The following is a 56785-nucleotide window of genomic DNA, read 5'->3' as shown; positions in this document are numbered from 1 at the left end:
CGTGCATTAAGTTGTCCCCCGCCTTATTTGCCGCCGAGCGTTACAAACAGGGTCAGGAGCCCCAGCATGCCGATGATCATGGCGAACGCGTAGTGATAGATGTAACCGGATTGGAGGAAGCGGATCACGCCGGCGAACCAGCCGATGAACCGGGCGCTGCCATTGACGAGGCCGTCGATCACCACGACGTCACCCTCCTTCCACAGGCCGCGGCCGATCGCCACCGAACCACGGGCGAACACCACTTCGTTGATCTTGTCCATGTAGTACTTGTTGTCCAGCAGCGTGTAGATCGGGCCGAACGCGCGGCGGATCGACGCCGGCAGTTCCGGACGCTTCAGGTACAGGAACCAGGCGACAACGACACCGGCAAGCGCGAGCCAGACCGGCAGACCCGACACCGAGTGCAGGCCCATGCCCACCCAGCCGTGGAACTCCTCGGCCATCTCGGCCAGGGCCGGATGGTTTTCGCCGATGAAGATCACCTTGTCGAATGCAACGCCGTGCTGGAAGAAGTCGCCGAACAGCATCGGGCTGATCGCGATCGCACCGATGATGACCGACGGGATCGCCAGCAGGACCAGCGGAACCCACACGACCCACGGGGTCTCGTGCGGTTCGTGCGCGTGGTCGTCATGACCGTGGCCATGGCCGTGGTCGTCGTGGCCATGCGCAGCCGCCATGCCCATCGGCGATTCCGGATGCTTCGGCTTGCGGAAGCGCTCTTCGCCGTGGAACACCAGGAAGTACATGCGGAACGAGTACAGCGCCGTGACGAACACGCTCGCGACGACCGCGAAGTACGCGAAGCCCGAACCCGGCAGGTGCGACAGCTTCACCGCGTCGATGATCGAGTCCTTCGAATAGAAGCCCGAGAAGAACGGCGTACCGATCAGCGCGAGCGAACCGACGAGCGACGTGATCCACGTGATCGGCATGTACTTGCGCAGGCCGCCCATGTTGCGCATGTCCTGGTCGTGGTGCATGCCCATGATGACCGAGCCGGCGCCGAGGAACAGCAGTGCCTTGAAGAACGCGTGCGTCATCAGGTGGAACACGGCGACCGGGTAAGCGGACACGCCGAGCGCGACGGTCATGTAGCCGAGCTGCGACAGCGTCGAGTACGCGACCACACGCTTGATGTCGTTCTGGACGATCCCGAGGAAGCCCATGAAGAGCGCCGTGATCGCGCCGATCACCGTGATGAACGACAGCGCGGTATCCGACAGCTCGAACAGCGGCGACATGCGCGACACCATGAAGATGCCGGCCGTGACCATCGTCGCCGCGTGAATCAGCGCGGAGATCGGGGTCGGGCCTTCCATCGAGTCCGGCAGCCACACGTGCAGCGGGAACTGGGCTGATTTACCCATCGCGCCGATGAACAGGCAGATGCAGGCGACGGTCAACAGGCCCCAGTCGGTGCCCGGGAAGTGCAGGCTCGCGAGTTCCGCGCGCTTTGCGAACACTTCGCCGTAGTTCATCGAGCCGGCGAACGCGAGCAGCAGGCCGATGCCGAGCAGGAAGCCGAAGTCGCCCACGCGGTTCACGAGGAACGCCTTCATGTTCGCGTAGATCGCGCTCTCACGCGTGAAGTAGAAGCCGATCAGCAGGTACGACACCAGACCCACCGCTTCCCAGCCGAAGAACAGCTGCAGGAAGTTGTTGCTCATCACGAGCATCAGCATCGAGAACGTGAACAGCGAGATGTACGAGAAGAAGCGCTGGTAGCCGTCTTCTTCCGCCATGTAGCCGATCGTGTACACGTGCACCATCAGCGAGACGAAGGTCACGACGACCATCATCATCGCGGTCAGCGAATCGACGAGGAAGCCGACTTCGAGCTTCAGCGAACCGACGTTCATCCATTCGTAGACGGTCGCGTTGAAGCTTGCGCCGCCCATCACGTCGAAGAAGACTTTCGCCGACAGGAGGAACGCGATCATTACGCCGAGGATCGTGATCCGGTGTGCGCCCTTGCGCCCGACTGCGTTCCCGAACAGCCCCGCAATCAGCGAGCCGGCCAGCGGAGCGAGCGGAATCGCCAGCAGCAGGTTTTCATTGAGTGTCGTTGACATAACAGCGTTGCCTGAAATTAACCTTTGAGCTGATCGAGATCCTCGACATTGATCGTGTCGAGCTTACGGAACAGGGTCACCAGAATCGCGAGACCGATCGCGGCTTCCGCTGCGGCGACGGTCAGCACGAAGAACACGAAAATCTGGCCGTGCACATCGCCGAGGTAATGCGAAAACGCGACGAAGTTGGTGTTCACCGCCAGCAGCATCAGTTCGATCGACATCAGGATGATGATGACGTTGCGGCGGTTCAGGAAAATCCCGACGATCGCGATCGCAAAGAGGATCGCGCCGAGCACGAGGTAATGAGCAAGAGTCAGCATGTTTTCTTTTCCTCCGCTTAGCCGTTGGTGCCCGAACCGGCTTCGCTCTGCGCCGTTTCCGGCTGCGGCTTGTCCGCTTCCATCTTCACGAGGCGCACGCGGTCGTTGCGGCGCACCTTGACCTGATCCGACACACGCTGGCGCTTGCTGTCCTTGCCCTTGCGCTCGGTCAGCCCGATCGCGGCAATGATCGCGACCAGCAGCACGAGGCCTGCGATTTCAAACGCGAAGATGTAGTCGGTGTAGATCACCTTGCCGATCAGGCGCGTGTTCGACCAGTTGGCCATCTCGCCCGTGGCCATCGCGTGGACCGTCTGCGTGTCGCCGTAGCCGCGCCACAGGATCAGCGCCGTTTCGATCACGATGATCGCGCCGACCACGGTCGCCATCGGCACAAAGCGCTTGAAGTCACGGCGCAGGTAGTCGATGTTGATGTCCAGCATCATCACGACGAACAGGAACAGCACCATCACGGCGCCCACGTAGACCAGCACCAGCAGGATCGCGAGGAACTCCGCTTCCAGCAGCATCCAGATCGCGGCGGCGTTGAAGAACGCCAGCACAAGGAAAAGCGCAGACGCCACCGGGTTGCGCGAAGTGATCACCTTCAGCCCTGATACCACCAGGAGCAGCGCGAAGATGTAGAACAGTACGGTCGTGAATTCCATGATTACCGGTTCATCGTTAGGCCATAGTCAGGCGCGGCTTGCGGGACGCTCTCGCGTGCCGCACCCGTCGCGGCGGCTCGGCCCTGGCTTCGGGCCGGCACTGCAAACACAATCAACGATACGGCGCGTCGGCAGCCTTCGCCGCGGCGATGTCCTTCTCGTAGCGATCGCCCACCGCGAGCAACATTTCCTTGGTGAAATACAGGTCGCCGCGCTTTTCGCCGTGGTACTCGAGAATCTGCGTCTCGACGATCGAATCGACCGGGCAGCTCTCTTCGCAGAAACCGCAGAAGATGCACTTCGTCAGGTCGATGTCGTAGCGCGTCGTGCGGCGCGTGTTGTCCGCGCGCGTTTCCGATTCGATCGTGATCGCCATCGCGGGGCATACGGCCTCGCACAGCTTGCACGCGATGCAGCGCTCTTCGCCGTTTTCGTAGCGGCGCAGCGCGTGCAGCCCGCGGAAACGCGGCGAAATCGGCGTCTTTTCTTCCGGGAACTGCACGGTGACCTTGCGCTTGAACGTGTAACGCCCGGTCAGCGCGAGCCCCTGCAGGAGCTCGGTCAGGAAGAAGGTCTTAAAGAAGTGTTGGATTGCGCTCATGATTTCGTCCGATTACTTCACCCAGATGTTGAGCGGCGACATCATCCAGAAGCCGACCACGACCACCCAGACCACCGTGACGGGCAGGAATACCTTCCAGCCCAGGCGCATGATCTGGTCGTAACGGAAACGCGGGAACGTCGCGCGAACCCAGATGAACACCGACAGCAGCGCGAATATCTTCAGCACCAGCCAGAAGATGCCCGGAATGAACGACAGGAATTCGAACGGTGCATCCCAGCCGCCGAGGAACAGCGTCGCGGTCAGCGCCGAGATCACGATCATGTTGATGTACTCGGCGAGGAAGAACAGCGCGAACGCCATACCCGAGTAATCGATCATGTGGCCGGCAACGATTTCCGACTCCCCTTCCACCACGTCGAACGGGTGGCGGTTCGTTTCGGCAATGCCCGAGATGAAGTACACGACGAACGCCGGCAGCAGCGGCAGCCAGTTCCACGACAGGAAGTTCACGCCGTGGCCCGCGAAGAAGCCGTGCTGCTGCGAACCGACGATTTCCGACAGGTTCAGGCTGCCGGCCGTCATCAGCACCAGCACCAGCGCGAAGCCCATCGAGATTTCGTACGACACCATCTGTGCCGCGGCGCGCATCGCACCGAGGAACGCGTACTTCGAGTTCGATGCCCAGCCTGCGAGAATCACCGCGTACACGCCGATCGACGAGATCGCCATCGCGTACAGCAGGCCCGCGTTCACGTTCGCGAGGACCGCTTCGGCCTGGAACGGGATCACGGCCCACACGGCGAACGCCGGCACGACAGTCATCACCGGCGCGATCAGGTACAGCCAGCGGCTGGCGGCGCTCGGCTGAATGACTTCCTTCAGCAGCAGCTTCAGCACGTCGGCGATCGGCTGCAGCAGGCCGCCGGGGCCGACGCGGTTCGGACCGAGACGCACGTGCATCCAGCCGATCAGCTTGCGTTCCCACAGAATCAGGTACGCGACGCACAGCAGGATGACGACGGAGACGACGAGGATGCGCACGATTGCCCACACCGTCGGCCATGCGAAGCCGAGAAGCTGGGACCCGCCCGCGTTGATCGTATCGAACAAGCTCATTTACGCCTTCTCCACCACCAGTTCACCGGACAGGCCACCGAGCGCTGCGCCGGCAGGCGTCGCCGCCGATACGCGAACGACGGTCTCCGCAAGATTCGCGTCGCGCACGGCCGGCAACTGCACCGCACGCTCGCCCTGGCGCACGCGCACGGCGTCGCCTTCCTTCAAGCCCAGCTTGTCGAACAGCGCAGCCGGCAGTGCCGCGGCATTCGCCGCCTTCGCAGCGGCCGTCAGGTGCAGCGCACCTGCGCGGCGCACGAGTGCGTCGGCGTGATAGATCGGCACATCGGCCAGGCGCTCGAAACCGCCGTTCGCGGCATTCGCCGCGACGCGCACCGGTGCGACCGACGTGTGGTTCGACAGACGGCCCGCGACGCCGGCGTCGCCGAGCGCGGCGAGACGCACTTCTTCCGCGGTCTCGTATTCGAAGTTCGGCAGGCCGAGCAGGCTGCCGAGCACGCGCAGCACCTTCCAGCCCGGACGCGTGTCGCCGAGCGGGCGCACGACGCCGTTGAAGCTCTGCACGGTGCCTTCCGCATTCACGTACGTGCCGGCCGTTTCCGTGAACGGCGCAACCGGCAGCAGCACGTCGGCGTAGTCGAGGCCGTGCTTGAACGGCGACATCACGACGACCATCTCGGCCTGGTTCAGCGCGGCAAGCGCCTGCGCCGGATCGGCGGTATCGAATTCCGGTTCGACGTTCAGCAGCACGTAGCCCTTGCGCGGCTGCGCGAACGCTTCGCGCGCGTTCAGGCCGCCTTCGCCCGGCAGTGCGCCGACGACGTGCGCGCCGACCGTGTTCGCCGCTTCCGTCAGGAAGCCGAACGTGGCGCCGGTGTTGTCGGCGATCCACTTGGCGACGGCGTGCAGCTTGGCGAATTCCGGATGGCGGACCGCCACGTTGCCGAGCAGCACCGCGCGGCGTTCGCCGTTCGCGAGCGACTGGGCGACAGCCTGCGCGGCCGGCGATGCCGTGACGCCTGCGAGCGTGTCGGGCAGTGCGACGCCGCGCAGTTGCGCGACGGCCGCCGCGATACCGGCCAGCTGGTCAAGCCATGCCGACGGGGCAGCAACGATGCGCTGCGCGGTCGGGATCAGTGCGTCGTCACCGGTCGCGTGCAGGAAGTGCAGCTTCGCACCGTTCTTCGCGGCCTGACGCAGGCGCGATGCGAACAGCGGGTGGTCGCGGCGCAGGAACGAACCGACGACGAACGCGGCGTCCACGTTCGACAGCTCGGCGATCGGCATGCCGAGCCACGGTGCGCCCTGGACCGGCGCCGAGAAATCCTGCTGACGCAGACGGAAGTCGACGTTCGGCGTCTTCAGTTCGTTCGCGAGCTGCTTCACGAGGAACAGCTCTTCGGCCGTGCTGTGCGCGCTCGCGAGCATCGCCAGCGCATTCGCGCCATGATCCGCGGCGATGCCCTTCAGGCCCTTCGCGACGTATTCGAGTGCGGTCTGCCAGTCGGTTTCGATCCACTGGCCGCCCTGCTTCAGCATCGGCTTCGTCAGGCGCTCTTCGCTGTTGAGGCCTTCATACGAGAAGCGATCCTTGTCCGAGATCCAGCATTCGTTGATGGCTTCGTTCTCGAACGGCAGCACGCGCATCACGCGGTTGTTCTTCACCTGAACGACGAGGTTCGCGCCGACGGAATCGTGCGGGCTCACCGACTTGCGGCGCGACAGTTCCCACGTACGGGCGCTGTAGCGGAACGGCTTGCTGGTCAGCGCGCCGACCGGGCACAGGTCGATCATGTTGCCCGACATTTCGGAATCGACCGTCTTGCCGACGAACGTCGTGATTTCCGAGTGCTCGCCGCGGCCCAGCATGCCGAACTCCATCACGCCGGCAATTTCCTGGCCGAAGCGGACGCAGCGCGTGCAGTGGATGCAACGCGACATTTCTTCCATCGAGATCAGCGGGCCCACGTTCTTGTGGAACACCACGCGCTTCTCTTCCGAGTAGCGCGACGACGACTTGCCGTAGCCGACCGCCAGATCCTGCAGCTGGCATTCGCCGCCCTGATCGCAGATCGGGCAGTCGAGCGGGTGGTTGATGAGGAGGAATTCCATCACCGACTGCTGCGCCTTCACGGCCTTGTCGGATTGCGTATGGACGATCATGCCGGCCGACACGGGGGTCGCGCAGGCAGGCACGGCCTTCGGCATCTTCTCGACTTCGACGAGACACATCCGGCAGTTGGCCGCAACCGACAGCTTCTTGTGATAGCAGAAGTGAGGAATGTACTTGTCCGCCTTGTGCGCAGCCTGGATCACCATGCTGCCTTCGGGCACCTCGACCTTCTTGCCGTCTATTTCAAGTTCAACCATGATGGTGAATGGTCCTTAACCTATTTCCGCCCGTTCGCGCCTTCGCCCGACCGTGCGCTCAAATTCCGCAACCGGGTTCGCTTCAGGCTGCCGCCGCGTGCGCGTGGCCGCCGACCATGCAGTGCTTGTGCTCGACGTGGTACGCGAATTCGTCCCAGTAGTGCTTGAGCATCCCGCGTACCGGCATCGCCGCCGCATCGCCAAGTGCACAGATCGTGCGGCCCATGATGTTCTCGGCAACCGAGTTCAGCAGGTCCAGATCTTCCTGGCGGCCTTCGCCGTGCTCGATACGGTTCACGACGCGATACAGCCAGCCGGTGCCTTCACGGCACGGCGTGCACTGGCCGCACGATTCCTCGTAGTAGAAGTACGACAGGCGCAGCAGCGAGCGCACCATGCAGCGCGTCTCGTCCATCACGATCACCGCGCCGGAACCGAGCATCGAGCCCGCCTTCGCGATCGAATCGTAGTCGAGATCCGTCTGCATCATGATGTCGCCCGGGATCACCGGTGCCGACGAACCGCCCGGAATCACGGCCTTGATCTTCTTGCCGCCGCGCATCCCGCCGGCGAGCTCCATCAGCGTCGCGAACGGCGTGCCGAGCGGCACTTCATAGTTGCCCGGACGCTCGACGTCGCCCGACACCGAGAAAATCTTCGTCCCGCCGTTGTTCGGCTTGCCGATCTCGAGGTAGTTCTGCGGCCCGATGGACAGCAGGAACGGCACCGCGGCGAACGTCTCGGTGTTGTTGATCGTGGTGGGCTTGCCGTACACGCCGAAGCTCGCCGGGAACGGCGGCTTGAAGCGCGGCTGGCCCTTCTTGCCTTCGAGCGACTCGAGCAGCGCCGTTTCTTCGCCGCAGATGTACGCGCCGTAACCGTGGTGCGCGTGCAGCTGGAACGAGAATTCCGAGCCCATGATGTTGTCGCCGAGGAACCCGGCAGCGCGTGCTTCATCGAGCGCGGCCTCGAAGCGTCGATACACTTCGAAGATCTCACCGTGGATGTAGTTGTAGCCGACGGTGATGCCCATCGCGTACGCGCCGATGGCCATGCCTTCGATCAGCGCGTGCGGGTTCCAGCGCAGGATGTCGCGATCCTTGAACGTACCCGGCTCGCCTTCGTCCGAGTTGCAGACGAGGTACTTCTGCCCCGGAAACTGGCGCGGCATGAAGCTCCACTTCAGGCCGGTCGGGAAGCCCGCACCGCCACGGCCACGCAGGCCCGACGCCTTGACGTCGGCGATCACCTGCTCGGGCGGAATCTTTTCTTCGAGAATGCGGCGCAGCTGCTTGTAGCCGCCGCGCGCAACGTAATCTTCGAGGTGCCAGTTCTCGCCGTTCAGACCAGCGAGGATCAGCGGTTTGATGTGACGGTCGTGGAGGGACGTCATTTCGAGAGCTCCTCAAGCAGCTGGTCGATCTTCTCGCGGCTCATGAAGCTGCACATTCTGTGATTGTTCACCAGCAGCACCGGCGCATCGCCGCACGAGCCCATGCATTCGCCTTCCTTCAGCGTGAACTTGCCGTCGGGCGTGGTCTCGCCGAAGCCGATGCCGAGCTTCTGTTTCAGGTAGTCGGCAGTCGCTTCCGCGCCACCGTCCGGGCCGAGCTGGCACGGCAGGTTCGTGCAGAGCGTGATCTTGTGCTTGCCGACCGGTTTGAGCTCGTACATCGTGTAGAACGTCGCGACTTCCTGCACGGCAACGGCCGGCATGCCGAGATAGTCCGCGACGAACTGCATCAGTTCGGGCGACAGCCAGCCGTGCTCTTCCTGAGCAACGGCCAACGCCGACATCACGGCGGACTGTTTCTGATCGGCGGGATACTTCGTCAACGCTCGATCGATTTCCTTCAGGCCTTCAGCTGAGATCATTTTCAGACACGACTCTTTCAATTCCTACCGAACGAACAACCTGCCGCACACTGGGGTGCATGGACGGCAGACCTGGCGCTCACTGTTGACAGCTTGCGAAGCCGCGCCGGTTCAGCGCGCATCGCGTGTGACTTGCTGCTCGCCGCCCGCTCGCGCGGGCGGCGCTAACCATTAGCGATCGATTTCGCCGAACACGATGTCCTGCGTACCGATGATCGTGACGGCGTCGGCGATCATGTGACCGCGCGCCATTTCGTCGAGCGACGCCAGGTGCGCGAAACCCGGTGCGCGAATCTTGAGGCGATACGGCTTGTTCGCACCATCCGACACGAGGTAGATGCCGAACTCGCCCTTCGGATGCTCGACCGCCGCGTACGCTTCGCCTTCCGGCACATGGAAACCTTCGGTGAAGAGCTTGAAGTGGTGAATCAAGTCTTCCATGTTGGTCTTCATGCCGACGCGCGACGGCGGGGCAACCTTGTGATTGTCCGTCATCACCGGGCCCGGATTCTTGCGGAGCCACTCAATACACTGTTTCGCGATGCGGATCGACTGGCGCATTTCTTCGACGCGCACCAGATAGCGGTCGTAGCAATCGCCGTTCACGCCGACCGGCACATCGAAATCCATACGGTCGTACACTTCGTACGGCTGCTTCTTGCGCAGATCCCAGGCGATGCCCGAGCCGCGCAGCATCGGGCCCGTCAGGCCCATCTGCAGCGCACGTTCCGGGCTGACCACGCCGATCCCGACCAGACGCTGTTTCCAGATCCGGTTGTCGGTGAGCAGCGTTTCGTATTCGTCGACGCACTTCGGGAAGCGCGTGAAGAAGTCGTCGATGAAGTCGAGCACCGAGCCGCTGCGCGCTTCGTTCATCTTCGCGAGCGCCTTCTCGTTGCGAATCTTCGACGCCTTGTATTGCGGCATTGCGTCAGGCAGGTCGCGGTAGACGCCGCCCGGACGGTAGTACGCCGCGTGCATCCGGGCACCGGACACCGCTTCGTACACGTCCATCAGGTCTTCGCGTTCGCGGAATGCGTACAGGAACACGGCCATCGCGCCGACGTCGAGCGCGTGCGCGCCGATCCACATCAGGTGGTTCAGCACGCGCGTGATCTCGTCGAACAGCACACGGATGTACTGCGCGCGCTCCGGCACGTCGATGCCGAGCAGCTTTTCGATCGCGAGCACGTAGCCGTGTTCGTTGACCATCATCGACACGTAGTCGAGACGATCCATGTACGGCACGGACTGGATGAACGTCTTGGATTCCGCGAGCTTTTCCGTCGCGCGGTGCAGCAGGCCGATGTGCGGATCGGCACGCTGGATGACTTCGCCGTCGAGCTCCAGCACGAGGCGCAGCACGCCGTGTGCTGCCGGGTGCTGCGGGCCGAAGTTGAGCGTGTAGTTCTTGATTTCTGCCATGACGCCCCCTTAATGTTTCAGACCGCCATAGCGATCCTCGCGGATCACGCGCGGCGTGATTTCGCGCGGCTCGATCGTCACCGGCTGGTACACGACCCGCTTCTCTTCCGGGTCGTAACGCATTTCGACATAGCCCGACACCGGGAAGTCCTTGCGGAACGGGTGGCCGATGAAGCCGTAGTCGGTGAGGATGCGGCGCAGGTCGGGGTGGCCTTCGAACACGATGCCGTACAGGTCGAACGCTTCGCGCTCGTACCAGTTCGCGGAGGTCCAGATGTCGACCAGCGATGCCACGATCGGCAGGTCGTCGTCAGGCGCGAATGCGCGCAGGCGCAGGCGCCAGTTGTTCGTGACCGACAGCAGGTGCGACACGGCCGCGAAGCGCGGGCCGTCGTAGGCGCCGTCGCCGAAGGTCTGGTAGTCGACGCCGCACAGGTCGATCAGCTGCTCGAAACGGAGCTTCGGATCGTCGCGCAGCGTCTTTGCGACTTCGAGGTAATCGCTCGCCTTCACGACGAGCGTCAGTTCACCGATCGCTTCGGTGAGGCTCACCACGCGCGCGCCGAGCGCGGCTTCGAGGTTTGCCTTCAGGGTCTCGATTTTGCTTGCCATATTGAGGGGACGCTCGGGGCTTTATTGACGGGCGATGGTATTGGTGCGGCGGATCTTCGCCTGAAGCTGGATCACGCCGTAGACCAGCGCCTCGGCCGTGGGCGGACAGCCCGGCACGTAGACGTCGACCGGCACGATCCGGTCGCAGCCGCGGACCACCGAGTACGAGTAGTGGTAGTAGCCACCGCCGTTCGCGCACGATCCCATCGAGATCACCCAGCGCGGCTCCGCCATCTGGTCGTACACGCGGCGCAGTGCGGGCGCCATCTTGTTGCAGAGCGTGCCGGCGACGATCATCACGTCCGACTGGCGCGGGCTCGGGCGGAACACGACGCCGAACCGGTCCAGGTCGTAACGGGCCGCGCCCGCATGCATCATTTCGACGGCGCAACACGCGAGCCCGAACGTCATCGGCCACAGCGAGCCGGTACGCGTCCAGTTGATCAGCTTGTCAGCCGTCGTGGTGACAAACCCTTCCTTCAAGACCCCTTCGATACTCATTTGCTTTCCACTCCAGACGAGCGACCGAGCGTGGCCGCCCATGCAAACCGGCGATTAACCCATCACTCCCAGTCGAGGCCGCCTTTCTTCCAGATATAGGCAAAGCCCAGCAGGAATTCGAGCAGAAAAATCATCATTGCGATGAAACCCGGCCAGCCGATATCCCGGAGCGCGACGCCCCACGGAAACAGGAATGCGGTTTCGAGATCGAAGATGATGAACAGGATGGCGACGAGGTAGTACCGGACGTCGAATTTCATCCGGGCGTCTTCAAAGGCTTCGAAGCCGCACTCGTACGGTGCGTTCTTCTCGACGTCCGGCTTGTTGGGACCAAGGAGCTTGCCGATGCTGACCAGCGCTATACCTAAACCAGTGCCCACGAGGAGGAACAACAAGACGGGGTAATAGGCTGCGAGGTTCAAGGCAATCCTCTATCGGTTGGTTCTGAGCGTCCGGAGAATACCACTTCCGGCGGAAGGAATCATTTCGGAGTGCATGCGATCGCAAGACAACCGCAAGCACACCCCAGAAATGAAAAATGCCAGCCACTAGAAGCGGCTGGCATTGAGTAACTTTGGTGCCGACGGCGAGACTCGAACTCGCACAGCTTTCGCCACTACCCCCTCAAGATAGCGTGTCTACCAATTTCACCACGTCGGCACTGCATGCAACCGGGGTTGTAACTACTTGTTTCCCGCGAATCGCTTCAAGAATTAAATTCTAACCCGACTTCGGGATTTGTTCAACGCACAACCGCAAAAAATTTAACTTTTTATTTCGGGACGTCCTGGCCCGGCGCGCTTGCAGCCGAACCGGCGGCAGCAGATGCCGCGACAGCCGGCGCCGATGCTGCAGGCGCCGATGCCGGCGCGGTCGCCACCGCACCCAGCACGCCCGCCGACGGCGTCGACTTGTACGAGCCGAGGTACGTCAGCGCGAGCGTCGCGACGAAGAAGATCGTCGCGAGAATGCCCGTCGTACGCGACAGGAAGTTCGCCGAGCCCGTTGCACCGAACAGGCTGCCCGACGCGCCGCTGCCGAACGCGGCACCCATGTCGGCACCCTTGCCGTGCTGCAACAGCACGAGACCAATCACACCAAGTGCAGACAACACCTGCACCACAATAATCAGCGTCTTGAATAACAGCATCACACCCACCCGAATGGATCGGGCGACCGGACCGACCGGCCGCCGTCATGGTTCAATTCGATCTCGGACCGCTCAGCGCGCGGCCCGGCAGATCGCCAGGAAATCTTCCGCCTTCAGCGACGCGCCGCCGATCAGGCCACCGTCGATGTCCGGCTGCGCAAACAGCTCTTCCGCGTTGTCCGGCTTCACGCTGCCGCCGTACAGCACGGACACGTCCGCCGCGCCCTTTGCCGCGAGACGCGCACGCAGGAACGCGTGCACGTCCTGCGCCTGCGCCGACGTCGCGCTCTTGCCCGTGCCGATCGCCCAGACCGGCTCGTACGCGACGACGATCCGCGCGGCCTCGTCGGCCGTCAGCACGGCCAGCACTGCGTCGAGCTGCGCACCGACTACCTGCTCGGTCGCGCCCGACTCGCGCTCGTCGAGCGTCTCGCCGACGCACACGACCGGCGTGAGCCCCGCTGCGAGCGCGCGCTGTGTCTTCGCCGCGACCGCCTCGTTGCTTTCGCCGTGATACGCGCGGCGCTCCGAGTGACCGACGATCGCATAGCGTGCGCCGAACTCCGCAACCATCGCGGCCGCGACTTCACCGGTGAACGCGCCCTGCTCGTGCGCCGACACGTCCTGCGCGCCCCAGGCGACACGGCCGCCGTCGAGCTGCGCCTGAACCTGCGCGAGATACGGGAACGGCACGCACACGCCGACCGACGTTTCGGCCGCTACCGCGCCCGCGCCCTGCACAACTTCGTTCAGCAATGCCTGGTTGCCGGCCAGCCGGCCATGCAACTTCCAGTTGCCGATCACACGCTTAGTTCTCTGTTTCGACATCGTGTCTGTCTCGTCACCGCTTGGTCGTTAACGCGCCGGAAACCGGCCGTCAGGTTTGATCTGGCGAAGCAAACCGGCGATTTTACTGCGCGCGGCTTGAACCGGTCAAACCGCGCATGTCAAGCCCGGCCACACGGGCTGTCAGGCGTTCGTACCCCAATCGAGCACGATTTTGCCGGTGTGCTCGCTGCTTTCCATCAACGCATGCGCCTGCGCGGCGTCCGCAGCCGGCAATACGCGATAGATCACCGGCTTGATGCGGCCGTCGGCAAGCAGCGGCCACACGCGCGACTTCAGCTGCGCGGCGATCCGCGCCTTGAACTCGACCGGACGCGGGCGCAGCGTCGAGCCCGTGATGGTCAGCCGGCGACGCAGGATCTCGCTCAGATTGACGTCGGCCTTCGCGCCGCCAAGCAGCGCGATCAGCACGAGGCGGCCGCCATCCGCGAGCGCGGACAGTTCGCGCGGCACGTACGAGCCCGCCACCATGTCGAGGATCACGTCGACGCCGCGATCGTGCGTCAGCGACTTCACGACCTCGACGAAGTCTTCCGTCTTGTAGTTGATCGCACGTTCCGCGCCGAGCGCCTCGCACGCGCGGCATTTATCGGCGGTGCCGGCCGTCGCGAACACGCGAAAGCCGAGCGCATGCGCGATCTGGATCGCGGTCACGCCGATGCCGCTCGAGCCGCCCTGCACGAGCAGCGTTTCCTGCTCGCCGCCCTCGCCCGCGCCGAGCTGCGCACGGTCGAACACGTTGCTCCACACGGTGAAAAACGTTTCGGGCAGCGACGCGGCCGCGATATCGGTGAGCCCGTCGGGCACCGGCAGGCATTGCAGCAGCGGCGCGACCGCATATTCCGCATAGCCGCCGCCCGCGAGCAGCGCACACACGCGATCGCCGAGCTTCAGGTCGAACGGGTTCAGCGCGGCGTCCGACAGGTCGCCTCCGACGATCTCGCCCGCGACTTCGAGGCCCGGCAGATCCGACGCACCCGGCGGCGGCGCATACGCGCCCTTGCGCTGGAACACGTCAGGCCGGTTCACGCCGGAAGCCGCCACCTTGATCAGCACTTCGCCGCGCTTCGGTTCGGGGCGCGGACGCTCCGCAAGCTTCAGCACGTCGGGGGCGCCGAACTCGGTGATTTCGATGGCTTTCATGGTGATGGTCGCTCCAGGATCGGAATCGGATGGCGCGCCCGCATATGGCACGGACGCTTTGCCGGCGCTGCTGCGCCGCACAACGATGCTACAGAAAAAACGGCCGGCACGCTTTCGCACTGCCGGCCGTTGGTCCGCCTATCCGCTTACTGCTGCGGCGGCGTGTCCGACTGCGACGCCGCCGCTGCTTCGTTCAGCAGCGCCTTCGCCGACAGACGCACACGACCCTTTTCGTCCGTCTGGATGACCTTGACCTTCACTTGCTGGCCTTCCTTCAGGTAGTCGTTGATGTCCTTCACACGCTCGTTGACGATTTCCGAGATGTGCAGCAGGCCATCCTTGCCCGGCAGCAGGTTCACGATCGCACCGAAATCGAGCAGCTTCAGAACCGTGCCTTCGTACACCTGACCCACTTCGATCTCGGCCGTGATCTGCTCGATACGCTTCTTCGCTTCGGCCATGCCGTCGCTGCTCGTGCTCGCGATCGTCACGACGCCGTCGTCGGAGATGTCGATGGTCGTGCCGGTCTCTTCCGTCAGCGCGCGGATCACCGAACCGCCCTTGCCGATCACGTCGCGGATCTTTTCCGGGTTGATCTTGATCGTGATCATGCGCGGCGCGAATTCCGACAGTTGCGTGTTCGCACCCGAAACCGCCGACGTCATCTTGCCGAGGATGTGCATGCGGCCTTCCTTCGCCTGCGCGAGCGCGACCTGCATGATTTCCTTCGTGATGCCCTGGATCTTGATGTCCATCTGCAGTGCCGTCACGCCTTGTTCCGTGCCGGCCACCTTGAAGTCCATGTCGCCGAGGTGATCTTCGTCGCCGAGGATGTCGGTCAGCACCGCGAACTTGTTGCCTTCGAGGATCAGGCCCATCGCGATACCCGCGACGTGCGCCTTCATCGGCACGCCGGCGTCCATCAGCGCGAGGCAGCCGCCGCACACCGATGCCATCGACGACGAACCGTTCGATTCGGTGATTTCCGACACGACGCGGATCGAGTAGCCGAATTCGTCGGCGCTCGGCAGGCACTTGACCAGTGCACGCTTCGCGAGGCGGCCGTGGCCGATTTCGCGGCGCTTCGGCGAGCCGACGCGGCCCGTTTCGCCGGTCGCGAACGGGGGCATGTTGTAGTGGAGCATGAAGCGCTCGCGGTACTCGCCTTCGAGCGCGTCGATGATCTGCTCGTCACCCTTCGTGCCGAGCGTCGCGACGACCAGCGCCTGCGTCTCGCCGCGCGTGAACAGCGCCGAGCCGTGGGTACGCGGCAGCACGCCGGTGCGGATTTCGATCGGGCGCACGGTGCGCGTGTCGCGGCCGTCGATGCGCGGCTCGCCGTTCAGGATCTGCGAACGGACGATCTTCGCTTCGATGTCGAACAGCACGTTGCCGACCGTTGCCTTGTCGGCTGCGACCGTACCGGCTGCCTGCGCATCTTCCTCGAGCTTCGCCGAGGTTGCCGCGTAGACTTCCTTCAGCTTGGTCGAGCGCGCCTGCTTGTCGCGGAGCTGGTAAGCAGCGAGCAGGTCGTTCTGTGCCAGCTCGGTCACGCGCGCGATCAGCGCTTCGTTCTTCGGCGCCGGCTGCCAGTCCCACTCGGGCTTGCCGCCTTCGCGCACCAGTTCGTGGATCGCGTCGATCGCGACCTGCATTTGCTCGTGGCCGAACACCACGGCGCCCAGCATCACGTCTTCCGACAGCTGATCGGCTTCCGATTCGACCATCAGCACGGCACGTTCCGTACCTGCGACGACGAGGTCGAGGCTCGATGCCTTGATCTGGTCACGCGTCGGGTTCAGCACGTACGCGTTGTCGATGTAGGCCACACGTGCGGCACCGACCGGGCCGTTGAACGGCAGGCCCGACACGGCGAGCGCAGCCGATGCGCCGATCAGCGCGGGGATGTCCGCCGGGATTTCCGGGTTCACGGACAGCACGTGGATCACGACCTGGACTTCGTTGTAGAAGCCTTCCGGGAACAGCGGGCGCAGCGGACGGTCGATCAGGCGCGACGTCAGCGTCTCGTGCTCCGACGGACGGCCTTCGCGACGGAAGAAGCCGCCCGGGATCTTGCCGGCCGAGTAGGTCTTCTCGAGGTAGTCGACGGTCAGCGGGAAGAAATCCTGACCCGGCTTCGCCGACTTCGCGCCGACGACGGTTGCCAGCACGACGGTGTCTTCCACGTCGACGATCACGGCGCCGCTTGCCTGGCGAGCGACTTCACCGGTTTCGAGGCGCACCTTGTGCTGGCCCCACTGGAATTCCTTCACGACCTTGTTGAACATGGACATGGTTGCTCCTTTGAATTCATGCATTTCATTCGCCGCGCCGGCCATCCCGCGCGGCGGCGTCCCGACCGAATCACCCGGAGCAAGGTGTGTTTTTTATGCCATTCCAGCGCGGCACTCATGCAGCGACGCGCTGGAATGACACAAATCCTGCCCCGGTATCAGTCGTTGCGGCAGCCCGGCACAATCGTGCCGGAACAGCCTGCGGTGCGCGTGACGCTACGCACCGCGCAAAAACAAAATGCCTGTATCAGCGGACTGACACAGGCATCTTGCTGGCGGCAATCGCCTCGATTACTTACGCAGACCCAGCTTCTCGATCAGTGCGCGGTAACGGTCGGCATCCTTGCCCTTGAGGTAGTCGAGCAGCTTGCGGCGGCGGCTCACCATGCGCAGCAGGCCGCGGCGGCTGTGGTGATCCTTCGCGTGGGTCTTGAAGTGACCCGTCAGTTCGACGATACGTGCGGTCAGCAGTGCGACCTGGACTTCGGGCGACCCCGTGTCGTTGGTACCGCGGGCGAACTGAGCAACAACTTCCGACTTCTTGATATCTGCAACAGACATGTGATTTCCTTTCTAACTGAACAGGCGGACACGGAAGAATGGCCGTGCCGTGATTTACAACCGGCGCGCATTGTAGCACAACTCCGCGCCGTTCTTACCGCCTCCTGTCACGGGCGCGTCATCGAGCAGGTAGACGGCATCTCCGTGCGCTGCGCCGGCACCGCGAGCACCGTCCGGAAGCCGTAGCCCGAGCCCTCGTTGTCGAAGCGCACGCCCGGCGTGCCGGCCCTGTCCATCTCCATCACGTAAAGGGGCTGGATCAACTGATGATCCTGCGCGCGCATCCGCGACGCGTGGAAGCCGTCGTCGAACGACAAGCCCTCGAGCGCACGCGCGACCGCCACGGGGTCGGCCGAACCCGCGCGGTTCATCGCGGCGGCCAGCATCTCGATCATCAGGCTCATTCGTCGCACCGGATAGTCGTCCTGGGCGGCCGGAAAACGGTTCCGGAACGCGCGGTAGAACGCGTCGGATTTCACGCCGCCCGCGTTCGGGTGCCAGTCCGCCACGGCCACGACCCGCCCGACACCGGCGTCGCCGAGTGCGGCCGGCGCACCGAGGCTATTGCCGTAGAAGGTATAGAACTTCGCATTCAGCCCCTGCTCGCGCGCCGCCTTCACGAGCAGCGTGAGGTCGTTGCCCCAGTTGCCGGTCACGACGGCGTCGGCGCCGCTCGCACGGATCTTCGCGACGTACGGCGAGAAATCCTTGATCCGGCCGATCGGGTGGAATTCGTCGCCGGCGATCGTCACGTCCGGGCGCCGCGCAGCCAGCGCCTGCCGGGCGAGCATGCTGACGTCGCGGCCGAAACTGTAGTCCTGGTTCAGCAGGTAGACCTTGTGGAGCGCGCGGTCGCGCGCCATCACGTCCGCGAGCGCGGCCATCCGCATGCCCGCGTGCGCATCGAAGCGGAAATGCCAGAAACTGCAGCGCGCACCGGTCAGCGCCGGGTCGTCGGCCGAATAGTTGAGGAACAGCATCCGGTTGTCCGGATCGCGCGCGTTCAGCTTGTCGAGCGCCGCGACCAGTGCGGCCGCGACGGCCGAACTGTTGCCCTGCGTGACGAATCCGATATGGCGGTCCGCGGCCGCGCGCAACTGCACGAGTGCCTCCTCGGGGCTGCCCTTGCTGTCGAGCACGACGAGTTCGAGCGGATGCGCACCGTCGCGCAGCTTCACACCGCCCGCCGCGTTGACCTGCTCGACGCCGAAGCGCAAGTTGCGCTCGACCGCCGCGCCCGCATTCGCGAACGGGCCCGACATGCCTTCGATCAGCGCGATCCGCACCGGCTCGCCGCCGGCAAACGCCGACGACACCAGCATCCATCCCGCACTCAACGCGAGCGCGCCCCGCTTCCATCCCCGCATCGGCCACCTGCCCTTCAATCTGCCCGAGAAGCGCGGATCATAGGCCGGCGCCCCCGCCGCCCGCAAGCGCGGCGCGCCCGGCGATCCGCACCGATTTTTTCCGCGCGATGCGCGGTCGGGCGCCGTCCGTGATAAAACGGCACCTGTTTCCGTGTTCTGGAGGATCCCCATGCGCATTCGCATTTCCGCGCGACTGCCGGTACTGGTCGCCAGCGCCGCCGCGCTGCTGGCCGGCTGCGCGCAACCGTGGCAGCAATACCAGGCCGGCCAGGACGAGTCGGCGATCGTCGCACGCATGGGCCCGCCGCGCGAGATCTACGACCTGCCCGGCGGCGGCAAGCGCCTGATGTGGCCGACCCAGCCGATGGGTGAAATCACCATCGCGGCCGACGTCGACGCGGCCCACAAGATCGTCAACGTGCGCCAGGTCCTGCAGCCGAACGAGTTCTATCGCGCAGAGATCGGCAAATGGACGAAGACCGACGTCCTCGTCAACTTCGGACGCCCCGTCGAGACGTCCTACTTCCCGCTGATGAAGCGCGAGGTGTGGACCTACCGGTATCTCGAGGACAACGTCTGGTACATGATGTACAGCTTCTATTTCGATCCGCAGGGCATCCTGCGCACGACGCAGAAAACACCCGACCCGCTGCACGATCCCGACCGCCGCAACCTGTTCTGACCGGATCGATTACGCATTTCCGCGCAATTTTCACAATGGCCATTCACGAATCATTGCGTGAATGGCCATTTCATTTTTTCCGTTATATTCGATTAATCCCCAATTCGACACGGCAACACTTTCCGATCGTTACCCGCTCGTCACGTCATTACGCGGAGCCCTTTCGGTGCGGTAGCCGGCGAGAAACCAGCATTCGCAATCCATGTCATGCGTTGTATTGGTGCATTTGATGCACTTCATTCGAACCACTTGAAACAATTTGTATCAATGGCACCGGACACTAGGGCATACCCCTAATATCAGTCGAAATTGAACCTTTCAATTTAGAAAGAATCATATTGCTCCACTTCAGCTTCTATTTGTTTTCCTTGATCAAAAAGGAGTCCTCATGAATCGCCCCAAGAGCATGCTGGTTGCCAACATCGCCTGGGCCCGCGAAACGCGCGAACACACGCCCGGCTTCTTCGACGCGCTCGCGCGCGGCCAGAATCCGCGCGTGCTGTGGATCGGCTGCGCCGACAGCCGCGTGCCGGCCGAGACCATCACGCACAGCGCGCCCGGCGAGTTGTTCGTCCATCGCAACATCGCGAACCTGTGCCATCCCGACGACGACAATTCCGCCAGCGTGCTCGAGTACGCGGTACGCGTACTGCAGGTCGACCACGTGATCGTGTGCGGGCACTACGGTTGCGGCGGCGTACGCGCATCGCTGCTGCCGCCGCCGTCCGACCTGCCGCACGTCGCGCGCCGCATCGCACCGTTGTGCGCGCTCGCGCGACGCCATCGCGACACGCTCGACGGGCTCGACGACACGGCCGCCGCCGACCGCCTCGCCGAACTCAACGTGCTCGAACAGGTGCGACTGCTGCGCGCGTCTCCGATCGTGCAGGGCCGCGAACGTCCACCGCTCGTGCATGGCTGGATCTTTTCGCTCGCCGACGGCCGCCTGCTCGAGCTCGATTCCGGCTATACGACTCCGCCCGTCGACGTCGAACCGGTGCAGGCCGCAACGGCCGATGCGCTCGGCTGACCTACCCCGCCCCCAAAGCCAATGAAATCGCCCCAATCATGAAACTGAACGAGCGCCTGTCCACTCTGCCGCGCGACATCGTCGCCGGCGTCGTCGTTTTCCTCGTCGCGCTGCCACTGTGCCTCGGCATCGCCAATGCGTCCGGCGTCGAGCCATTCGCCGGGCTCGTGTCCGGCATCGTCGGCGGCATCGTCGTCGCATTGCTGAGCGGCTCGTCGCTGTCCGTCAGCGGCCCGGCCGCCGGTCTCGTCGTGATCGTCGTAGAAGGCATCGCCCAACTCGGCAGCTTCTCCGCGTTCCTGCTCGCGGTGCTGCTGTCCGGCGTACTGCAGTTCGGGTTCGGCATGCTGCGCGCCGGCCGCTTCGCCGCCTATGTGCCGTCGCCCGTCATCAAGGGCATGCTCGCGGCGATCGGCCTCCTGCTGATCGTGAAGCAGATTCCGTTCGCCTTCGGTATCGACGGGTCGGCTGCGCAATCGTTTGCGAATTGGCCGGGCCTGCCTGTCGCGTGGGCCGCGACGGCCATCGCGCTCGCCTCGCTCGCGCTGCTGGTCGCGTGGGACACGCCCGTGCTGCGCCGCTTCGCGTTCGTGCGTTCGGTGCCGGCCCCGCTTGCCGTGGTCGTGCTCGGCATCGGCGCCACGCTCGTGCTGGGCGTCGTCGCGCCGTCAGTTGCACCGGGCGCCGCCCACCGCGTGACGTTGCCCGAACTCGGATCGTTCGCAGCCTTCACGGCGTCGCTCAAGCATGCGGAGCTCGGCCCGAACTTCGCACAGCTGGTCAATCCGGACGTGTGGCGCGTCGCGATTACGCTCGCGGTCGTCGCAAGCCTCGAGACGCTGCTGAGCCTCGAAGCGGTCGAGCAGATCGACCCGAAGCGCCGGCCGACCCAGCCTGACCGCGAACTCAAGGCCCAGGGAGTCGGCAATCTCGTCGCCGGCGCGGTCGGAGGACTGCCGATTACGTCGGTGATCGTGCGCAGCTCGGTGAACGTCAATGCAGGCGCGCAAAGCCGGATGTCGGCGATCGTGCACGGGATGCTGCTGCTCGCGAGCGTGTTCGCGCTCACCGGCCTGATCAACCTGATCCCGCTCGCGAGCCTTGCCGCGATCCTGATCCACACCGGCTTCAAGCTCGCGAAACCGGCGCTGTTCCGCTCGGTGATGAAACAGGGGCCAGCCGCGTTCGTGCCGTTCGCCGCGACGATTGCCGGCGTGCTCGCGGTCGACCTGCTGTTCGGCATCGCGCTCGGCCTTGCCTGCAGCGTGCTGGCGGTCGCCGTCGCGAACCTGAAGAGCCCCGTCACGCTCGCGCAGCACGACGACCACTTCCTGCTGTCGTTCCGCAAGGATGTGTCGTTTCTCGGCAAGGTGCAGGTCAAGCATCACCTGCGGCACATTCCCGACCGGGCCGCGGTGATCATCGACGCGACGCGCGCCGACTATATCGATCACGACGTGCTCGAACTGCTCGACGCGTTCGTCGCCGATGCGCCGCGACGCGGCATCGCTGTCGAGTTCCGGCGGCGCAGCCCGGCGCCGCGCACGGCCGCGCGCCGCTGGCTGTTCCGTGCGCCGGCCGCCGAATGAGCGGTCAATGAGCGGCGTATGAAAAACGCCCCGGCGGCGCAGGGCCGCACGGGGCGTTTCGGTGATGCGCAGCGCGCTGCGCTTATGCGCGCTGCGGATTGACCTTGTCGTCCTTCGAATGCAGCTTGTTCAGTGCGGAGATGTACGCCTTCGCGGATGCGGCGACAATGTCCGGATCGGTGCCGACGCCATTGACAATCCGCCCGCTCTTCGACAGCCGGACGGTCACTTCGCCCTGCGCCTGCGTGCCGGTCGTGATCGCGTTCACCGAGTACAGCAGCAGCTCGGACCCGCTGCCGACTTCACCCTCGATCGCATTGAACGTCGCGTCGACCGGGCCGTTGCCGCGCGCTTCACCGGTCACTTCCTTGCCTTCGACCGCGAACACGATTTTCGCCTGCGGTTGCTCGCCCGTCTCCGAACGCTGCGACAGCGACACGAACTTGAAGTGCTCCTGCTCGTGCGCGAGCGCCGATTCCTCGGACACGATCGCGATGATGTCTTCGTCGAAGATCTCGGCCTTGCGGTCGGCCAGATCCTTGAAGCGCATGAACGCGGCATTGAGTTCGCTCTCGCTGTCGAGCGCCACGCCGAGCTCCTGCAGGCGCTGCTTGAACGCGTTGCGGCCCGACAGCTTGCCGAGCACGATCTTGTTCGCGGTCCAGCCCACGTCTTCCGCGCGCATGATCTCGTAGGTGTCGCGCGCCTTCAGCACGCCGTCCTGGTGAATGCCCGACGCATGCGCGAACGCGTTCGCGCCGACCACCGCCTTGTTCGGCTGCACGACGAAGCCGGTGATCTGCGACACGAGCTTCGACGTCGGCACGATCTGCGTCGTGTCGATGCCGACGTCGAGGCCGAAGTAGTCCTTGCGGGTCTTCACGGCCATCACGATTTCTTCGAGCGACGTGTTGCCCGCGCGCTCGCCGAGGCCGTTGATCGTGCACTCGATCTGGCGCGCACCGCCGATCTTCACGCCGGCGAGCGAGTTCGCCACCGCCATCCCGAGGTCGTTGTGGCAATGCACCGAGAAGATCGCCTTGTCCGAGTTCGGAATGCGCTCCCGCAGCGTCTTCACCAGGTTGCCGTACAGCTCCGGCACGCCGTAGCCGACCGTGTCGGCGATGTTGATCGTCGTCGCACCTTCCGCGATCACGGCTTCCAGCACACGGCACAGGAAGTCGAGATCCGAGCGGCTGCCGTCTTCCGGCGAGAATTCGACGTTGTCGGTGAACTTGCGCGCGAAACGCACCGCGAGACGCGCCTGCTCGAACACCTGGTCCGGCGTCATCCGCAGCTTCTTCTCCATGTGCAGCGGCGACGTCGCGATGAACGTGTGGATCCGCGCGCTGTTGGCCGGCTTCAGCGCGTCAGCGGCGCGCTGGATGTCCTTGTCGTTGGCGCGCGCCAGCGAGCAGATCGTGCTGTCCTTCACGAGACCGGCGATCGTGTGGATCGCGTCGAAATCGCCGTTCGAGCTGGCGGCGAAGCCGGCCTCGATCACGTCCACCTTCATCCGTTCGAGGTGCTTCGCGATGCGGATTTTCTCTTCCTTCGTCATCGACGCACCGGGCGATTGTTCGCCGTCACGCAACGTCGTATCGAAAATGATCAGCTTGTCTGTCATGGGGGGCTCCAGGGCTCTTTATACGGAAGTCAAACGTAACGAGATCGCGCCACCGCTGGCGACGCTCGACAACAGACGAAGCTTGACGGGGGGCGAGAACGGTCAGCGCGGCAGGCGCGCCAAAGCTAGCGCGCGTAGCGGCGCACCGGCTAGAAGGAGGGAGAGGCGGGAAAATGCAGTCATGCCAAAGACTATAGCGGCATTCCGTTGGGTGCGCAATCGGACGGCACCCGGGGTTTCCGGCGGCCCGGGTCGAACGAGGGACAAATGAAAACGGCGGCCTCGAGGCCGCCGTTTCCGGGCAAGGAATGCGCGTGCGTCAGTGATCGCGCTGCGACGAGCGCGCCGGATTCGCGCGCCCGCGGATCGCCATGTAGCCCCAGAACACGTAGCCGGACAGCCCGTACAGCACGAACAGGCAGAACAGCATCAGCGGCGGATCGGACGACACGAGCACGAACGCGACGACGACCAGCAGGATCGCCGCGAACGGCACGCGGTGCCGCACGTCGAGCGCCTTGCCGCTGTAGAACGGCGCGTTCGACACCATCGTCACGCCCGCATAGATCGTCAGCGCGAACGCGACCCACGGCAGCCAGCCGAGCTTCATCGGCACGCGGTTGTCGGTGGCGAGCCACACGAAGCCCGCGATCAGTGCGGCGGCGGCCGGGCTCGGCAGCCCCTGGAAGAAACGCTTGTCGACGCTGCCGATGTTCGTATTGAAGCGCGCGAGGCGCAGCGCGGCGCCCGAGCAATACACGAACGCGGCGAGCCAGCCCCAGCGGCCCAGATCCTTCAGCACCCACTCGTACATCACGAGCGCCGGCGCGACGCCGAACGACACCATGTCCGACAGGCTGTCGAACTGCTCGCCGAACGCGCTCTGCGTATGCGTCATGCGTGCCACGCGCCCGTCCATCCCGTCGAGCACCATCGCGACGAAAATCGCGATCGCGGCAATCTCGAAGCGCACGTTCATCGCCTGCACGACTGCGAAGAAGCCGCAGAACAGCGCGGCGGTCGTGAACGCGTTCGGCAACAGATAGATGCCGCGCGTCTTCAGGAACCGCTGGCGCGCGGCACGGCGGCTTTCGAGCGGCGCCGCATCGGGCGCCATCACCTTGTTGCGCCGGAACGGGCGTGGCGTCTGGCCGGCGCCGTTGCGCGGCCGACGCGGTTTGAATGCGGCCATCGTGCGCCCCGCCGCTTACTGTTCGAGCTCGGCGAGGATCGTCGACGACGCGTAGACCTTCTCGCCGATCGACACCTTCGCGCGGCTGCCGAGCGGCAGGTACACGTCGACGCGCGAACCGAAGCGGATGAAACCGTAGCGCTGGCCGCGCGACAGCGGTTCGCCCGCGCGCACGTAGCAGAGGATCCGGCGTGCGACGAGGCCGGCGATCTGCACGGCGGTCACGGTCTTGCCGCTCGCCGTCTGGATCACGACCGCATTGCGCTCGTTCTCGGTCGACGCCTTGTCGATCGCCGCGTTCAGGAACGCGCCCGGGAAGTACTCGACCTTCGAGATCGCGCCATCGACCGGCGAACGCTGCGAATGGACGTTGAAGACATTCATGAACACGCTGATCTTCAGCGCTTCGCGGTTCGCGTACGGATCTTGCGCGGTCTCGACCGCGACGATGCGGCCGTCCGCCGGGCACAGCACCGCGTTCGGCTGCGCCGGGATCGGGCGCTGCGGGTCGCGGAAGAACTGGACGACGAAGACGAGCAGCAGCCAGAACGGCCACGCGAAGCCGAAGCCCCCGACAGCATGGATCAACAGCGCGATGACGGCTGCAATCGCGATGAACGGCCAGCCTTCGCGCGCGATGATCGGATGAGGATAGTTCATGGATTCGTTCTGTGTTCGGTGAATTGCAAAGCCCGTAGGATAGCAAAAGCCGCCCGGGGCACTGCTGCCTTCGGGCGGCTTTTTGGTACCGGCCCTCTATTCGAGGGGCCGGAACAGCACGCGGTGCTTAGTTCTTCGACTGGTCGACGAGCTTGTTCTTCGCGATCCACGGCATCATCGCGCGCAGCTTCGAGCCGACCTGCTCGATCTGATGCTCGGCCGTCAGGCGGCGGCGCGACTGCAGCGTCGGCGCGCCTGCCTTGTTCTCGAGAATGAAGCTCTTCGCGTACTCGCCCGTCTGGATGTCGGTCAGGCACTGCTTCATCGCCTTCTTCGTCTCTTCCGTGACGATGCGCGGGCCCGTCACGTACTCGCCGTACTCGGCGTTGTTCGAGATCGAGTAGTTCATGTTCGCGATGCCGCCTTCGTAGATCAGGTCGACGATCAGCTTCAGCTCATGCAGGCACTCGAAGTACGCCATTTCCGGCGCGTAGCCTGCTTCGACCAGCGTCTCGAAACCCGCCTTGATCAGCTCGACGGTACCGCCGCACAGCACGGCCTGCTCGCCGAACAGGTCGGTTTCGGTTTCTTCACGGAAGTTGGTTTCGATGATGCCTGCACGGCCGCCGCCGTTCGCTGCCGCGTACGACAGCGCGATGTCGCGTGCCGCGCCCGACTTGTTCTGCGCAACCGCGATCAGGTGCGGCACGCCGCCACCTTGCGAGTACGTGCCGCGAACCGTGTGGCCCGGTGCCTTCGGCGCGATCATGATCACGTCGAGGTCGGCGCGCGGGATCACCGCACCGTAGTGGACGTTGAAGCCGTGCGCGAATGCCAGCGCCGCGCCCTGCTTGATGTTCGCGTGGACTTCCTTCGCGTACACGTCGGCGATCTGCTCGTCCGGCAGCAGCATCATCACGACGTCGGCGCTCTTCACCGCTTCCGCGACTTCCTTGACCGACAGGCCTGCGTTTTCGGCCTTGCTCCACGACGCGCCGCCCTTGCGCAGGCCGACCGTCACGTTCACGCCGCTGTCCTTCAGGTTCAGCGCGTGTGCATGGCCTTGCGAGCCGTAGCCGATGATCGTGACTTGCTTGCCCTTGATGAGGGAGAGGTCAGCGTCTTTGTCGTAGAAAACGTTCATGATGGTTCCTTCGCTAATTCAAAAATTCAACAATTCGTTCGGATGGAGTACTGCGGGCCGGGACATGACGGCGCACCCGGCGTGCCTGTCTGGCATCACACCTTCAGGATGCGCTCGCCGCGTCCGATGCCGGAGCTGCCGGTGCGCACGGTCTCAAGGATCGCGCCCGCGTCCAGCCCCTGGATGAATGCGTCGAGCTTGTCGCTCGCGCCCGTCAATTCGATCGTGTAGGTCTTTTCGGTCACGTCGATGATGCGGCCGCGGAAAATGTCCGCCATCCGCTTCATTTCTTCGCGCTCCTTGCCCACTGCACGTACCTTGATCAGCATCAGCTCGCGTTCGATGTGTGCACCGTCGGTCAGGTCCACCACTTTCACCACCTCGATCAGGCGGTTCAGATGCTTCGTGATCTGTTCGATCACGTCGTCGGAGCCAATGGAAACGATGGTGAGCCGCGACAGCGATTGGTCTTCGGTCGGCGCCACCGTCAAGGTTTCGATGTTGTAGCCGCGTGCGGAAAACAGACCGACCACGCGCGACAGCGCGCCCGGTTCGTTCTCCAGCAGGACGGAAATGATGTGTCTCATGTTCGCTTCTTCCAGAATGTGTCCGTGTCGATTCACTCGCGCCGCGCGCCGCCGCGTGCCGCGCCGCCCTTCGTGAAGGCGGCCGCATCGGGCTCAGGCGCGCGTCGCGCCGTTACAGATCTTCCGATCCGAGCAGCATCTCGGTGATGCCCTTGCCGGCCTGTACCATCGGCCAGACGTTTTCGGTCGGATCGGTCTGGAAGTCGAGAAACACGGTGCGGTCCTTCAGGCGCAGCGCTTCCTTCAGCGCCGGCTCCACATCCGAAGTCTTTTCGATCCGCATGCCGACATGGCCGTACGCCTCGGCGAGCTTCACGAAATCAGGCAGCGCATCCATGTACGAATGCGAATAGCGCTTGCTGTATTCGATCTGCTGCCACTGGCGAACCATGCCGAGATAGCGGTTGTTCAGCGAAATGATCTTCACGGGCGTGTCGTACTGCAGGCAGGTCGACAGTTCCTGGATGCACATCTGGATCGAGCCTTCGCCCGTGATGCACAGCACGTCGTCGTCCGGGTGCGCCATCTTGACGCCCATCGCTGCCGGCAGGCCGAAGCCCATCGTGCCGAGGCCGCCGGAGTTGATCCAGCGACGCGGCTTGTTGAAACGGTAGAACTGCGCCGCCCACATCTGGTGCTGACCGACGTCCGAGCACACGAACGCATTGCCGTCCGTCAGCTCCCACGCCTTCTCGACCACGTACTGCGGCTTGATGATCTCGCTTTCGCGGTCGTACTTCAGGCAGTCCTTCGCACGCCAGCCCTCGATGTCCTTCCACCATTGCGCGAGCGCCTCGGTGTCGGGGCCATGCTCTGCCGTCTGCAACTGCTCGATCAGTTCCTTCAGCACTTCCTTCACGTCGCCGACGATCGGGATGTCGACCTTCACACGCTTCGAGATCGACGACGGGTCGATGTCGATGTGGATGATCTTGCGCGGACGCGACGCGAAGTGCGCAGGGTCGCCGATCACGCGATCATCGAAGCGGGCACCGATCGCGATCAGCACGTCGCAGTGCTGCATCGCCATGTTCGCTTCGTAGGTGCCGTGCATGCCGAGCATGCCGAGGAATTTCTTGTCCGACGCGCGATAGCCGCCGAGGCCCATCAGCGTGTTCGTGACCGGGTAGCCGAGCAGGTCCGCGAACTGGTTCAGTTCGCGCGATGCGTCGGCGAGGATGATGCCGCCACCCGTGTAGATGTACGGACGCTTCGCCGTCAGCAGCAGCGACACGGCCTTGCGGATCTGACCCGAATGGCCCTTCGTGACCGGGTTGTACGAACGCAGCGACACGCTCTTGACGGGCTCGTATTCGCACGGCGTCTTCGAGATGTCCTTCGGGATGTCGATCAGCACCGGGCCCGGACGGCCGGTGCGGGCGATATAGAACGCCTTCTTGACGGTTTCCGCGAGGTCGCGCACGTCCTTCACGAGGAAGTTGTGCTTCACGCACGGACGCGTGATGCCGACGGTGTCGCACTCCTGGAAGGCATCCTGGCCGATCGCGGCCGTGGGCACCTGGCCACTGATCACGACCATCGGAATCGAATCCATGTACGCCGTGGCGATGCCGGTCACCGCGTTGGTGACACCGGGGCCCGACGTCACGAGACAGACGCCGACATTGCCGGTGGAACGCGCATACGCATCGGCTGCGTGCACGGCCGCCTGTTCGTGGCGCACCAGCACGTGCTGAATCTTGTCCTGCTTGTAAAGCTCGTCGTAGATGTAGAGTACCGAGCCGCCGGGGTAGCCCCAGATGAATTCGACGTTTTCATCGGCCAGTGCCTTCATGAGCACGGTACCGCCGATGGAGTCGCTATCGGGAGGGGAAAGGGGTTCCGACGTGGAGAATTCCGCGCTGGGCATGTTCATTTTGACCTTTCGAATTTTCGGCAAAAAATTGATCGGGTGCTCTCTGCCGGGCTTGTGGCTCGGGTTCAAGCGGCGCGTCCAGTTTGAAGGGCAGGCTTCTTGGGCCAGCCTCAAATGAGACCATCACTTCATGTTGCGAATCATTGACGATAGCGGGTCGTGATTGGGTCGTCAAGCAAAATATCCCGCACCGCATCATGCGCGCCGCCCGGCACCCCGCCGCCGCGGCTCGCGCGCAACGTACGGCGCCCAACCCGGTGCCAAGCGGCGCGAAAATTTGATAGCATCCGCGGGTTTTACGAAATTTTTCGACCTTTTACACCACGCAGCGGCCCGCAGCGCATACCTTCACGGAATGGCATCAGACAAGGAACTCGCCGACTTTCTGGCGGGCGTCGAAAGGCGCGCGTTCAAGCAGGCTGCGTACGCCGTGCGTGACGACGATGCGTCGCTCGACATCGTGCAGGACGCGATGATCAAGCTTGCGGAGAAGTACGGCGACCGGCCGGCGGCCGAGCTCCCGCTGCTTTTTCAGCGGATCCTGCAGAACGCGATCCACGACTGGTTCCGCCGGCAGAAAGTCCGCAACACATGGGTCACGCTCTTCTCGTCGCTGAACAACAGCGACGACGAAGACTTCGACCCGCTCGAAACCCTCGAATCCGCGGACGACAACGCGGGCGTCGAAAGCAGCGAGCACCGCCTCGAACGCGAGCAGGTTCTGGCCCTGATCGACGAAGAAATCCAGAAACTTCCGGCGCGTCAACGGGAAGCGTTCCTGATGCGTTATTGGGAAGATATGGATGTCGCCGAGACTGCCGCCGCAATGGGGTGCTCCGAGGGCAGCGTGAAGACGCACTGCTCACGGGCCACCCACACGCTGGCGCACGCGCTCAAGGCCAAAGGAATCACGCTATGAGCTCCGCTCCCGCAAATCGAGAACACGAATTCGCGTTGAAGGTTCGCCGCGCGCTGGACGAGCGCGCGGCCGACCTGCCTGCCGCGACCACCGACCGCCTGGCCGTCGCCCGCCGGGCTGCGCTCGCGCGCAAGAAGCCCGAAGCCGCGACCGTGCCGGTGTTCGTGCCGGCCTTCGCCGGCGCGGCCGGTGCGTACGGCACGGCGCCCGCGAACCGCCCGCAGGCGTCGTTCGCGCGCCGCCTGCTGCGCGCGTGGCCGCTGGCGCTGCTGCTCGCGGGGCTCGTCGGCATCGCCTACTGGGAAGACATGCAGCGCACCGCCGAACTCGCCGACATCGACGCGGCGATGCTCAGCGACGACCTGCCGCTCAACGCGTATCTCGATCACGGGTTCAACGCGTATCTGTCGCGCGCTCACTAACAGACAATAACGAGGGGATCGCACGGGTGAGTCAGAAGCGCGGCCTGGCCGTATTTTTCGGATGCGTAATCGCGATCGCCGTTTCCTATGTCGCCACGTACCCACGATTCCACCCGGCCCCCGCGACGACCACCGCCGCGGCCACCAGCCCTGCCGCGCCCGCATCGGCCGCGACCGGGCTGACCACCGAGCTGCCCCCGCTGCCCCTTCCCCTGCCGCTGCCGGCCGCTACCGGCCCGCTGTCGTGGGCACGCCTCACGCCGGCACAGCACGCGGCACTGGCGCCGTTTGCCGACCAGTGGGACGGCTTCAGCGACGCGCGCAAGCGAAAATGGCTGAAGATCGCATCGCGTTTCGCGAAGTTGACGCCCGATGACCAAAAACGCCTGCAGGACCGGATGACCGAATGGGCGAAGATGACGCCCGAGCAGCGCCGCGTCGCGCGCGAGAACTACCAGAGTGCGAAGGAGCTTTCCGCGCAGGCGCGCGAGCGTGCGTGGAAGGCATACCAGCAACTCCCGGAAGAGCAGAAGGAACGTCTCGCTGCCGCCGAGCGCCGCCGCCGGCCGAGCGTCGTCAGCGCGCCGCCGACCGCCGCCGACCGGGACGTGCGCCGCCTCGTCAATTCGCACGAACACCCGGCAAGCGGCCCGGCCACCGCACCGGCGCCGGTCTCGGCCGCCGTCGCGCCGCCGGTACCCGCATCGTCGACGGCCGGCACCGCATCCGCGCCGGCTGCCGTGGCGCCGGTGTCGCCCGCCGATGCACCCTCGCTGTTCAAGGGCTCCTGAACGCCCGTGGCAAACGCCCACGCACCTGAAACCCCGGCCGCCGCGCCGTCCGTGCGACGGCGTCTCGCCGCGCTGCTCTACGAAGGTGTGCTGCTGTTCGGCGTGGTGTTCTTCGCCGGGCTCGCGTTCAGCCTCGCGACGCAGCAACGCAACGGCCTCGTCCATCACAACCTGCTCGCCGCGTGGATCGCGCTCGTGGTCGGCGCGTACTTCGTCTGGTTCTGGACGCACGGCGGCCAGACGCTGCCGATGAAGACCTGGCGGCTGCGGCTCGAATCGTCGAGCGGCCGGCCGCTGAGCGCGGGCCACGCGCTCGTCCGCTATGCGCTCGGCTGGCTGTGGTTCCTGCCGCCGCTCGCGCTGCATCCGCTCCTTGGCCTGTCGGTACCCGTCACGCTCGCGCTCACCGCCGCATGGATCGCCGTATGGGCCGGCGCCGCGCGACTGCACGCCGACCGCCAGTTTCCGCACGACCGGATCGCACGCACGCGCGTCGTCGCGATACCGCGCTGACGCGCCGCATTCACCAGACGAAAACACCTCGCCTCCGCAACTCCCGCCCGGCCCGACCGCCTTGCCGGACAATGGTCGGCGGTTCCGTACGGCAGGTTACGCAACGCCCCGTCGTTCATTGCTAAACACCCTGCGGCGGGCGTAATAAGAACGTCTCGTGACTGTCATGGCACAGTCACGCCCGCATGGCGGAATGCCGGTAATGTCAACCGGCGCGAGTCATGCATGGGCCAGAAATCGTCCGCCACCTCCCTGTTCCGTCACCCCATCGGCGCCCGCGCCGCCACAGCTTTCCTGTCCGGTTCCGCCACGGCCGACGGGCTGGTGTCGCAAGACCCGTCTGCCGGGCACGCCACGCAGCATGACGACCCCGACTCGTCGGCCCATCGCTACCGCACCATCTGGCTGTCCGACATCCATCTCGGCTCGAGCGGTTGCCAGGCGCCATACCTGCTCGACTTCCTGCGCCACAACGATTCGGAGTACCTGTACCTCGTCGGCGACATCATCGACGGCTGGCAGCTGAAGAAGGGCTGGTACTGGCCGCAGGCGCACAACGACGTCGTGCAGAAGATCCTGCGCAAGGCACGCAAGGGGACCCAGGTCGTCTACATCCCCGGCAATCACGACGAAGGCGCGCGGCAGTTCAGCGATCTCGCGTTCGGCGACATCCAGGTGCGCGGCGAGGCGTTCCACACGACGCTCGCGGGCAAACGTTTGTGGATCGTGCACGGCGACCTGTTCGACGGGGTGATCCAGCACGCGAAATGGCTCGCGTACCTCGGCGACACGCTCTACACGCTGATCCTCGTGCTGAACCGCTGGTTCAACCGGATCCGCAGCCGGCTCGGCTTCCAGTACTGGTCGCTGTCGCAGTACCTGAAGCACCAGGTCAAGAACGCCGTCAACTTCATCTCCCAGTTCGAGACCGTGATGACCGACGAGGCGCGCCGCCGCGGCTGCGACGGCGTCGTATGCGGCCACATCCACAAGGCGGAGATCCGCGACATCGACGGCGTGCTGTACTGCAACGACGGGGACTGGGTCGAAAGCCTGTCCGCGCTCGTCGAAACGATGGAAGGCGAACTGAAGATCGTCTACTGGACGGTGATGCGCACCGCACCGACGGAGACCACGTCGCGCAAGGCCAAGGCCACTGCCTGACATACCCCTACTTACAGGACAAAGCCGCGATGAAGATCATGATCGTCACCGACGCGTGGGAACCGCAGGTCAACGGCGTCGTGCGCACGCTGAAGAGCACGGCACGCGAACTCACCGCGCTCGGCCACCGCGTCGAACTGCTGACGCCGCTGGAATTCCGCACGGTGCCCTGCCCGACCTACCCGGAAATCCGCCTGTCGATCCTGCCGTACCGCAAGCTGCGTGCACGGATCGACGCGTTCGCACCCGACGCGCTGCACATCGCGACCGAAGGCCCGCTCGGCCTCGCCGCGCGACGCTACGCGCGTTCGCGCAAGCTGCCGTACACGACCGCGTACCACACGCGCTTTCCGGAATACGTGCAGGCGCGCTTCGGCATCCCGCTCGCCGCGACCTATCGCTTCCTCCACTGGTTCCACGGCCCGTCGCTCGCGGTGATGGCGCCGACGCCGGTCGTCAAGCAGGACCTCGAGAAATTCGGCTTCACGAACGTCGTGCTGTGGACGCGCGGCGTCGATCTCGACGTGTTCCGGCCGATGGAATCGAAGGTGCTCAATACCGCGCGGCCGATCTTCCTGTACGTGGGCCGCGTCGCGATCGAAAAGAACGTCGAGGCATTCCTGCGCCTCGACCTGCCCGGCTCGAAGTGGGTCGCGGGCGAAGGCCCCGCGCTCGCGGAGCTGAAGTCGCGCTATCCGGAAGCAAACTATCTCGGCGTGCTGTCACAGGCCGAGCTCGCCAAGGTGTATGCTGCGGCCGACGTGTTCGTGTTCCCGAGTCGCACCGACACGTTCGGCCTCGTGCTGCTCGAGGCGCTCGCCTGCGGCACGCCGGTGGCCGCCTATCCCGTGACGGGCCCGATCGACGTGCTCGGCGAAGGCGACGCCGGCGCGATGCACGAGGACCTGCAGGAAGCCTGCCTCGAGGCGCTGAAGATCGAACGCTCCACTGCGCGCGCATGGGCCGAACGCTTCTCGTGGCGTGCGGCATCCGAGCAGTTCGCGTCGCATCTGAAGCCGCTGCCGAAGACCGCGTACTCGCCAGCAGAAGGTGCCGCCGTTTGAAACGAGACCTGAACGACAAAATCCCGCCCCCCGACGCAACGCCGCAACGGCACCGCCCGTTCGACGAGGAAGAGCCGCACGCCGACGCGGACGTGCATGCGCACGAGCCGCTCGGCCCCGACGACCGGCTCGCGCCGCTGCCGCCGAACCCGTACAAGCGCCACCGCGGCATCACGCGCGCCTGGTACGCCCTCAAGCATTCGCTGAACGGCTTTCGCGTGGCGATCCGCGAGGAGAGCGCGTTTCGCCAGGAGCTCACGCTCGCTGCGCTGATGCTCCCGATCGGCGCGTTCGCACCGGTGCCGGCGGCATCGCGTGCGCTGCTGATCGCGTCGGTGCTGCTCGTGCTGATCGTCGAGCTGCTGAACTCGAGCGTCGAGGCCGCGATCGACCGCATCTCGCTCGAACGTCACGAACTCTCGAAGCGTGCGAAGGACCTCGGCAGCGCAGCCGTGACGGTCGCGCTGTTCGCGTGCGTGACGACGTGGGGCTTCGTACTCGGACCGGTCGTCGCGCGCTGGCTCGGCTTCTAGGCGGCTGCCCCGCGGGTATCCGGCCCACCGCCCGCGTGCGGCGCTGCACCATGCGCCGCGCGGGGCGGCGAACAGGAAATGCCCCGGTGTGGCGAAACCCCGGTTTATAATCGTCCGCTAGACATAGAACAGCAACCCGCGCCGGACGAATCACGCAGCATCGATTGCAGCGCCCGCCAGTCCGGCACACACAGGGCCGGACGACATGGAAGCGAAACCTCCCCGCCGCACCCGCGAACGGATTCTCGAGTTGTCGTTGAAACTCTTCAACGAGATCGGCGAGCCGAACGTCACGACCACGACGATCGCCGAGGAAATGGAAATCAGTCCAGGCAACCTGTACTACCATTTCCGCAACAAGGACGACATCATCAACAGCATCTTCGCGCAGTTCGAGCAGCAGATCGAACGGCGGCTGCGCTTTCCCGAAGATCATCGTCCGACGATCGACGAAACCTGGTCGTACCTGCAGTACATGGCCGATTTCATGTGGACCTACCGGTTCCTGTATCGCGACCTCAACGACCTGCTCGCCCGCAACCGCACGCTCGAGACGCATTTCAAGCAGATCATCAGCCACAAAGTGCGCTTCGCGCGCGACATGTGCGAACTGCTCGTGTCCGACGCCGAGATGGTCGCGACGCCCGCCGAGATCGAAGTCATCGCCACCAACATGGCCGTCATTTCGACGTACTGGCTGTCGTATCAGTACGTGATGCATCCGCGCAAATACAACGACCAGGACGCGATCCGCGAGGAACTGCACCAGGTCAGCATGCACGTGATCTCCGTGATGGCGCCGTACCTGCGCGGCCGTTCGCGCCAGCTGTTCGACGACCTGGTCTCGGGCAAGCTGCCGAAGCGCCAGTTCACCGACTACCTGCCGCCGCGCGACGGCTCGCCGCGCCCGGCCGGCAGTCCGGTCACCACCGGGCAAGCCCCCGCCAAGGATTCCAAGCAATGAAGGCTGTGTGTGTTTACTGCGGCTCGTCGTCAGGCGTGCGGCCCGTCTATGCCGATGCCGCGCGCGCATTCGGCCGCGCGCTCGTCGATGCGGGCCTCACGCTCGTGTACGGCGGCGGCCGGGTCGGCCTGATGGGCGTGATCGCCGACGAAGTGATGGCGGCCGGCGGCCGTGCGGTCGGCGTGATCCCCGAACTGCTCGTCGACAAGGAAGTCGGCCATACGGGGCTGTCGGAACTGCACGTCGTGCCCGACATGCACCACCGCAAGAAAATGATGGCCGACCTGTCCGACGCGTTCGTCGCGATGCCCGGCGGCGCCGGCACGCTCGAGGAGCTCTTCGAGGTCTACACGTGGGCGCAGCTCGGCTATCACCGCAAGCCGGTCGCGCTCTACAACATCGATTCGTTCTACGATCCGCTGATCGCGCTGCTGCGCCATACGGTCGACGAGGGCTTCATGCGTCCGGCCTATTTCGACGCACTGTGCGTCGAGTCGGAACCCGTCGCACTGATCGAGCGACTGCGCCGCTACCAGCCGCCCGCCCGCGACAAGTGGGCACCCGACGCGGCCAAGTAACCGTAACCGTCACCGGAACCCGCACGCGATGACCGCATCGTCCGACCGCAAGGCCGTCCTCATCACCGGCGCGAGCCGTGGCATCGGCCGCGCGACCGCCGTGCTCGCGGCCAAGCACGGCTGGGACGTCGGCATCAACTACGCGCGGGACGCGGCGGCGGCCGAACTCACCGCGCAGGCCGTCCGCGACGCGGGCGGTCGTGCGTGCGTCGTCGCGGGCGACGTCGCGAACGAAGCCGATGTCGTCGCGATGTTCGACTCCGTCACGGCCGCATTCGGCCGCGTCGATGCGCTCGTCAACAATGCGGGCATCGTCGCGCCGTCGATGCCGCTCGCCGACATGCCGACCGACCGGCTGCGGCGGATGTTCGACACCAACGTGCTCGGCACCTACCTGTGTGCGCGCGAAGCCGCGCGCCGGCTGTCCACCGACCGCGGCGGCCGCGGCGGCGCGATCGTCAACGTATCGTCGATCGCCTCCCGGCTCGGCTCGCCGAACGAATACGTCGACTATGCGGGGTCGAAAGGCGCGGTCGACTCGCTGACGATCGGCCTCGCGAAGGAACTCGGCCCGCACGGCGTGCGCGTCAATGCAGTACGCCCCGGCCTGATCGAGACCGAGATTCACGCGAGCGGCGGCCAGCCGGGCCGTGCGGCCCGCCTCGGCGCAACGACCCCGCTCGGCCGCGCGGGCGAAGCGCAGGAGATCGCCGAAGCGATCGTCTGGCTGCTGGGCGACGCGGCGTCCTACACGACCGGCGCCCTGCTCGACGTCGGCGGCGGCCGGTAATTCCGCACTGCGGCACATCAAAACCCGCCGCCCGAAGCAATCCGTCGTCACGACACCACAAATCTCCACAATTTCGTGACACGAACGGTAATCCACCGTAACAATTCCGTGGTCTACTAGCGGACATTCAGACAGGTGTCATAAACCCCTGCCCGTTGGCCCTTGATGTGGCCCCAATCGGTCCTGCCCAAGTCGCCGGACCGGCTCGACTCGACCCGAGACTCCCTTCCATGCCCGGAACCGCAGCGCCCAGCCGGCGACGCACGTCTGTGCCCGCCCCGGCCCAGCACACCCGCTCGACCGCCGACGCCGACCTCACTGCAGCGCTCGACGCCGCCGGCACGCCCGTCGTCGCCTCGACCGCCGCCACCAGCGCGACGCGCGAACGCGCGCGCCCGCTCGGCTGGCGCACGTGGCTGTTCGTCGTCGCCCTGATCTGCGCGTATACGCTGCCGGGCGTGCTCGGCCACGATCCGTGGAAGCAGGACGAAACCTACACGTTCGGCATCATCCAGCACATGCTCGAGACAGGCGACTTCGTCGTGCCGACCAATGCCGGCCTGCCATTCATGGAAAAGCCGCCGCTTTACGCGTGGGTCGCGACCAGCCTTGCATGGCTGCTGCAGCGCGTGATGCCGCTGCACGACGCCGCTCGGCTCGCGAGCGCGCTGTTCGCCACACTCGCATTCGGCTTCATCGCGCGCGCGGCGCGGGTCGCCAGCCGCGCAGACTCCTGGTTCGACCTGCGCGTGATCGGTCCCGTCGTGCTGAGCGCCGGCACGCTCGTCGTCATCAAGCACGTGCACGACATGATGACCGACGTCGCGCTGTTCGCCGGCACGGCAATCGCGTTCTGCGGACTGCTCGAACTCGTGATGCAGCACGTCGCGCGCGCGCAGCAGATGCGGCACGGGCTGCCGGTCCGGCCGTCGAGTCGCTGGGCCGCGCCGATCTTCGGCGCGGGCATCGGCATCGCGCTGATGACGAAGGGGCTGTTCGTGCCGCTCGTGTTTGCAGCCACGCTCGTCGGTGCGCTGGTGCTCTACCCGGCCTGCCGCACCCGCGCGTTCGCGCGCTCGCTCGGCGTCGCGGCACTGGTGTTTGCGCCGTTCGCGCTCATCTGGCCGATTGCACTGTTCCTGCGCTCCGAGACGCTGTTCATGACGTGGTTCTGGGATAACAACGTCGGCCGCTTCTTCGGTTTCTCCGTCCCCGAACTGGGCGCGGAAAACGACAAGCCGTTCTTCATCCTGCGTGCGTTCCTGCTCGTCGGCTTCCCGGTCGCGCCGCTCGCGATCGTCGCGCTCGCGCGCGGTGCGTGGCGCGACTGGCGCACGCCGCGCATCGCGCTGCCCGTGATGTTCGTGGCGATCGGGCTCGCCGTGCTGCAAGTGTCCGCGACGTCGCGCCAGCTCTACATCTTGCCGTTCTTCGCCCCGCTCGCGCTGGTCGCCGCGCAAGCCATCGACCGCCTGCCGCACCGGCTGCATCTCGTGTGGGATTACCTGAGCCGCATCCTGTTCGGCACGGCCGCCGCGCTCGCATGGGCCATCTGGGCGGTGATGGCCGATCCGGCCGCGTCGCGCGCGGATCTCGCACCGCTCGGCCGCTGGCTGCCGCTCGACTGGACGATGCCGATCGAACCCGCGCTCGTGATCGGTGCGCTCGCGCTGACGGTCGGCTGGCTGACGCTGCTGCCCAAGCTGCGCGCGACCGGCGTGTGGCGCGGCGCGCTGTCGTGGGGCGCCGGCGCACTCGTCGCATGGGGGCTCATTTACACGCTGCTGCTGCCGTGGCTCGACGTCGCGAAGAGCTACCGCTCGGTGTTCGACGACCTGAACGCGCACCTCGCGCTCGAGTGGAACGACGGCGACTGCATGGCGAGCCTGCACGGGCTCGGCGAATCGGAAGCGCCGATGCTGTACTACTTCTCCGGCATCCAGCACACGCCGATCGCCGACGCGAAGACGACGCGCTGCACCTGGATGATCGTCCAGGGCGTGCGAGCCGTCGATCCGGCGCCCGGCAACGCATGGAAACTGTTCTGGACGGGCGCCCGCCCGGGCGACAACGAGGAACTGCTGCGCGTATACGTGCGCACGCCCGAACAGCACGCGGAGTAACGGGCGGAGGCACGGCGTGCCGCCGTGCTGGCTCTCATGCCGGGCGTGGAGCGGTGAGCGCCACCGCCCGAACAGCGAACAGCCATCGGGAAATGCGCGCCGCCGACCGGTGTTCCCCGCCGCCACCGTGCCCGCGTGACTCCGCGGGCCTGCCCCCTTCCCACGTCACGCAACTGCCCGAATCGTCAGAACGAGGAACCGGGCTCGCGAAGAAACGCCGTCTCCTCGTCGCTCGATGCCCGGCCAAGGATCGCGTTCCGGTGCGGAAAGCGGCCGAAGCGCTCGACGACGGCCGCATGCAGCAACGCGAAGCGGTGATAGCTCTCGCACCCTGCCTCGTCCCGGATGCCCGCGCACAGGCGCACGGCCTCGCGCTGGCTCTCGACCGACTCGTCGTGCTCGAACGGCAGATACGCAAACGCACGGTGATGCCCGCTCGGCAACTGCGCGTCCCAGCCAGCCGCGACGACACGGCGCGCGAGCGCGAGCGCCTTCGGATCGGCGGCAAACGCGCGCGGCGTGCCGCGATGGATGTTGCGCGAGAACTGGTCGAGCACGACGATCAACGCCAGCGCCCCCGACGGCGAGCCGGCCCAGTGATCGCAAGCGCCTTCGCACGCGGCGTCGAGCAAAGCGCCGTAGCGCGTGCGCAGCACGTCGTCGAACGCCGCGCCGCCGTTGAACCAGACCTTGCGGTTCTGGCCGAATTCGGCCGAGCCCGGCTCGCCGAACCAGAAATCCAGAATCTCCCGCGCTTGCGGATCGAGCGCCGCCGCGCCCGCGTGGGTGGTGTCGATCGTCATGCAAACTCCAGTACGAGGCGCCGGGTGCGCGCGCTCTTCTTTTCCAGTTTCGCGACCCGCAGCTCGCCGATTTCGGACGTATTGCGCACATGCGTGCCACCGCACGGCTGCAGGTCGACCTGCTCGATGCGCAGCAGCCGCACACGGCCGAGGCCCATCGGCGGCTTCACGCTCATCGTGCGCACGAGGTCCGGCCGTGCGGCCATCTCGTCGTCGGTGATCCATTCGGTCGTGACCGGGTGCGCGCCGACCACGAGGCCGGCGAGGCGCCGCTCGACGTCGTCGCGGTCGATTGCATCGGATGTCGCGAAATCGAGCCGCACGTAGTCGGCCGTCACGCTGCAACCGTCGACCGCGTACGGCAGCACCGCGCACATCAGGTGCGCCGCGGTATGCAGCCGCATGTGGCGATAGCGGCGCAGCCAGTCGATTTGAGCGACCACGCGCATGCCGGGCTCGAGCGCCGCGACACTCGCCTCCTGCCCCGGTGCGGGCACGTGCACGGCGTCGTCGGGGGTTGCGCCGTCGAACCTGGCCTTGCGCGTATCGGCAATCGCGATCGTGCTGCCGTCGGGCAGCGTCAGCTTGCCGGTGTCGCCGGCCTGGCCGCCGCCGAGCGGATAGAACACGGTGCGGTCGAGCCGGATGCCGTCGTCGCCGACGGCCAGGACGACCGCGTCGCATTGCGTGAGGTATGCGTCTTCGCGAAACAGTGCTTGTGTCGTCATCGGGCGAGCCTCGTATCGATTCGGGAAGCGGCCAGTGTCGCGCCGCACGGCGCGCGCGCCCAGACGCAAATCGCCCCCGCACGGGCGGCGGCGTACCGGTCGATCAACCGGGCCGGTTGCGCATCCAGTCGGCCGTGTCGTAGAACGAATGCATGAGCCGCTCGCGCAACGGCTCGGCCAGCCCGATGTCGTCCATCGCCCACGCCATGCAGCGCAGCCACTGGTCGCGCTCGACCGACGCGATCGGGAACGGCAGGTGCCGCGCGCGCAGCCGCGGATGGCCGAACCGGCTGATGTAGTGGTCGGGGCCGCCGAGCCACCCGCACAGGAACCAGAACAGCTTGTCGCGCGAACCGTCGAGCGACGCCGGGTGAATCGCGCGAATCTGCGCGAACTCGGGCTCGAGGTCCATCAGGTCGTAAAAGCGGTCCACCATTTCGCGCACGCGGGCTTCGCCGCCCACGAGCTCGAACGCCGTCGGCTGCGACGGCGCATCGTCATTCACATCGGTCATACGGATAGTCGGAAAACGGGATCTTCGGGGCCGCCGGCGACGCTCAGGCGTCGCGCAGCGACTGCAGCGCGGGGCGCCGCAACACATTATGCAGGCTCAGCCAGCCGGCCGCACCGGCGCACGCGACGCCGGCCGCGATGCCGGCCGGCACGAGCCACGGATCGACGGCGAGCTGGAAGTCGAACACGCGCGACGCGAGCACCCAGCCGACCGCGATCGCGCCTGCCGAGGCCAACGCACCGGCCAGCGTGCCGACCACGACGAACTCCGCGCGCTGCACCGCGTTGACCTGCGCGCGCGACGCGCCGAGCGCGCGCAGCAGCGCCGCCTCGCGCACCCGCTCGTCGCGCGTGCCGGCCAGCGCCGTGTACAGCACGAGCACGCCGGCCGCGAGCGTGAACATGAACAGGAACTGCACCGCGCCGACCACCTGCAGCATCATCCGCTGCAACTGCGCGAGAATCGGCGCGACGTCGATCGCGGTCAGGTTCGGATAGCGCGCGATCAGCGGATCGAGCAGCGCGGCATTCGATGCCGGCAAATGGAAGCTTGTCAGGTACACGGCCGGGAAATCCTTCAGCACCGGTGGCGGCATCAGCACGAAGAAATTGACGCGGAACGAACCCCAGTCGAGCTTGCGCACGCTCGTGATCGGCGCATCGACCGTCAGCCCCGTCACGTCGAAGCGCAGCACGTCACCCGGCTTCACGTTCAGCGTCTTCGCGAGGCCAGCCTCGATCGAGATCTGCGGCGTCGCCGCGGTGCCGAACCAGTCACCTTCGACGATCCGATTGTCGGACGGCAACCGGGTCGTATAGGACAGGTTGAACTCGCGGTCGACGAGCCGGCGCGCCTCCTCGGACGGGTAGGCGTCCGGATTCACCGGCTTGCCGTTGATCGCGACGAGGCGGCCGCGCACCATCGGCTCGGGCACCGCGTCGCGCACGCCGTGCGCGGCCAGATAGGCCGCGACGTCGGCGCGCTGGTCGGGCTGGATGTCGATCAGGAACTGATTCGGCGCATCGGGCGGCGTCGACTGCCGCCACCCTGCGACGAGGTCGTTGCGCGTGATCGCGATCAGCAGCAGGCACATCAGGCCGAGCGCGAGCGCGGTGATCTGCAGCGCGCTGGCCGTGCCGCGCCGGTGCAGCGACGCGAGCGCGTAACGCCAGCCGACGCCCGCCGCCACGCGCGCGTTGCGCACCGCGCGCGCGGCGGCGAACAGCACGAGCCGCGCGATCAGCGCGAAACCGACCAGCGCGCCGGCGAAACCGCCCGCGACGATCAGCCCGAGCTTCAGGTTGCCGGCGGCCACGATCAGCAGCCCCGCGAACAGCACGACGCCGATCGCATACGCGGCCCATGCCGTGCGCGACGCGTCGCCCCACTCGCGCCGCAGCACGCGCACCGGCGGTACGCGCGTGAGCGGCACGAGCGGCGGCAGCGCGAAGCCGAGCAGCAGCACGAGCGCGGCGCCCATGCCGATCAGGGCCGGCCACAGCGTGGGAGGCGGCAGCACCACGTCGATCAGGCCACCGAGCGCGGCCAGCAACGCCCAGTGGCCGCCGTAGCCGAGCACCGCGCCTGCCGCGCCAGACACGATCCCGATGCCGGCGAATTCGAGTGCGAACAGCGCGCCGAGCGTGCGGCGGCTCACGCCGAGGCAGCGCATCGTCGCGCAGCCGTCGAGATGGCGCCGCATGTAGCGCTGCGCGGCCATCGCGATCGCGACCGCCGCGAGCAGCGCGGTGAGCAGCGCGACGAGCGTCAGGAAGTGACGCGCGCGATCCAGCGTCTGCCGCACCTGCGGCTGGCCTTCCTGCAACGACTCGAGACCGACGCCGCGCAGTTTCCCGCCGTCGACGCGTGCATGCGCATACGCTTCGAAGCGGGTGACAGCCTGCTGGTCGCCGGCAACCAGCAGCCGGTACGTGACACGGCTGCCGTAGCCCGTGAGCCCGGTCGCGGCCAGCTCGTCCGCGCGCATCATCAGCCGCGGCGAAAAATTGACGAAGGAAAACCCGCGATCGAGTTCGCGGGAAATCGACGCGGCGACCTTGAACGTGCGCAGCCCGACGCGCACCGTATCGCCCGCCTTCAGGTGCAGTGCATCGAGCAGCGCCGGATCGGCCCATACGGTGCCGGGCGCGGGAATCGCGGCCGCCTTCTGCGCGGCGGCCGCGCCGGCCGGCACGATATCGACCGCGCCGCGCAACGGATAGCCGGGCGACACGGCCTTCACGGCCGCGAGGCGCGAGGGCGCCGCGTCGGTCGCCTGCCCGCCCGTGGCGGACGCGATCATGCTCGGGAAGATGGCGGTCGTCGCGGTACGCAGGCCGAGCGCGCGGGCTTGCTGATCGAACGACGGATCGACGGGGCGATCGGCCCGCACGACGAAATCGGCGCCGAGCATCTGGCGCGCGTCCCGCTCGAGCCCCTGGCGCAGCCGGTCGGCAAGGAAGCCGACGCTCGTCAGCGCCGCGACCGCAAGCACCAATGCAAGGACGAGCAGCGTCAGCTCGCCCGCGCGCCAATCGCGCGCGGTCATGCGGGCGGCCTGGCGAATCAGGTCGCGCAGGCCGAAGCGGCCGGCATGCACGTGCACCTCATGGCCGGGTTGCCCGGCCGGCGGCTGCGCCGCGTGTTGCCGCCCCTTCAATCGCGCTTCCCCCCGATCGAGTTGAGCCGCGACACCATGTGGTTCGCCATGCCGCGAAAGCCGCCCGAGACACCGCGCCACAGGCGCGGGAGCGCCCACGCGGACGCCGCGATGAAGGCGGCAAGCAGCACGAGGAAGGCTAGCGGAACGAAGAACGCGAGCACGAGCCCGCCGACCACGAGGCCGTCCTCGGTCGACGAGGCGATCCAGTTCGAAATCGGTTCCGGCGACAGGTTGATCATCGCGCGCGTGCCGGCCTTCGCCACGTGTGCGGCACCGGCGAGCGAGCCGCCTGCGAGCCCCGCGACCGCGAGCACGGTCGGATCGGCGTGGCCGAGCGCGCCGGCCGCGAGCACCGCGCCGGCCGGAATGCGGATGAAGGTGTGCACGGCATCCCACAGCGAGTCGAACGCGGGGATCTTGTCGGCAAGGAATTCGGTGACGGTGAGCACGGCCGCGGCACCGATGACCCACGGCGACATCAGGACGGCCAGCGTGTCGGGCAGGTGGAGCCAGCCGAACCGCGCCAGCACGCCGGCGATCAGCACGGTCAGGTACAGGCGCAGGCCGCTCGCCCACGCGAGCCCCGCGCCGAGCGAAATGGCTTCGATCATGGCCCTCTCCTTGCACTTTCCGTGCGATTTGCCGATTGATCGGATCGGGTTGGACAGACAGGCCGCGCGGCGCGTGGCGACCGGCACCGCGTGCCGCGAGAAGCACGACGGTATTCAGGCCCGAATGCGTTCCATTATAGACAGGCTAGGCGCACGGCCGGCGCAATTCCTCGGTGCGGCACCCGGGTGCACGCGCGCCCGGGTGCCCGCGTCAGGCAGCGGACGACAGCTTGAGGCCGATCAGCCCCGCGACGATCAACGCGGCGCTCGCGACGCGCGCGACGGTCAGCGCCTCGCCCATCATCACGATGCCGAACACAAACGCACCGACCGCGCCGATGCCCGTCCACACTGCGTACGCGGTGCCGAGCGGCAACTGGCGCATCGCGACCGCGAGCAGCCCGAAGCTGGCCAGCGCCGTCACGATCGTAAACACCGACGGACCGAGCTTCGTGAAGCCGTCCGACGATTTCATGCCGGCCGCCCAGGCCACTTCCAGCAACCCGGCAATGAACAACAATACCCACGCCATCTCGACGTACTCCGTATCGGATGGGGCCGTCCCCGTTGAAACGAATGACCCGGGGTCGTCCCCGGGCGGCGCCGAGTATAACAAGATGCTTACGGCCGCGGCGCGTGGCCGGCGGCCGATCGGGGGCGCAACCGGCCCGCTGCCGGTCAGTTCGATACGCGCTTCGGCGTGGCGCCGCCGACGCAGCGGTCGTCGCGGTACAACGCCCACTCCTCGCACACGCGGCCGTCCTTGAACACGCACATGCCGACCTGCCCGCTCGCCAGGTTGCGGATCGTGTGGCGGCCGCCGAGCTTGGCGCAATTGACCGAAGCGGGGTTGGCCATCGCCTGCTGCTGCGACGACGGTTGCTGCCCGGGCGGCAGCGGTTGGGCGAACGCGCCAGACGCGGCAAGCGCCAGCGCACAGATGACGACCAGACGGACGGACATTGCACGCTCCTCGTTTTCGTTCGCGGAACGGTCAGGATAACGGGGAATGAGCGCCGGGTGTGCAACGCGCGCGCCGGCCGCGAGACTGTCGCGCCGACGCAACCTGGCCGGCACGCGACGTCACGTGCACGTGCGCCGTTGCGCGCGGGCTACGCCCGTCATGCGGCACCGACCAGCCGGTAGCCGACGCCCGTCTCCGTCACGATGTACTCGGGCTGCGCCGGGTCGCGCTCGAGCTTCTGGCGCAGGTGCGCCATGTAGATGCGCAGATAGTGGTGGCTTTCGACGTGCGACGGCCCCCACACGTCGCGCAGCAGCTGGCGGTGCGTCAGCACGCGCCCCGCGTGCCGCACGAGCGTCGCGAGCAGCCGGTATTCGAGCGGCGTCAGGTGCACGATCTCGTTGTCGCGCCACACCTGGCGCAGCGCGAGATCGACGGTCACGGTGCCGAAGGTCACCTTCGGCGACTCGTTCGCGCCGCCCTGGTTGCGCCGGCGCAGTTGCGCGCGAATCCGCGCGCGCAGTTCGGACACGCCGAACGGCTTGGTCAGGTAATCGTCGGCACCCGCGTCGAGCGCCGCGACTTTCTCCTCTTCCTGCGTGCGCGCGGACAACACGATCACCGGCACCTCGGACCAGCCGCGCAGTTCGCGGATCACGTCGAGGCCGTCGGTATCGGGCAGGCCGAGGTCGACGATCACGAGATCGGGCTTGCGCGTCGCCGCGTCGATCAGCCCCTGCTTGCCCGTCTCGGCCTCGAACACCGCGATGTCCTCCTCCTCGAGCGCGGCGCGCACGAAACGGCGGATCTGCTTTTCGTCCTCGATCAGGACGACGGTCAGGCTGGGTTCACTCATGGTCTGGCAATGATTCGGATGGAGACGACGCACCCGGCACTTCGGGTTCGTCGTCGGGTACGGCAGGCGCGGCCGGCGGTGTCTCGACCGGCAGCGTGAACCAGAAACGCGCGCCCGTCACATGGCCGTCGGGTGCCGTACGGTTGAACGCGCCGATTTTACCGCCGTGCGCTTCGACGATCGCGCGGCAGATCGCAAGGCCGAGGCCGATGCCCGGCGTCGCCGATTCCTTCTCGCCGCGCGTGAACTTGTCGAAGATCCGCGTTTCCATCCCGGCCGGCAGGCCGGGACCATAGTCGTCGACGAGCACGCGCACGAACGGCAGCCCGTCGTCGGTCACGCGCTCCGCACCGATGTCGAGCGGCGTATCGGCCGGCGTGTACTTCGCCGCGTTCTCGAACAGGTTGGTGAACAGGCGCTCCATCAGCACCGCGTCCATCTGCAGGAGCGGCAGGTCGGCCGGCAGCACGACGCGCGCCGGATGGCGCGCAAGCACGCGCTTGCAGGCGGCGAGTGCGGCGCCGACGGTTTCCTCGAGCAGCGACCACTGGCGCTTCAACTGCAGGCTGCCGGCCTGCAGCCGCGCCATGTCGAGCAGGTTCGTGACGATGCCCGTCATCCGCAGCGCCTCGTCGTGGATCGCGTCGACGAGTTCGCCCTCGCGCTGCGCGAAGCGTTCGGCCGCCGCCGCATCGCCGCCCTGCGCGGCCGCGCGCCCGTTCGCGAGCATCGACGAGAAGCCGACGATCGTCGTGAGCGGCGTGCGCAGGTCGTGCGAGATCGCCGACAGCAGCGAGTTGCGCAGCCGCTCGGATTCCATGTTGACGAGCGCGTCGCGCGCGATCTCGACGTAGTGCACGCGCTCGAGCGCGAGCGCGATCTGCGCGGCGAACGCGTCGAGCATCCGCTGCTGCTCCGGCACCTCGAGTTCGCGCGGCTCGCGCGATGCGACCGCGAGCACGCCGCGCGTGCGCATCGGCGCCTTCAGCGGCAGGTACAGCGCGGCCGTCGCGGGCAACGTATCGGTGCCGCGGCCGGCCGGCTTCTGCTGGTCGTACACCCACTGGCCGACGTCGCTGTCGAGATCGGCGCCCGTCAGCGTGACGGCCGCATCGGGCTCCTCGATCTTCTGGCGCACCTTGTCCGCGCTGTCGGGCAACAGGAATGCGACGCGCGCGCGGAACACCTCGCCCACGTGACGGCTGCCGATCTCGACGATCTGTTCGGTGGTCAGCGCCGCGCCCAGCTCGCGCGCCATCGCGTAGATCGCGCCGGTGCGGCGCTCGCGGCGCTGCGCGACGCTCGCCTGGCGCGTCAGCGTCGACGTCAGGTGGCTGATCACGAGCGACGTCAGCAGCATCCCGAAGAAGGTCAGCAGGTACTGCGTGTCGCTGACCGAGAACGACATGCGCGGCGGCACGAAGAAATAATCGAACGCGGCCACCGACAGGAACGACTGCAGCACGCCCGGGCCGCGCCCGAGCCGCACTGCCGAGAACACGACGCCGAGCAGGTACAGCATCACGAGGTTCGTGAGGTCGAGCCGCTCGGACACGAGGCTCGCGACAACCGTGATCGCCGCGCAGATCGCGGCCGCATACACGTAGTGCCGCGGCGGCGAACGATGCGTGCCGAACTGCGCGAACGCGTCGCGCCAGTCGCGCGCACGCGCGTCGAGGGGCGCTGCACGCGCCTCGTCGCTCGCGGACGCCCGGATCAGCATCAGGTCGACGTCGCCCGCGCGTTCGGCAAGCTTCTCGCCGAACGGCCGCACGAAGCGGCGCACGAGCCCGACCTTCGGCGAGCCGCCCGCGACGATCTTCGACACGTTGCGCACCTTCGCATAGCCGATCAGCGCGGCGACCGCGTCGGCGCCGGCGAGCGTGGCCGTCTCCGCGCCGAGCTCGGCCGCGAGCTTCAGAGCGTCGAGCGTGCGCTGCCGCCGTGCGTCGGGCAGGCGCTGCAGGCGCGGCGTCTCCACATAGACGGCGATCCAGTCGGCCTTCAGGCTCGCGGCGAGCCGCGCGGCCGCCCGCACGAGCGTCGGCGCTTCAGGGCCCGGGCCGACGCACACGAGCAGCCGCTCGCGCGCCTGCCAGATGCGCTGGATTGAACGATCGGCGCGATATTCGCGCATCTGCGCGTCGACGCGATCGGCCGTGCGCCGCAGCGCCAGTTCGCGCAGCGCGATCAGGTTGCCCTTGCGGAAGAAGTTGCGCACCGCGCGCTCGGCCTGCTGCGCGAGATAGACCTTGCCGTCGCGCATCCGCTCGAGCAGTTCCTCGGCCGGCAGGTCGACGAGCGTGACTTCGTCGGCCGCGTCGAATACGCGATCGGGCACGGTCTCCCACACGCGGATGCCGGTGATCGCGCCGACCACGTCGTTCAGGCTTTCGAGGTGCTGGACGTTGACGGTCGTGTAGACGTCGATGCCCGCGTCGAGCAGCTCGTACACATCCTGCCAGCGCTTCAGGTGCCGCGCGCCCTGCACGTTCGAATGCGCGAGTTCGTCGACGAGGATCAGTTGCGGCTGGCGCGCGAGCGCGCCGTCGAGATCGAATTCGGCAAGTGTGCGGCCGCGATAGTCGATGCGCGCGAGCGGCAGCACGTCGAGGCCGTCGAGCAGCGCGGCGGTTTCGCTGCGCCCGTGGGTCTCGACGATGCCGACGACGACGTCGACGCCTTCCTGCAGGCGCTGGCGCGCGGCCTGCAGCATCGCGTAGGTCTTGCCGACACCGGCCGACGCGCCGAAGAAAATCTTGAGCTGGCCGCGCCGCTGCTTTTCTTCGTCACGCTGCAGCTTGTCGAGGAGTTGGTCTGGGTCGGGACGATTCATGCGTCAGAAAGGCGGAGCGCCCGGATGCGCGCGAGTACGAGCATTGTTGTTCCAAATCGCCGCAAAAGGCAAAGACGGCGCATGCGCCGTCGGGAAAAAGCTGCGTCCGGCGCGGATCGGGCCGCGCCGGACGCCGGTTGCCCGGATGCCCGGTCAGTGCGCGGCCTGCGCCGCGTCGAGTGCGAGGTTCAGCTGCAGCACGTTCACGCGCGGTTCGCCGAGCACGCCGAACTGGCGGCCCTTCGTGTTCGCGGCGACGAGCTGCGCGACCGCGTCGGGCGCCAGGTTGCGCGCCTTCGCGACGCGCTCGACCTGGTACGCGGCGGCGGCCGGCGTGATTTCCGGATCGAGGCCGCTCGCCGACGCCGTCACGAGGTCGACCGGCACCGGCTTCGACATGTCGGTGCCCGCGTCGCGCAGCGCGGCGATGCGCCCCTTCACCTGGTCGGCAAGCGACGGGTTCAGCGGGCCCAGGTTCGAGCCGCCGGAGCCGGTCGCGTTGTACGGCATCGGCGTCGTGGCCGACAGCCGGCCCCAAAAGTACTTCGGCGCATCGAACTGCTGGCCGATCAGCGCGGAGCCGACCGCCTTGCCGTCCTTCTCGATCAGGCTGCCGTTCGCCTGCGACGGGAACACGGCCTGGCCCAACACGGTCATCACGGCCGGGTAAGCGAGCCCCGTCACCGCGGTCAGCACGACAAAGATCACGACGAGCGGACGAATCAACGTTTTCATGATGTTTCCTTCAAATACGGCCGGCTCAGGCCCAGCCGAGTGCAGCGAGCGTCATGTCGATCAGCTTGATGAACGGGAACGGCAGCAGCACGCCGCCGAGGCCGTACACCAGCAGGTTGCGGCGCAGGAGCGAAGCCGCGCCGAGCGGCCGGTACGTGACGCCCTTCAGCGCCAGCGGAATCAGCGCGACGATGATCAGCGCGTTGAAGATCACCGCCGACAGGATCGCGGACGCCGGCGACGTCAGGTGCATGATGTCGAGCACGCGCAGCTGCGGGTACGTCGTCACGAATGCGGCCGGGATGATCGCGAAGTACTTCGCGATGTCGTTCGCGATCGAGAACGTCGTCAGCGACCCGCGCGTCATCAGCATCTGCTTGCCGATCTCGACGATCTCGATCAGCTTCGTCGGGTTCGAGTCGAGGTCGACCATGTTGCCGGCTTCCTTCGCCGCCTGCGTGCCGGTGTTCATCGCCACGGCGACGTCGGCCTGCGCGAGCGCCGGTGCGTCGTTGGTGCCGTCGCCCGTCATCGCGACGAGGCGCCCTGCGGCCTGGTGCTCGCGGATCGTCGCGAGCTTGGTTTCCGGCGTCGCTTCCGCGAGGAAATCGTCGACGCCCGCTTCCGCCGCGATCGCCGCGGCCGTCAACCGGTTGTCGCCCGTCACCATCACGGTCTTGATGCCCATCTTGCGCAGCTCCGCGAAGCGCTCCTTGATGCCGCCCTTCACGATGTCCTTCAGCTCGATCACGCCGAGCACGCGCGCCGCCCCGTCCTGCAGGTCGGCCACGACGAGCGGCGTGCTGCCGCGGCGCGCGACTTCGTCGACCGCACGGCGCACTTCCTCGGGGAAGCGGCTGCCGTGCGTCTCGACGTAATTGCGGATCGCATCGGCCGCACCCTTGCGGATTTCACGGCCCGGCAGGTCGACGCCGCTCATCCGCGTCTGCGCGGAGAAGCCGATGAACGTCGCGTGCAGCTGCCCCATGTCGCGCTGGCGAATGTTGAAACGTTCCTTCGCGAGCACGACGATGCTGCGGCCTTCCGGCGTTTCGTCGGCGAGCGACGACAGTTGCGCGGCATCGGCCAGCGCTTCCTCGGTCACGCCCGGCGCCGGCACGAACGTCGATGCCTGGCGGTTGCCGAGCGTGATCGTGCCGGTCTTGTCGAGCAGCAGCACGTCGACGTCGCCGGCGGCTTCCACCGCGCGGCCCGACGTCGCGATCACGTTCGCCTGCATCATCCGGCTCATCCCGGCCACGCCGATCGCGGACAGCAGGCCGCCGATCGTCGTCGGGATCAGGCAGACGAGCAGCGCAACCAATGCAGTGATCGTCACCACGTGGCCAGCCTTCATCGCTTCGACGGAGAACATCGAGAACGGCAGCAGCGTCGCGGTCGCGAGCAGCATCACGATCGTCAGCGCGACGAGCAGGATCGTCAGCGCGATCTCGTTCGGCGTCTTCTTGCGCTTCGCGCCTTCGACCATCGCGATCATCCGGTCGAGGAACGCCTCGCCGGGGTTCGCGGTGACCTTGACGACGATCCAGTCCGACAGCACGCGCGTGCCGCCCGTGACCGACGAGAAGTCGCCGCCCGATTCGCGGATCACCGGCGCGGATTCGCCGGTGATCGCCGACTCGTCGACCGAGGCGACGCCATCGACCACCTCGCCGTCGGCCGGGATCACGTCGCCGGCCTCGACCAGCACGACGTCGCCTTTACGCAGCTCGGTCGCGGTCGTGATGCGGATCGGCGACTTCGGATGCGGCTCGTTGAGCTTCTTCGCCATCACGTCTTTCTTCGCGCTGCGCAGCGACGCCGCCTGCGCCTTCGAACGCCCTTCGGCGAGCGCCTCGGCGAAGTTCGCGAACAGCACGGTGAACCACAGCCACAGCGCGATCGCGAGGATGAAGCCCGCGGGCGCCTCGGCCTGGCCGGCGAGCGCCGCGATCCACAGGATCGTGGTGAGGATGCTGCCGACGTACACGCAGAACATCACCGGATTGCGGAACTGCGTGCGCGGCGTGAGTTTCTTGAACGAGTCCACGATCGCCGGGCGCAGCAGCGCCGGATCGAACATGGACCGTGTTGCGGAATGTTGAGTCATTGCGATCTCTTCAATCTCTTCAGTCTTTTCAATGTGTCGCCATGCGGGCGCGCATCACGCGCCCAGCCACATCATCAGGTGCTCGACGCCCGGGCCGAGCGCCAGCGCCGGCACGTAGGTCAGCGCGCCCACCAGCAGCACGGTGCCGAGCAGCAGCACGACGAACAGCGGGCCGTGCGTCGGCAGCGTGCCGCTCGTCACCGCGATGCGCTTCTTCGCGGCGAGCGAGCCGGCGATCGCCAGCACCGGCACGATCGTGCCGAAGCGGCCGAACCACATCGCGATCGCGGTCGTCCAGTTGTAGAACGGCGTGCCGACCGTCAGACCCGCGAACGCGCTGCCGTTGTTGTTGGCGGCCGAGCTGAACGCGTACAGGATTTCCGAGAAGCCGTGCGGCCCCGGGTTCGCGATGCCGGCCTTGCCCGCATCGGCGAGCACGGCGATCGACGTACCGACCAGCACCAGCAGCGGCGTGAGCAGCACGACGATCGACACCATCTTCATCTCGTACGCCTCGATCTTCTTGCCGACGTATTCCGGCGTGCGGCCGATCATCAGGCCGGCGACGAACACCGCGAGCAGCGCGAACACGAGCATCCCGTAGAGACCCGAGCCGACCCCGCCGTAGACCACCTCGCCCAGCTGAATCAGCAGCATCGGCACGAGGCCGCCGAGCGGCGTCAGCGAATCGTGCATCGTGTCGACGGCGCCGCACGACGCGGCCGTCGTCGCGACCGTGAAGATGCCGGTCTGCGCGATACCGAAGCGCGTTTCCTTGCCCTCCATGTTGCCGCCCGGCTGCAGCGCGCTCGCCGTCTGGTCGACGTGCAGCGCGGCGAGCGTCGGGTTGCCGCCCTGCTCGGCGCTCACCTCGAAGCCGATCGCGATCACGAACGCGACCGTCATCGCCGCGAGCACCGCGATACCCTGCCGGCGGTCGCCGATCATGCGGCCGAACACGAGACACAGCGAGGCCGGGATGATCAGGATCGCGAAGATCTGGATGAAGTTCGCGAACGGCGTCGGGTTCTCGTACGGGTGCGCGGAGTTCGCGTTGAAGAAGCCGCCACCATTGGTGCCGAGCATCTTGATCGCTTCCTGCGACGCGACCGGGCCCATTGCAAGCGTCTGCTTCGTGAGCTGGGTCGGCACCGTGACCGGATTGCCCTTGTCGTCCTTCACCGGATTGCCCTGCGCGTCGAGCTTCGGCGCCGCATAGGTGCTCGTCTGCAGCACCGGCACGTCCTGGTACGACTTCATGTTCTGGATCACGCCCTGGCTCATCAGCAGCGCGGCGATGATCACCGACATCGGCACGAGCACGTACATCGTCACGCGCGTGAGGTCGACCCAGAAGTTGCCGATCGTCTGCGCGGTGTGGCGCGCGAACCCGCGGATCAGCGCGATCACGACGACGATGCCGGTTGCCGCCGACAGGAAGTTCTGCACGGTCAGGCCGAGCATCTGCGTCAGGTAGCTGACGGTCTGCTCCGGCGTGTAGTCCTGCCAGTTCGTGTTGGTGACGAAGCTGACGGCCGTGTTGAACGCGCCGTCGACCGTCATCGCGCCGAACTGCTGCGGATTGCCGGGCAGGAAGCCCTGCAGACGCAGCAGGCCGTAAAGGAACAGCGCGCCGAGCGCGTTGAACGCGATCGTCGCGACGGCGTACTGCTTCCAGTTCATCTCGCTGCCGGCGTCGACGCCGGCGATGCGGTACAGCGCGCGCTCGAGCGGCCCGAACACGCGCACGACGCGCGAGCTGCCGTCCATGACCGCGGACAGATAGCGCGCGACCGGAACGGCCGCCGCCAGCAGCACGACGATGAAGATCAGCGTTTGCAAGAGATTGTTCGCGTTCATTCGATGTCCTCCGCGCGCAGCAGCGCAAAGACGAGATACGCGAACAGCAGGGCCGTCGAGGCGCCCGCCAGCCAAAGCATCCAGGTCATGCTCGCCCCCCGCGACCGTATTGCACGAGCTTGTCGCAACCGGCAATCAAACCGAGGATCAGCGCGGTGAAGAGCACCAGTGCGCCGATAAATACCCCATCCATTTTTCTGTTCTCCATCGTCGAAATCAGACGACTAGAACCTTATGGGAACGCACGTAAAGGACGGGTCAAAGGTATCGGGGCGCGTATAAAAAACGCGTAAACGTGGCATTCGGGGGAGAACGACGGAAACCGGGAGGCGGGACGGGAGGCGCCGTGGCGCCGCCCGGACAAGCGCGTGCCGGCATGGCGCCGGCACGGGGGGACAGGTCAGGGGACGAGGATCGTCGAGCCGGTGGTCTTGCGCGCTTCGAGGTCGGCATGCGCGCGGCCGACTTCCGCGAGCGGGTAGCGCTGGTTGATGCTCGTCTTCACCTTGCCCGACAGGATCACGTCGAACAGCTCGGCGGCCGCGGCTTCGAGATCGGCGCGCTTCGCGATGTACGAGAACAGCGTCGGCCGCGTGAAGAACAGCGAACCGCGCGACGAGAATTCCTTCGAGTCGATCGGCGGCAGCGGGCCCGACGCATTGCCGAAGCTGACGAAGTAGCCGAGCGGCGCGAGGCAGTCGAGCGAACCGATGTAGGTGTCCTTGCCGATCGAGTCGTAGACGACCGGCACGCCCGCGCCGTTCGTGATCTCCTTCAGGCGCTGCGTGAAGTTCTCGCGCGTGTACACGATCGGATGGTCGCAGCCGTGCGCCTTCGCGAGTGCGGCCTTCTCGTCGGAGCCGACCGTCCCGATCACGGTCGCGCCGAGCGCCTTCGCCCACTGGCACACGAGCAGGCCGACGCCGCCGGCCGCCGCGTGGATCAGGATCGTGTCGCCGGCCTTCACCGGATACGTGCGGCGCAGCAGGTAGTGCGCGGTCAGGCCCTGCAGCATCACCGACGCCGCGTCGTCGTAGCTGATGCCGTCCGGCAGCTTCACGAGCCGCTCGGCCGGCATCACGCGTTCCTGCGCGTACGCGCCCGGCGGCTGCCCGACGTACGCGACGCGGTCGCCCGCCTTGAACGTGGTCACGCCTTCGCCGACGGCCGTCACCTCGCCTGCCGCCTCCATCCCGAGACCGCCGGGCAGCGCCTGCGGGTAAAGGCCGGTGCGGAAATACACGTCGATGTAGTTGAGGCCGACCGCGTGCTGACGGATACGGACTTCACCCGCCTTCGGTTCGCCGACCTCGACATCGACCCACTTCATCACGTCCGGGCCGCCCGGCTGGTCGTATCGGATTGCTTTCGGCATCGCTTCGCTCCTCGTGTCTGATTCTGTCTGGGAAAAATCCGGGTCGCCGATCCGCGGAGCCGGCCGGTTCATGCGGGAACCGTCCGGCAGTCGCGCGTCGCGACGCCCGATTCTCGCGCGCCGCGGCCATCCGTGCATGGCCCTGCCGCCGACAGGGGCAATCGGAGCGGGATCGGGCGCGGGTAGACCTTAGCAGACGTCCTGCATGTTGCGCGCCAGGTCGTCGAGCAGCATCCGCGCGGTGGCGACGTTGGTCGCGACCGGCACGTCGTGCACGTCGCATGCGCGCACGAGCGCGGTGATGTCGGGGTCGTGCGGCTGCGCGGTCATCGGGTCGCGCAGGAACACGACGATGTCGATGCGGCCGTCGGCCAGCTCCGCACCGATCTGCAGGTCGCCGCCGAGCGGCCCCGACAGCTTGCGCTCGACCTCGAGCCCGTGCGCGTCCGCGATGCGGCCGCCGGTCGTGCCGGTCGCCACCAGCCGGCATTGCGCGAGCGTCGCGCGGAATTCGCCCGCGAGCGCGACGATCTCGTCCTTCTTCGCGTCGTGCGCAATCAATGCGATGCGGGGTTTGCTCATCTCCAGGTCCTTTGTCTCAGGTGGTTGTCGTGAAAGGCGGCGCGCGCGTCAGAACGTGCCCGGATACGAACCGCCGTCGAGCAGCCAGTTCTGCCCGGTGATGTAGCCGGCGTGCACGCTGCACAGGAACGCGCACGCCGCGCCGAATTCCGCACGCGTGCCGAGGCGGCCGGCCGGGATGTCCTTCGTGCGCCGTGCGCGCATCTCGTCGACGCTCACACCCTGCGCCTTCGCCGCCGCGGCGAGCGTGGTCGCGATCCGGTCGGTGTCGAACAGGCCCGGCAGCAGGTTGTTGATCGTCACGCCCTGCCCCGCGACCTTGCGCGACAGCCCCGCGACGAAGCCGGTCAGCCCCGAGCGCGCACCGTTCGACAGCGCGAGCACGTCGATCGGCGCCTTCACGGCCGAGCTCGTGATGTTGACGATCCGGCCGAAACCGCGCGCGATCATCCCGTCGACGGTCGCGCGGATCAGCTCGATCGGCGTCAGCATGTTCGATTCGAGCGCGCGGATCCAGTCGTCGTGCGAGAAGTCGCGGAAGTCGCCGGGCGGCGGCCCGCCCGCATTCGTCACGAGAATGTCCGGCTGCGGGCACGCGGCGAGCGCGGCCGCACGCCCGTCCGGCGTCGTGATGTCGCAGGCGACCGCGGTCACCGACACGTTCGCGCCGGCACGGATCTCCTCCGCGGTTTCCTCCAGCGTGTCGCGCGTGCGCGCGACGATCACGAGGTTCACGCCCTCGGCGGCCAGCGCTTCCGCGCAGCCGCGACCGAGCCCCTTGCTTGCCGCGCACACGAGCGCGGTCTTTCCTTCGATGCCGAGATCCATCGTCGATTCCTTGGTGGCGACACGCGCCGGCTCGGCCCCGTCGGCCGGCGCATGGACCCCGGGTGGGCCAGGCGGGCAATCGGGCGGGCGCGGGCGCGCGGATTGTCGTGAGACGTCGATATTATCCGGATCATGCGACGCGCCTTGGTAAAATTGCCGACATAAGCGCGCGGCCGGCTTGCGCCCGCCCCCGCCCCCGATCATCTTTTGCCACCAAG

The 56785-nt window shown here is 66.4% G+C and carries 54 protein-coding genes, 1 tRNA gene and 1 pseudogene (1 of these 56 cut by a window edge); 13 read left to right on the top strand and 43 right to left on the bottom strand.

Features of this window, described 5'->3' with window-relative positions; translation table 11 throughout:
• The 20 genes from FFS49_RS31015 to FFS49_RS30920 all read right to left on the bottom strand — a co-directional run.
• Nucleotides 1-7, bottom strand: partial view of an NADH-quinone oxidoreductase subunit M gene (locus FFS49_RS31015; protein WP_021162817.1) — the 5' end (the start) only. Its footprint begins 1484 nt before the window's first position; 7 of the gene's 1491 nt are visible here — the first part of the coding sequence; it begins with the start codon at nt 5-7; its stop codon lies off the left edge, out of view.
• Between the two features lie 16 nt (nt 8-23).
• Nucleotides 24-2078, bottom strand: coding sequence for an NADH-quinone oxidoreductase subunit L (gene nuoL, locus FFS49_RS31010; protein ID WP_039370608.1), 2055 nt, complete (start codon nt 2076-2078; stop codon nt 24-26).
• 17 nt (nt 2079-2095) lie between these two features.
• Nucleotides 2096-2401: an NADH-quinone oxidoreductase subunit NuoK gene (gene nuoK / locus FFS49_RS31005; RefSeq protein ID WP_006478272.1), complete on the bottom strand. Its 306-nt coding sequence runs from the start codon at nt 2399-2401 to the stop codon at nt 2096-2098.
• A 17-nt stretch (nt 2402-2418) separates the two neighbouring features.
• Nucleotides 2419-3069, bottom strand: coding sequence for an NADH-quinone oxidoreductase subunit J (locus FFS49_RS31000; RefSeq protein WP_021162815.1), 651 nt, complete (start codon nt 3067-3069; stop codon nt 2419-2421).
• A 112-nt stretch (nt 3070-3181) separates the two neighbouring features.
• A complete protein-coding gene (gene nuoI, locus FFS49_RS30995) occupies nt 3182-3670 on the bottom strand; it encodes an NADH-quinone oxidoreductase subunit NuoI (protein WP_011352695.1) in 489 nt (162 codons plus the stop codon).
• A 12-nt stretch (nt 3671-3682) separates the two neighbouring features.
• Nucleotides 3683-4750, bottom strand: coding sequence for an NADH-quinone oxidoreductase subunit NuoH (gene nuoH / locus FFS49_RS30990; protein ID WP_011352696.1), 1068 nt, complete (start codon nt 4748-4750; stop codon nt 3683-3685).
• Nucleotides 4751-7081, bottom strand: a complete 2331-nt coding sequence (gene nuoG, locus FFS49_RS30985) for an NADH-quinone oxidoreductase subunit NuoG (protein ID WP_137910380.1) — start codon at nt 7079-7081, stop codon at nt 4751-4753.
• 82 nt (nt 7082-7163) lie between these two features.
• Nucleotides 7164-8474, bottom strand: a complete 1311-nt coding sequence (nuoF, locus tag FFS49_RS30980; protein WP_006478267.1) for an NADH-quinone oxidoreductase subunit NuoF — start codon at nt 8472-8474, stop codon at nt 7164-7166.
• Nucleotides 8471-8956: an NADH-quinone oxidoreductase subunit NuoE gene (nuoE, locus tag FFS49_RS30975; RefSeq protein WP_039370599.1), complete on the bottom strand. Its 486-nt coding sequence runs from the start codon at nt 8954-8956 to the stop codon at nt 8471-8473. Before nuoE ends, nuoF begins: the two co-directional genes overlap by 4 nt.
• 171 nt (nt 8957-9127) lie before the next feature.
• On the bottom strand, nt 9128-10381 hold the full coding sequence (locus FFS49_RS30970; RefSeq protein ID WP_034184888.1) for an NADH-quinone oxidoreductase subunit D: 1254 nt from the start codon (nt 10379-10381) through the stop codon (nt 9128-9130).
• 9 nt (nt 10382-10390) lie between these two features.
• On the bottom strand, nt 10391-10993 hold the full coding sequence (locus tag FFS49_RS30965; RefSeq protein ID WP_006478264.1) for an NADH-quinone oxidoreductase subunit C: 603 nt from the start codon (nt 10991-10993) through the stop codon (nt 10391-10393).
• A gap of 21 nt (nt 10994-11014) precedes the next feature.
• On the bottom strand, nt 11015-11494 hold the full coding sequence (locus tag FFS49_RS30960; protein WP_006398799.1) for an NADH-quinone oxidoreductase subunit B: 480 nt from the start codon (nt 11492-11494) through the stop codon (nt 11015-11017).
• A gap of 62 nt (nt 11495-11556) precedes the next feature.
• Nucleotides 11557-11916: an NADH-quinone oxidoreductase subunit A gene (locus tag FFS49_RS30955; protein WP_006398798.1), complete on the bottom strand. Its 360-nt coding sequence runs from the start codon at nt 11914-11916 to the stop codon at nt 11557-11559.
• Between the two features lie 153 nt (nt 11917-12069).
• A tRNA-Leu gene (locus tag FFS49_RS30950) sits at nt 12070-12154 on the bottom strand.
• A 112-nt stretch (nt 12155-12266) separates the two neighbouring features.
• The gene (gene secG, locus FFS49_RS30945) at nt 12267-12644 is read right to left on the bottom strand and encodes a preprotein translocase subunit SecG (protein WP_031401913.1); all 378 of its coding nucleotides are present in this window, start codon (nt 12642-12644) and stop codon (nt 12267-12269) included.
• A gap of 72 nt (nt 12645-12716) precedes the next feature.
• Entirely contained in the window at nt 12717-13472 is a 756-nt protein-coding gene (tpiA, locus tag FFS49_RS30940; protein WP_105818729.1) for a triose-phosphate isomerase, read from the bottom strand.
• Between the two features lie 141 nt (nt 13473-13613).
• Entirely contained in the window at nt 13614-14633 is a 1020-nt protein-coding gene (locus tag FFS49_RS30935) for an NAD(P)H-quinone oxidoreductase (protein WP_105818728.1), read from the bottom strand.
• A gap of 146 nt (nt 14634-14779) precedes the next feature.
• On the bottom strand, nt 14780-16927 hold the full coding sequence (pnp, locus tag FFS49_RS30930) for a polyribonucleotide nucleotidyltransferase (RefSeq protein WP_105818727.1): 2148 nt from the start codon (nt 16925-16927) through the stop codon (nt 14780-14782).
• Between the two features lie 291 nt (nt 16928-17218).
• Nucleotides 17219-17488: a 30S ribosomal protein S15 gene (gene rpsO, locus FFS49_RS30925; protein WP_006398792.1), complete on the bottom strand. Its 270-nt coding sequence runs from the start codon at nt 17486-17488 to the stop codon at nt 17219-17221.
• A gap of 107 nt (nt 17489-17595) precedes the next feature.
• The gene (locus FFS49_RS30920) at nt 17596-18855 is read right to left on the bottom strand and encodes a branched-chain amino acid ABC transporter substrate-binding protein (RefSeq protein WP_105818726.1); all 1260 of its coding nucleotides are present in this window, start codon (nt 18853-18855) and stop codon (nt 17596-17598) included.
• A 169-nt stretch (nt 18856-19024) separates the two neighbouring features.
• On the opposite strand from FFS49_RS30920, the gene FFS49_RS30915 reads away from it, so the two are divergent.
• Together FFS49_RS30915 and FFS49_RS30905 are read left to right on the top strand one after the other, a co-directional pair.
• Nucleotides 19025-19537, top strand: a complete 513-nt coding sequence (locus tag FFS49_RS30915; RefSeq protein WP_071334763.1) for a hypothetical protein — start codon at nt 19025-19027, stop codon at nt 19535-19537.
• A 501-nt stretch (nt 19538-20038) separates the two neighbouring features.
• Nucleotides 20039-22156 (top strand): annotated as a pseudogene (locus FFS49_RS30905) (SulP family inorganic anion transporter); the annotation flags it as partial.
• Between the two features lie 82 nt (nt 22157-22238).
• Here the strand turns inward: FFS49_RS30905 and FFS49_RS30900 are convergent.
• The 6 genes from FFS49_RS30900 to FFS49_RS30870 all read right to left on the bottom strand — a co-directional run bounded on the left by FFS49_RS30900 (nt 22239) and on the right by FFS49_RS30870 (nt 29242).
• Nucleotides 22239-23783, bottom strand: a complete 1545-nt coding sequence (locus FFS49_RS30900) for a 2-isopropylmalate synthase (RefSeq protein ID WP_039370571.1) — start codon at nt 23781-23783, stop codon at nt 22239-22241.
• A gap of 319 nt (nt 23784-24102) precedes the next feature.
• Nucleotides 24103-24975 (bottom strand): CDP-diacylglycerol--serine O-phosphatidyltransferase, encoded by an 873-nt coding sequence (pssA, locus tag FFS49_RS30890; protein ID WP_039370569.1) that lies wholly within the window; start codon nt 24973-24975, stop codon nt 24103-24105.
• A 15-nt stretch (nt 24976-24990) separates the two neighbouring features.
• Nucleotides 24991-25635 carry a phosphatidylserine decarboxylase gene (locus tag FFS49_RS30885; RefSeq protein WP_011352710.1) on the bottom strand — a complete coding sequence of 215 codons (645 nt, stop codon included), beginning with the start codon at nt 25633-25635 and terminating at the stop codon, nt 24991-24993.
• A gap of 127 nt (nt 25636-25762) precedes the next feature.
• Nucleotides 25763-26779: a ketol-acid reductoisomerase gene (gene ilvC / locus FFS49_RS30880; RefSeq protein WP_039370562.1), complete on the bottom strand. Its 1017-nt coding sequence runs from the start codon at nt 26777-26779 to the stop codon at nt 25763-25765.
• A gap of 95 nt (nt 26780-26874) precedes the next feature.
• Nucleotides 26875-27366 (bottom strand): acetolactate synthase small subunit, encoded by a 492-nt coding sequence (gene ilvN / locus FFS49_RS30875; RefSeq protein ID WP_011352712.1) that lies wholly within the window; start codon nt 27364-27366, stop codon nt 26875-26877.
• Between the two features lie 112 nt (nt 27367-27478).
• Complete coding sequence (locus tag FFS49_RS30870) at nt 27479-29242, bottom strand: acetolactate synthase 3 catalytic subunit (RefSeq protein ID WP_039370559.1); 1764 nt, start codon at nt 29240-29242, stop codon at nt 27479-27481.
• A gap of 355 nt (nt 29243-29597) precedes the next feature.
• Between FFS49_RS30870 and FFS49_RS30865 the strand changes: the two genes are divergently transcribed.
• The 11 genes from FFS49_RS30865 (at nt 29598) to FFS49_RS30815 (ending at nt 39103) form a co-directional block, all read left to right on the top strand.
• Entirely contained in the window at nt 29598-30161 is a 564-nt protein-coding gene (locus FFS49_RS30865; protein ID WP_039370555.1) for an RNA polymerase sigma factor, read from the top strand.
• Nucleotides 30158-30583, top strand: coding sequence for a DUF3619 family protein (locus tag FFS49_RS30860; protein ID WP_071334765.1), 426 nt, complete (start codon nt 30158-30160; stop codon nt 30581-30583). The genes FFS49_RS30865 and FFS49_RS30860 overlap by 4 nt, the downstream gene beginning before the upstream one ends.
• Nucleotides 30584-30609: 26 nt before the next feature.
• Nucleotides 30610-31374 carry a DUF3106 domain-containing protein gene (locus FFS49_RS30855; RefSeq protein WP_105818723.1) on the top strand — a complete coding sequence of 255 codons (765 nt, stop codon included), beginning with the start codon at nt 30610-30612 and terminating at the stop codon, nt 31372-31374.
• A 6-nt stretch (nt 31375-31380) separates the two neighbouring features.
• Nucleotides 31381-31887, top strand: a complete 507-nt coding sequence (locus FFS49_RS30850) for an RDD family protein (protein WP_105818722.1) — start codon at nt 31381-31383, stop codon at nt 31885-31887.
• Between the two features lie 225 nt (nt 31888-32112).
• Nucleotides 32113-33051 carry a UDP-2,3-diacylglucosamine diphosphatase gene (locus FFS49_RS30845; protein WP_105818721.1) on the top strand — a complete coding sequence of 313 codons (939 nt, stop codon included), beginning with the start codon at nt 32113-32115 and terminating at the stop codon, nt 33049-33051.
• Nucleotides 33052-33080: 29 nt separating this feature from the next.
• Entirely contained in the window at nt 33081-34115 is a 1035-nt protein-coding gene (locus FFS49_RS30840) for a glycosyltransferase family 1 protein (RefSeq protein ID WP_039370539.1), read from the top strand.
• The gene (locus FFS49_RS30835) at nt 34112-34648 is read left to right on the top strand and encodes a diacylglycerol kinase (protein WP_039370536.1); all 537 of its coding nucleotides are present in this window, start codon (nt 34112-34114) and stop codon (nt 34646-34648) included. Before FFS49_RS30840 ends, FFS49_RS30835 begins: the two co-directional genes overlap by 4 nt.
• Before the next feature lie 205 nt (nt 34649-34853).
• Entirely contained in the window at nt 34854-35612 is a 759-nt protein-coding gene (locus FFS49_RS30830; RefSeq protein WP_039370533.1) for a TetR/AcrR family transcriptional regulator, read from the top strand.
• A complete protein-coding gene (locus FFS49_RS30825; RefSeq protein ID WP_006497020.1) occupies nt 35609-36190 on the top strand; it encodes a TIGR00730 family Rossman fold protein in 582 nt (193 codons plus the stop codon). The genes FFS49_RS30830 and FFS49_RS30825 overlap by 4 nt, the downstream gene beginning before the upstream one ends.
• Nucleotides 36191-36218: 28 nt before the next feature.
• A complete protein-coding gene (locus tag FFS49_RS30820; RefSeq protein ID WP_105818720.1) occupies nt 36219-36980 on the top strand; it encodes an SDR family oxidoreductase in 762 nt (253 codons plus the stop codon).
• Nucleotides 36981-37210: 230 nt separating this feature from the next.
• On the top strand, nt 37211-39103 hold the full coding sequence (locus FFS49_RS30815) for a glycosyl transferase (protein WP_105818719.1): 1893 nt from the start codon (nt 37211-37213) through the stop codon (nt 39101-39103).
• A gap of 185 nt (nt 39104-39288) precedes the next feature.
• Here FFS49_RS30815 and FFS49_RS30810 read toward each other — a convergent pair whose 3' ends face one another.
• From FFS49_RS30810 to FFS49_RS30735, 17 genes are all read right to left on the bottom strand, one after another.
• Nucleotides 39289-39906, bottom strand: a complete 618-nt coding sequence (locus FFS49_RS30810) for a DUF924 family protein (RefSeq protein ID WP_039370521.1) — start codon at nt 39904-39906, stop codon at nt 39289-39291.
• Nucleotides 39903-40634, bottom strand: a complete 732-nt coding sequence (locus FFS49_RS30805; RefSeq protein ID WP_105818718.1) for an alanyl-tRNA editing protein — start codon at nt 40632-40634, stop codon at nt 39903-39905. The genes FFS49_RS30810 and FFS49_RS30805 overlap by 4 nt, the downstream gene beginning before the upstream one ends.
• Nucleotides 40635-40737: 103 nt before the next feature.
• On the bottom strand, nt 40738-41148 hold the full coding sequence (locus FFS49_RS30800) for a group II truncated hemoglobin (protein WP_039370515.1): 411 nt from the start codon (nt 41146-41148) through the stop codon (nt 40738-40740).
• Nucleotides 41149-41191: 43 nt separating this feature from the next.
• Nucleotides 41192-43807, bottom strand: coding sequence for an FtsX-like permease family protein (locus FFS49_RS30795; protein ID WP_171026862.1), 2616 nt, complete (start codon nt 43805-43807; stop codon nt 41192-41194).
• Nucleotides 43804-44421, bottom strand: a complete 618-nt coding sequence (locus tag FFS49_RS30790) for a DUF4126 domain-containing protein (protein ID WP_011352729.1) — start codon at nt 44419-44421, stop codon at nt 43804-43806. The genes FFS49_RS30795 and FFS49_RS30790 overlap by 4 nt, the downstream gene beginning before the upstream one ends.
• Before the next feature lie 211 nt (nt 44422-44632).
• Nucleotides 44633-44953, bottom strand: coding sequence for a quaternary ammonium compound efflux SMR transporter SugE (gene sugE, locus FFS49_RS30785; RefSeq protein ID WP_039370509.1), 321 nt, complete (start codon nt 44951-44953; stop codon nt 44633-44635).
• 146 nt (nt 44954-45099) lie between these two features.
• Nucleotides 45100-45384 carry a DUF333 domain-containing protein gene (locus FFS49_RS30780; protein WP_039370679.1) on the bottom strand — a complete coding sequence of 95 codons (285 nt, stop codon included), beginning with the start codon at nt 45382-45384 and terminating at the stop codon, nt 45100-45102.
• Between the two features lie 158 nt (nt 45385-45542).
• Nucleotides 45543-46241 carry a two-component system response regulator KdpE gene (gene kdpE, locus FFS49_RS30775; RefSeq protein ID WP_039370506.1) on the bottom strand — a complete coding sequence of 233 codons (699 nt, stop codon included), beginning with the start codon at nt 46239-46241 and terminating at the stop codon, nt 45543-45545.
• A complete protein-coding gene (locus FFS49_RS30770; RefSeq protein WP_105818717.1) occupies nt 46234-49077 on the bottom strand; it encodes a DUF4118 domain-containing protein in 2844 nt (947 codons plus the stop codon). Before FFS49_RS30770 ends, kdpE begins: the two co-directional genes overlap by 8 nt.
• Nucleotides 49078-49230: 153 nt before the next feature.
• Entirely contained in the window at nt 49231-49812 is a 582-nt protein-coding gene (gene kdpC / locus FFS49_RS30765; protein WP_071334773.1) for a potassium-transporting ATPase subunit KdpC, read from the bottom strand.
• A gap of 25 nt (nt 49813-49837) precedes the next feature.
• Entirely contained in the window at nt 49838-51922 is a 2085-nt protein-coding gene (gene kdpB / locus FFS49_RS30760) for a potassium-transporting ATPase subunit KdpB (RefSeq protein WP_039370496.1), read from the bottom strand.
• A gap of 54 nt (nt 51923-51976) precedes the next feature.
• Complete coding sequence (gene kdpA / locus FFS49_RS30755; protein WP_105818716.1) at nt 51977-53782, bottom strand: potassium-transporting ATPase subunit KdpA; 1806 nt, start codon at nt 53780-53782, stop codon at nt 51977-51979.
• Complete coding sequence (kdpF, locus tag FFS49_RS30750; protein ID WP_006752209.1) at nt 53779-53871, bottom strand: K(+)-transporting ATPase subunit F; 93 nt, start codon at nt 53869-53871, stop codon at nt 53779-53781. Before kdpF ends, kdpA begins: the two co-directional genes overlap by 4 nt.
• Nucleotides 53868-53990, bottom strand: coding sequence for a hypothetical protein (locus FFS49_RS43005; protein ID WP_256093628.1), 123 nt, complete (start codon nt 53988-53990; stop codon nt 53868-53870). Before FFS49_RS43005 ends, kdpF begins: the two co-directional genes overlap by 4 nt.
• 192 nt (nt 53991-54182) lie before the next feature.
• Nucleotides 54183-55157 (bottom strand): quinone oxidoreductase, encoded by a 975-nt coding sequence (locus FFS49_RS30745; RefSeq protein ID WP_105818715.1) that lies wholly within the window; start codon nt 55155-55157, stop codon nt 54183-54185.
• A gap of 189 nt (nt 55158-55346) precedes the next feature.
• On the bottom strand, nt 55347-55739 hold the full coding sequence (locus FFS49_RS30740) for a methylglyoxal synthase (protein WP_011352738.1): 393 nt from the start codon (nt 55737-55739) through the stop codon (nt 55347-55349).
• A 48-nt stretch (nt 55740-55787) separates the two neighbouring features.
• Nucleotides 55788-56567, bottom strand: coding sequence for an SDR family oxidoreductase (locus FFS49_RS30735; RefSeq protein ID WP_039370482.1), 780 nt, complete (start codon nt 56565-56567; stop codon nt 55788-55790).
• Between the last annotated feature and the right edge of the window lie 218 nt (nt 56568-56785).

Source organism: Burkholderia sp. 4NA327C6, from assembly GCF_005502655.1.
Lineage (GTDB): Bacteria > Pseudomonadota > Gammaproteobacteria > Burkholderiales > Burkholderiaceae > Burkholderia > Burkholderia contaminans.
This window is presented reverse-complemented; position numbering and strand designations above follow the sequence as displayed.

What these genes read in the sequence shown, in the direction of transcription:
- nuoL (WP_039370608.1), bottom strand. Translation starts at nt 2,078, where the DNA reads ATGTCAACGACACTCAATGAAAACCTGCTGCTGGCGATTCCGCTCGCT.
- nuoK (WP_006478272.1), bottom strand. Translation starts at nt 2,401, where the DNA reads ATGCTGACTCTTGCTCATTACCTCGTGCTCGGCGCGATCCTCTTTGCG.
- FFS49_RS31000 (WP_021162815.1), bottom strand. Translation starts at nt 3,069, where the DNA reads ATGGAATTCACGACCGTACTGTTCTACATCTTCGCGCTGCTCCTGGTG.
- nuoI (WP_011352695.1), bottom strand. Translation starts at nt 3,670, where the DNA reads ATGAGCGCAATCCAACACTTCTTTAAGACCTTCTTCCTGACCGAGCTC.
- nuoH (WP_011352696.1), bottom strand. Translation starts at nt 4,750, where the DNA reads ATGAGCTTGTTCGATACGATCAACGCGGGCGGGTCCCAGCTTCTCGGC.
- nuoG (WP_137910380.1), bottom strand. Translation starts at nt 7,081, where the DNA reads ATGGTTGAACTTGAAATAGACGGCAAGAAGGTCGAGGTGCCCGAAGGC.
- nuoF (WP_006478267.1), bottom strand. Translation starts at nt 8,474, where the DNA reads ATGACGTCCCTCCACGACCGTCACATCAAACCGCTGATCCTCGCTGGT.
- nuoE (WP_039370599.1), bottom strand. Translation starts at nt 8,956, where the DNA reads ATGATCTCAGCTGAAGGCCTGAAGGAAATCGATCGAGCGTTGACGAAG.
- FFS49_RS30970 (WP_034184888.1), bottom strand. Translation starts at nt 10,381, where the DNA reads ATGGCAGAAATCAAGAACTACACGCTCAACTTCGGCCCGCAGCACCCG.
- FFS49_RS30965 (WP_006478264.1), bottom strand. Translation starts at nt 10,993, where the DNA reads ATGGCAAGCAAAATCGAGACCCTGAAGGCAAACCTCGAAGCCGCGCTC.
- FFS49_RS30960 (WP_006398799.1), bottom strand. Translation starts at nt 11,494, where the DNA reads ATGAGTATCGAAGGGGTCTTGAAGGAAGGGTTTGTCACCACGACGGCT.
- secG (WP_031401913.1), bottom strand. Translation starts at nt 12,644, where the DNA reads ATGCTGTTATTCAAGACGCTGATTATTGTGGTGCAGGTGTTGTCTGCA.
- tpiA (WP_105818729.1), bottom strand. Translation starts at nt 13,472, where the DNA reads ATGTCGAAACAGAGAACTAAGCGTGTGATCGGCAACTGGAAGTTGCAT.
- FFS49_RS30935 (WP_105818728.1), bottom strand. Translation starts at nt 14,633, where the DNA reads ATGAAAGCCATCGAAATCACCGAGTTCGGCGCCCCCGACGTGCTGAAG.
- pnp (WP_105818727.1), bottom strand. Translation starts at nt 16,927, where the DNA reads ATGTCCATGTTCAACAAGGTCGTGAAGGAATTCCAGTGGGGCCAGCAC.
- rpsO (WP_006398792.1), bottom strand. Translation starts at nt 17,488, where the DNA reads ATGTCTGTTGCAGATATCAAGAAGTCGGAAGTTGTTGCTCAGTTCGCC.
- FFS49_RS30920 (WP_105818726.1), bottom strand. Translation starts at nt 18,855, where the DNA reads ATGCGGGGATGGAAGCGGGGCGCGCTCGCGTTGAGTGCGGGATGGATG.
- FFS49_RS30915 (WP_071334763.1), top strand. Translation starts at nt 19,025, where the DNA reads ATGCGCATTCGCATTTCCGCGCGACTGCCGGTACTGGTCGCCAGCGCC.
- FFS49_RS30900 (WP_039370571.1), bottom strand. Translation starts at nt 23,783, where the DNA reads ATGACAGACAAGCTGATCATTTTCGATACGACGTTGCGTGACGGCGAA.
- pssA (WP_039370569.1), bottom strand. Translation starts at nt 24,975, where the DNA reads ATGGCCGCATTCAAACCGCGTCGGCCGCGCAACGGCGCCGGCCAGACG.
- FFS49_RS30885 (WP_011352710.1), bottom strand. Translation starts at nt 25,635, where the DNA reads ATGAACTATCCTCATCCGATCATCGCGCGCGAAGGCTGGCCGTTCATC.
- ilvC (WP_039370562.1), bottom strand. Translation starts at nt 26,779, where the DNA reads ATGAACGTTTTCTACGACAAAGACGCTGACCTCTCCCTCATCAAGGGC.
- ilvN (WP_011352712.1), bottom strand. Translation starts at nt 27,366, where the DNA reads ATGAGACACATCATTTCCGTCCTGCTGGAGAACGAACCGGGCGCGCTG.
- FFS49_RS30870 (WP_039370559.1), bottom strand. Translation starts at nt 29,242, where the DNA reads ATGAACATGCCCAGCGCGGAATTCTCCACGTCGGAACCCCTTTCCCCT.
- FFS49_RS30865 (WP_039370555.1), top strand. Translation starts at nt 29,598, where the DNA reads ATGGCATCAGACAAGGAACTCGCCGACTTTCTGGCGGGCGTCGAAAGG.
- FFS49_RS30860 (WP_071334765.1), top strand. Translation starts at nt 30,158, where the DNA reads ATGAGCTCCGCTCCCGCAAATCGAGAACACGAATTCGCGTTGAAGGTT.
- FFS49_RS30845 (WP_105818721.1), top strand. Translation starts at nt 32,113, where the DNA reads ATGGGCCAGAAATCGTCCGCCACCTCCCTGTTCCGTCACCCCATCGGC.
- FFS49_RS30840 (WP_039370539.1), top strand. Translation starts at nt 33,081, where the DNA reads ATGAAGATCATGATCGTCACCGACGCGTGGGAACCGCAGGTCAACGGC.
- FFS49_RS30830 (WP_039370533.1), top strand. Translation starts at nt 34,854, where the DNA reads ATGGAAGCGAAACCTCCCCGCCGCACCCGCGAACGGATTCTCGAGTTG.
- FFS49_RS30825 (WP_006497020.1), top strand. Translation starts at nt 35,609, where the DNA reads ATGAAGGCTGTGTGTGTTTACTGCGGCTCGTCGTCAGGCGTGCGGCCC.
- FFS49_RS30820 (WP_105818720.1), top strand. Translation starts at nt 36,219, where the DNA reads ATGACCGCATCGTCCGACCGCAAGGCCGTCCTCATCACCGGCGCGAGC.
- FFS49_RS30815 (WP_105818719.1), top strand. Translation starts at nt 37,211, where the DNA reads ATGCCCGGAACCGCAGCGCCCAGCCGGCGACGCACGTCTGTGCCCGCC.
- FFS49_RS30810 (WP_039370521.1), bottom strand. Translation starts at nt 39,906, where the DNA reads ATGACGATCGACACCACCCACGCGGGCGCGGCGGCGCTCGATCCGCAA.
- FFS49_RS30805 (WP_105818718.1), bottom strand. Translation starts at nt 40,634, where the DNA reads ATGACGACACAAGCACTGTTTCGCGAAGACGCATACCTCACGCAATGC.
- FFS49_RS30800 (WP_039370515.1), bottom strand. Translation starts at nt 41,148, where the DNA reads ATGACCGATGTGAATGACGATGCGCCGTCGCAGCCGACGGCGTTCGAG.
- FFS49_RS30790 (WP_011352729.1), bottom strand. Translation starts at nt 44,421, where the DNA reads ATGATCGAAGCCATTTCGCTCGGCGCGGGGCTCGCGTGGGCGAGCGGC.
- sugE (WP_039370509.1), bottom strand. Translation starts at nt 44,953, where the DNA reads ATGGCGTGGGTATTGTTGTTCATTGCCGGGTTGCTGGAAGTGGCCTGG.
- FFS49_RS30780 (WP_039370679.1), bottom strand. Translation starts at nt 45,384, where the DNA reads ATGTCCGTCCGTCTGGTCGTCATCTGTGCGCTGGCGCTTGCCGCGTCT.
- kdpE (WP_039370506.1), bottom strand. Translation starts at nt 46,241, where the DNA reads ATGAGTGAACCCAGCCTGACCGTCGTCCTGATCGAGGACGAAAAGCAG.
- FFS49_RS30770 (WP_105818717.1), bottom strand. Translation starts at nt 49,077, where the DNA reads ATGAATCGTCCCGACCCAGACCAACTCCTCGACAAGCTGCAGCGTGAC.
- kdpC (WP_071334773.1), bottom strand. Translation starts at nt 49,812, where the DNA reads ATGAAAACGTTGATTCGTCCGCTCGTCGTGATCTTTGTCGTGCTGACC.
- kdpB (WP_039370496.1), bottom strand. Translation starts at nt 51,922, where the DNA reads ATGACTCAACATTCCGCAACACGGTCCATGTTCGATCCGGCGCTGCTG.
- kdpA (WP_105818716.1), bottom strand. Translation starts at nt 53,782, where the DNA reads ATGAACGCGAACAATCTCTTGCAAACGCTGATCTTCATCGTCGTGCTG.
- kdpF (WP_006752209.1), bottom strand. Translation starts at nt 53,871, where the DNA reads ATGACCTGGATGCTTTGGCTGGCGGGCGCCTCGACGGCCCTGCTGTTC.
- FFS49_RS43005 (WP_256093628.1), bottom strand. Translation starts at nt 53,990, where the DNA reads ATGGAGAACAGAAAAATGGATGGGGTATTTATCGGCGCACTGGTGCTC.
- FFS49_RS30745 (WP_105818715.1), bottom strand. Translation starts at nt 55,157, where the DNA reads ATGCCGAAAGCAATCCGATACGACCAGCCGGGCGGCCCGGACGTGATG.
- FFS49_RS30740 (WP_011352738.1), bottom strand. Translation starts at nt 55,739, where the DNA reads ATGAGCAAACCCCGCATCGCATTGATTGCGCACGACGCGAAGAAGGAC.
- FFS49_RS30735 (WP_039370482.1), bottom strand. Translation starts at nt 56,567, where the DNA reads ATGGATCTCGGCATCGAAGGAAAGACCGCGCTCGTGTGCGCGGCAAGC.